Raw genomic sequence first — 57,671 nt, forward strand, 5'->3', positions numbered from 1 at the left:
ACCGGCCGGATTATGGCGCCGTTCGTGCGCCGCCAGTTCGGTGACGAGCTCTACGCCGTGATGCGGGAGATCAAGCGCCTCTTCGACCCGGAGGGTTTGCTGAACCCCGGCGTGCTGCTGGACGACGACCCGCAGGCTCATGTGAAGAACCTCAAGGTGGTACCCGCGGTGGATCCGGCCGTCGACAGCTGCGTCGAGTGCGGGTACTGCGAGCCGGTGTGCCCGTCGCGGAACACCACCACGACGCCGCGGCAGCGGATCGTGCTGATGCGAGAGATCGCGGCCGCCACGGGTGAGCGACGCCGGCAGCTGGAGGAGGAGTACTCCTACGCGGCGGTCGACACCTGCGCGGCCGACTCGCTGTGCGTCACGGCGTGCCCGGTCAGCATCGACACCGGCAAGGTCATGAAAGGCATGCGCGCGGAACGGCACGGTGCGCTGGCGCAACGGGCCGGTGTGACGGCCGCGAAGCATTGGGCCGGCACGGTGCGCGGGCTGCGGGCCGGGCTGAAGGCGGCAGAGGTGGTACCGGATCCAGTGCTCAGGAGCGGCAGCTCGGCAGCGCGGGCGGTCGTGGGCCGGGGTGTCGTCCCGGAGATCGACGGCGGTCTCCCGAAGGCGGGACCGCCGCGTCCGTCGCCGCAGGCTCCGCCGGACGCCTCGGTCGTGTTCTTCCCGGCCTGCATCGGCTCCATGTTCGGCCCGTCAGGAGGGGAGCTGGCTGGGCCCGGCTCGACGGCCGCGTTCCTGGCGCTGTGCGAGCGCGCCGGCGTCGAGGTGGCGATCCCGGAGGGGATCGCCGGACTGTGCTGTGGCACGCCGTGGGCCTCGAAGGGATTCACCAGCGGCAATACGGAGATGGCGCGACGGGTGTTCCGTGCGGTGTGGGAGGCGTCGAGGCACGGGAAGCTGCCGGTGGCGTGCGACGCGTCGTCGTGCGCTCACGGCCTCGAGCAGCTCGGCGACGCGCTCGACGGCGCGGACCGGGACCGCTACGCGCGGCTGCACATCCTGGACGCGGTGAGCTTCGTCCGCGAGTCCGTGCTGCCCGCGGTGCGGGTGCGCAGGCGGCTACCGTCACTGGCTGTTCACCCGACGTGTTCCACCGTGCACATGGGCACGATGGACGACCTCCGCGGTGTGGCTGAGGCGGTGGCCGACGTTGTGGTCGTCCCCAGCTCGTGGGGATGCTGCGGATTCGCGGGTGACCGTGGGCTGTTCTATCCGGAGCTGACCGACGGCGCCACCGAGGCCGAGGCCGCTGAGCTCGCCGACGCGGACGTCGTGGGCTATGCCTCGTCGAACCGGACGTGTGAGCTGGGCATGAGCCGCGCCACGGGCAAGGACTACCACCACATCCTCGAACTCCTGGAGCTGGCCACCCGCTGAGCGCCTTGCGTCCTGCACAACGTGGCCTGGGGCGCTCGCCATGCAGGACGTTAGGGCGTGGGCGACGTGCGGTGCGCGGCAAGGAGGGCGCGGGCGGCGTCGAGGATGTCCTGGCGAACGGCGTCCGGCTCCAGGACGATGACGTCGCCGGCGAGCCCGAGCAGATAGACGCGCGCCTCGTAGGCCTTCTCGAACGTCATCGCGACGTCCCACCAGCCGTCGGCGCACTCGGTGGCCTCATCGATGACGGCGTTCGGCGCCCACCGGAGGCGATGGCCGACGGCGTGGCGGACCCGGAGGCGAACTGGAGTGTCGCGGAGGCTCGCGAAGTACTGCTCGTTGCTGCGCTCCCAGTGTTCGGCGAGATCGAACCCGGCGGGGCGCTCGAAACCCTGCTCGGTGATGGCTGTATGCCGGATACGCGAGACCCGGTAGGTGCGGAACTCGGAGTCAGCGCGCTGCGCGATCAGGTACCAGGAGTTCTTCTTGGCGACGAGCCCCAGGGGAGCGACGACGACCTCCCCGGCGCCGGAGCCGTATCGCATCCGGACCAGCCGCTCCTCCCACAGCGCCCGCTGGAGCTCGGGAAGCGCGGTGGCGGCATCCCGGCCGCCTGACCAGTCGGCATGGTCGACGAGGATCCTTTCTCGAGCCAGGTCCGCGTCGCGGCGGGCATGAGCCGGGATGGTCGAGAGCAGCTTGGTGGCTGCGCTGGCCGCGGCATCGGCCAGTCCGAGGTCGGACAGGATGTGCTCTGTGGTCCCGATGAACAGTGCCCCGGTCTCGGCCGGGCTCAGGCCGGTGAGCCGGGTCCGATAGTCCGGCGCGAGGGACCAGCCGCCTGCCCGGCCGCGGTCGGCATAGACGGGGATTCCGGCCGAGCTGAGCGCGTCCAGATCACGCTGGATGGTGCGGGGTGACACCTCCAGGCTTGCAGCCAGCTCAGCGGCCGTGAGCCGGCCTCTGGTCTGCAACAGCAGGATGATCTGGACGAGACGATCCGCACGCATGAATCAAATATGACACAGGGTGTCTTATTTGAGGCCTACGGTGGTGGCCATGACGAATACGTGGCGCAGCGAACTGCTCGAACAACTGGAGTTCTATTGGACGGCCCACTTCTTGCCGCGTCTGAAGGGAATGACCGACGAGGAGTACTTCTGGGAGCCGGTGGGCGGCTGCTGGAGCCTGCGCGAGGACGGCCAGGGTGCGCTGGCGTTGGAGCTGTTCTCGCCGGAGCCTCCGGTGCCACCTGTTACCACCGTCGCGTGGCGGACCGTCCACATCGGCCGGGACATTTTCGGCACCCGCGCGCGTGCCCTCTTCGGCCCCACGCCCGCACCCGACGATGCCGACATGTACGACCTGCGGCACTGGCCCGAACCGCTTCCCCGGACCGCCGACGACGCTCTGGCCTTCCTCGAGCGGGCCTACGAGCTCTGGCACGATGGCGTGGCCGCCCTCAGCGATGAGGATCTCAGAGAGCCCCTCGGCCCCAAGGGCGGCGAGTTCGCCGAGTTCTCGATGTCCCAGCTGGTTCTCCACATCAACCGCGAGGTCATGGCACACGGAGCGGAGATCTGCCTGTTGCGTGACCTGTTCCGGGCATACCGGGATCGCCAGGATCCCGTGGTGGCGGCATGCCTCGCCGGCGGCGCGGACGCGGTGGCAGGGCTGCTGGCCGAAGACTCGGCCGCGAGCGAGCGGTTGCGGGCGCGCCGACCGCAGCTGGTCGCCGAGGTTGCCGGGCTGCGCCACTGGGACGTCCTCCGGTTGCTCGTGGAGCACGGCCTCGACGTCAACGCCGGCTCTCCGTCAGCCCTGCACTACGCGGCGGCGGCCGGTGCTGTGGACGAGGCGCGATTCCTGATCGAACACGGCGCCGACCTGGAGAGCGTGGATAGCCGATTCGGTTTCCCGCCGGCCGGCTGGGCCGACTACTTCGGCCAGAGCGAGGTAGCCGGTTACCTGCGGAAAGCCGCTGGCGTGGTGCGCTGAACGCACGTACCAGAACGTTTCGGCGGCGAGGATGGCGTGCACTCAGCGCACCGGGCCCGCCGCTGCTAGCTGTGCTCGTTCGAGTGGGTCGCGCCGAGCCGGTGCAGCATGTCATGGATGGTGTCGTCGTCGAGCGAGTAGAGGATGGCGCGCCCCTGCCGCTGAAACCGCACCCAGCCGTTGCTGCGCAGCAGCCGCAGCGCATGCGACACCGATGTGTCGCTCATCCCACATGCGGCCGCGAGGTCGGAGACGGCGATCCCCGGCGCCCGGTGGAGGCAAAAGAGCAGCCGGAGCCGGTTGGGGTCAGCGAGCAGCGCGAACCTGCTCGCCCACTCCTCGATCGCGTGATCGTCATGCAGGGCAGCAGCCGCTTCGGCCCGCTTACCGGGATCGATCGCTGGGACGTCAGGCACAGGCCACATCTTGCCATCAGGAGCCGTGCCCCGTTCATCCCATGGCCTTGCCCACCTTCACAACTGAACAAGTGTTCAGCTAACGTCGTGATACGTGAACCGACGTTTGTCTCTCGTGCTCATCGCAGGTGTCGTGCTGGCTGCCGGGTGCGGCGCGCCCAGCGAAGGCGGCACCAGCGACGACGTCCTCCATCAGCTGGTCCTGGCCGACTCCTACGAGCCGGAGAACCTCAACCCCGTCACCGGACACGGGGAAGACGGGTCCTCGAAGGTCTACGACGGCCTGCTCCGGCTCGCCGCGACCGAGAACGGCGCACCCGTCCTCGAGCCAGCGCTGGCCGAGAGCCTGCCTGAGGTGAACGACGACGCGACGCAGTGGACCGTGACGCTGCGCGACGATGTCACTTTCCATGACGGCTCGGAGTTCGACGCCGACGATGTCGTGGCCACGTTCGAGGCGATCCTCGATCCGGAGTTCGCCTCGCCGCTGGCGTCGTCGTACGCGATGCTCGAAAGCGTCGAGAAGCTCGGCGAGCGCGAGGTCCGCTTTCACCTGGATCATCCCTACGCCGCATTCGACACCAGGATGCTGCTGGGCATCGTGCCCGGCGAGGCTGTGCGGGACCCGGGGCCGGTCGAGGAGTCGTCGCTCAACACCGACCCGGTCGGCACTGGCCCGTACCGGCTGGCCGAGTGGCGCCGTGGCGACCAGCTCGTCCTGGAGGCGAACGAGGAGTACTGGGGCGGCGTTCCCGACGTCAGCAGGCTGACCGTGGTCTCCGCGCCCGACGACAACACACGTGCTCAGCGGATGCGGGCCGGCGATTTCGATGGCGCCTGGCTGCCCCCGAAGCTGGCGGCCACCTTCGAAGGCATCGACGGTATGGACGTGGTGGCGAACCCGAGCGCGGACTGGCGCGGAATCACCATGCCCTCGGACCATCCCGTCACCGGAGACCGGGACATCAGGCTGGCGCTGAACCTCGCCGTCGACCGCGAGGCGATGATCGAGACGGTCCTGGCCGGTTACGGCGTGCCGGCATTCACCTTGATTCCCGAGGCGCTCGGTGTGTTCTACGACCCCACGGCGGTCTTCGAGCACGACGTCGAGGCCGCGCGGAGGCTGCTCGACGAGGCTGGATGGCTCGAGGGCGACGACGGCATCCGGGTCAAGGACGGCCAGCGAGCAGAGTTCACGGTGATGTACTTCCCGTCCGAGACGCTCCGTCGCGACCTCGGGCAGGCGTTCGTGTCGGACGCGCGGGCCGTCGGCGTGGAGGTGAGCCTGGAAGGTGTGGACAGGCCGGCGTTCCGGCCGCGAATCCCGGAGGATGCCGGTGTCCTGGGCGGCGGTGATTTCCCGTTCGACCCCGACCCGCAGGTGTACACGTCACTGCATTCACGGTTCGCGGACTACGACGCGAACAATCCGTTCCTCAACCCCACGGCCTACCGCAACGACGCCGTGGATGCGGCGCTCGACGCGGGCCGCGGCAGTCTCGACGACGACGAGCGGGTGGCGGCATACCGGACGATTCAGCGGGAGCTGATCGAGAATCCGCCCTACGTCATGCTCGCCTTCCTGGACCACACGTACGTCGTCCGGGGCGATGACTGGACCGGCAGCGCAGCGGTCGTCGAGCCGCACGCGCATGGGGTGGCGTGGGGACCGTGGTGGAACCTCCACGAGTGGGAATGGCGAGGTGAAGAGTGAGCGGACTGGCGGATGCGACGCAGAAGCCCCCGCCCCTCGCCAGGCATGCCAGGGGTTGGGGTCGTTGAAAACGGACAAATCGGGCCGCGGAGCGACCACAACCCATGCCAGGGGTTGTGGTCGGTGGTAGGGCAGAGGCGGCGGCTGATCGCGCGGATGGCTTTTCGCCGGCTGGCGATGGTCGCGCCCGTGCTGTTCCTGACGTCGGCGGTGGTCTTCGGCCTTGCGGCGGCCTCACCCTTCGATCCGCTGGCGGGCTATCTGGGAGACCGGTACCTGACGTCGGGCGCCGCGGAGCAGGAGCAATTGCGTGTGACGCTGGGGCTCGACGACCCGTGGTACGAGCAGTACACCCGGTGGCTCGGCAGCCTCCTGTCCGGTGATCTCGGCACGTCGCGGGTGTACGGACAGCCGGTGGCACAGGTGCTGGCCGAGCGGCTTCCCTGGACGATGCTCCTGGCCGGCACCGCGCTCGCCGGAGCCGTGCTGGGCGCGCTGGTCCTCGGTGTCTGGACGGCGTGGCGGCAGGGCGGCCTGGCCGATCGGCTCGTGACGGGGCTGGCGCATGCGCTTGAGGGCGTTCCGCCCTTCGTCTCCGCCCTGGTGGCGATCGGCGTGTTCGCCCTCGGGCTGTCCTGGCTTCCGGTCGCGGGGCTCACCGATGCGGGGGCGGAGGTGAGCTTCGGCCAGGTCGCGCGGCATCTGGTGCTGCCCGCGGGTGTCCTGGCCATCGCGCAGATGCCGTGGCTGCTCCTGCACGTGCGGCAGTCGCTGCTCGGTGCTCTTGGCGAGGATCATGTCACCGGGGCACGGGCACGGGGCCTGGCGGCGCGGGTGGTGATGCTGCGCCATGTGCTGCCCACGGCGTTGCTGCCGTTCATCACGCTGGTCGGCACGCGACTGCCGGAGCTGGTGACCGGAGCGATCCTGGTCGAGTCGGTCTTCTCCTGGCCGGGCGTGGCCGAAGCGGTGGTCCGCTCCGCCACTCAGGTGGACTTCCCCATGCTGGCGGCCCTGACGTTGCTGTCCGCGGTGGTCGTCCTGCTGGGGTCGCTGATCGCGGATGTGGCCTACGCGCTCCTGGATCCGAGGGTGGCGACCGATGGCTGACGCGACTCGTGTGAGCCCGGGGGAAGCAGCGAAGGACCGCGGCGATCCAGGTGAGTGGATCGACGCCGGCCGGAGCTGGACTCGAGCCCGGCGGACCACGAAGCGGGCCCGGTGGCCGGCGCGGCGCCGGCTCGGCGCCGGGATGACGGCGTTGGCGATACTGATCGCCTACGCGGTCCTGGTGCCCGCGGTCGCCGGTATCGACGAGCGGATGGTGGACCTGTCGATGGCGGGTACGGTGCCGTCGGCCGCACATCCGTTCGGAACCGACCAGGCGGGCCGCGACCTGTTCGTCCGCACGGCCGCCGGCCTGCGCATCTCGTTGCTGATCGCCGGCCTGTGCGCCGTGCTGTCGACGATCCTGGGTGTGGCCGTGGGCGCACTGGCCGGAGCTCTGGGCGGCTGGGTGGACCGGATCGTCATGCGGGTGGTGGACACGGTGAACGCCGTGCCTCACCTGTTGCTGGGGATCGTGATCGTGGCCCTGTATCGGGGAAGCCTGGTGGCGATCGTGGCGTCGATCGCGCTGACTCACTGGGCCCCGGTGGCGCGGTTGATCAGGTCCGAGGTCCTGTCGTTGCGGCAGCGGGAGTTCATCGATGCCGCGATCTCCGGTGGGGCCAGCCGGCGGAGGGTCATCCGGCGGCACTTCCTGCCCGCCGTGGTCCCGCAGGCGGTGCTGGCCGCCGTCCTTCTCCTGCCTCATGCGGTATGGCACGAGTCGGCCCTGAGCTTTCTCGGTCTCGGGCTGCCGCCGCACCGCGCCAGCCTCGGCACTCTTCTCGACGAGGCTCGCGAGTCGTTGCTGCTCGGGTCGTGGTGGACGCTGGTATTCCCGTCGCTGATGCTCGTCCTCACCACTCTCGCGGTCGCCGCGTGTGGCGCCGCCTGGCGAGACCGGGTGCTGCCCCGGCGCCTTGCCGAGGAGATGCGATGACGACGTCAGCCCATGATCAACGGCATCGCGCGAGTGATACGCCTGCACCCGACGTCCTCGTGGACGTCCACCGGCTGTCGGTCCGGATCAGGACCCCACTCGGACATGTGGTGCATGCTCTGAACGACGTCTCGTTCGGTCTCCGCCCGGGCCGGGTGCTGGCCCTTGTCGGGGAAAGCGGCAGCGGCAAATCGGTGCTGGCGGCCACGATCCTCGGGCTGCTGCCGGCTAACGCGCAAGTTCGTGGGCGGATCATGCTCCATGACGGCGGGGAGTCGATCGACCTGCTCCGGGCTTCGGAGACACGCCTGGCTGCGAAGGTGCGAGGCCGGCGGATCGGCCTTGTCCCGCAGTCCGCGTCGACGCACCTCACCCCCGTGCGGACTGCCCGTTCCCAGCTCGAGGAAGCGGTGCGGGCTCTCACCCCCCGTGGTCATCGGCGGTTCGGCGCGTCATCACGCGGGCAATCGTTGACGATCACGGAGCGAGTGCGTGAGCTGGCCGGCCATGTGGGTCTGGATCCGGCCGATCTCGCGCTCTACCCCCACGAGATGTCCGGTGGAATGGCGCAGCGGGTCGCCACCGCGTTGGCCCTGGCCGGCGACCCGCGAGTGGTCGTCGCCGACGAACCCACCGCCGGTCTGGACCGGGAGCTGGTGCACCTGACGGTCGACCTCTTGCGTGCCCTGGCCTCCGAAGGCCGCACGGTGCTGCTGATCACCCACGATCTCGGGGCGGCCGAACGGGTCGCGGATGACATCGCCGTCATGTACGCAGGTCGGATGCTGGAGTTCGGCCCGGCCACACAGCTCCTGTCCGATTCGTGGCACGACTACACCCGCGGATTGCTGAGGGCGTTGCCCGCGGGAGGTCTGGTGCCGATCCCCGGCCAGCCTCCGTCGTTGACGGATCTGCCACCGGGCTGCGCGTTTCATCGCCGCTGTCCCGGTGAATGTTCCGGCGATCTGGCACTGACCTGGTTCGGCGAGAGGGCGGTGGCATGTCGCTGACGGCTACGCAGATCACCGTCGGGTACCGCCGCGGTGCGCCGGTGCTCCGGCAAGCGGGCGTGATCGTCGGGCCCGGGCAGGTCGTGGGGCTTGCCGGCCCCAGCGGCTGTGGGAAATCGACCCTCGCCCGGGTGCTCGCGATGCTCCTTCCGGCCTGGTCCGGTGAAGTGTGGGTGGACGGCGTGCTGGCAGGCGGCGCGCGGCACCGGATTCCGCGTCAATTGCGCACCGCCGTCGGGGTGGTGTTCCAGTCCCCGCGTCGTTCGGTGGATCCTCGGTTCACGTTGGCCGACGTCATCGCCGAACCGCTGCGTGCCACCCATGTCCCGTCGTCGGACGCCGAAGCACGGGTAAGGGAGCTCGTCTCGCGGGTGGAGTTGACTGGCGATCTGCTGGCTCGCCGGCCGCACGAGGTGAGCGATGGCCAGCTGCAGCGTGCGTGCCTGGCCCGTGCTCTGGCGCTTCGCCCGCGCTACCTGGTGTGTGACGAGATGACGTCGATGCTGGACGCCTCCACGGCCGCCGCGCTGGTGAGTGAAGTCCGCCGTGAGGTCAGCGGTCGGCGGATGGGCGTGCTGGCGGTGAGCCACGATCGCGAGCTTCTCGACGTGTGGGCCGACGACGTGGTCAGCCTCGGGAGCGAGTAGCCCGTGCCGCACCGCGCTCGCCGAAACATGCCGTCGATGCCACCCTGTGGCCCGGCTAGCCAGCGCAGAACGTCGGCGGCGTGATGGAGAAGTGTCAGGAGTGGGTGAAGTCATGACGGCTGGACGGTCGGGAGGTCGGTATCACGTGCACGAGGTCGCAGATCACGGGCAGTGGCCAGCACCGAACCGGTCAGAATGAGAGCGAAACCGAACGCCGTGGTGGCCGTGAACGGCTCGTCGAGAATGGATACGCCGAGCACCAGTGCCACCGCGGGATTGATGTAGGTGATCACGGTGGCCCGGGCCGGACCGACCTCGGCGATCAGCATGAAGAAGACGACGAAGGCTATGGCTGTGCAGATCACGCCGAGGCCGCCGACGCTGAGCCATGCGGGCGTGCTGAGCGCCTCCTCAGGCCACAGCGCTATGCCGAATGGCGTGTACACGAGCGCCGCGATGGTGAGCGAGCATGCCATGACGCCGAGGCCTGGCTGGCCCGCGAGGTATTTGGACAGGATGATCGGCCCGAGAGCGTAGCCGACGGCCACCCCTCCGATGGCGGCTACCGACCACAGGCTGCTGGCGTCGATGTCGAAGCCCACCAGCGCGGCCACGCCGGCGAAACCCACCAGCAGGCCGAGGACACGGCGGCGATCCACGTGTTCATGGCCGGTGGTGGCGACGATCACCGCGCCCACCAACGGCACAGCGGCGATGAGGAGCCCGGTGAGGGAGCTGGAGAGGTCTTGCTGCGCGTAGCTGAGCAACAGCCACGGGATACAGATCTCGACGCCGGTGAATACCAGGAGGGCACGCCAGTGTCTGAGCACGGGCCGCAGGTACCCCTGCTTGGCGGCGAGCGGCAGGAGGATTGCCGCCCCGATCGCGGTCCGGGCGAACACCAAAGCTGCGGGCGGCACCTCGTCGACAGCCACCTTGGTGAGCATGTATGGAATGCCCCAGATCAATCCCATGGCGATGAACAGAACCCACCCACGCCGCGACATCGTGCGTCCCTTCCTGGCGCTGCTGGCCGATGTGCAGCGCGATCCAGGAAACAGTATCGGGCCGCGGTGACAGAGTCGGCGCGCGATGGACGGACATGCACCGTCGATATCCGGACACGGGTAGCCCAGGCCGGGACGTGCGCATCCGGGGCGCGCATAGACGAGCGGCCCGCCCCGGAAGGATCCGGGGCGGGCCGCTCGTCTATGCGTTGCTTATCCCGCGTGTGAGGCGCGAACCTCAGACGTTGGAGGTGTTACGACGGGCCCGAAGAGCGAGCGCGCCGCCACCGGCGGCCAGCAGGCCGACACCGATGAGGATCATCGGCAGGCTGCTCGAACCGGTGTCCGGCAGGTCCTCGTCGTCGTCGCCGTTGTCGCCACCGTTGCCACCTGTGGTGACGGTGAAGGTGACCGACGCCTCCGACTCGGACAGCTCGGCGTCTCCATCCGGAAGCACGGCCATGGCGGTCAGCGTGTACTCGCCGTCCTCCAGTGCCTCGTCCGGAGTGAAGCTCCAGTTGCCGTCCTCGTCGATCTCGAAGTCGCCTTCCCAGGCGGTGTAGTCCTCGTCCTCGTCCGTCGCGGCGAACTCGTCGGAGGCCGCACCCAGGGCCGGGGCGGCGTCGTCGCTGGCGCTGATCTCACCCTCGAGGTACAGGCCGACCTCGGCGCCGGGGAACGAGGTTCCCTCGAAGACGACGTCACCGGAGACCTCGGCGCCGTCCTCAGGAGCCGTGATGGTCACCTCAGGAAGTCGGATGCCCAGGTCACTGACCGTCGCGGTCTGGACGTCCTCGCCGGCAACCTGCGTGACGGTCGCGTCGAAACGCTCGCCCCGCGGCAGGTCGGAGTCGGGCTTGATCTCCCAGGCGCCCTCGTCGGTGATGGTGGCGGCGCCGAACTCGTCGTCGCCGACACTCAGCGTGACCTCAGCGCCGGGCTCGCCGGTGCCCTCGAAGGGCGGACGCGCGTTGCTGGTGGTCTGACCGTCGCTCGGGGAGGTGATCTCCAGCTCGGCGACCTCCGGCTCCGGCTCGCCCTCGACCACCGTGAAGGTGCCCGGGGCTTCGGCGGAGGAGGAGTAGTTGCCGTAGAACGCCTGAGCGACGTAGGTGTACTCGGTGCCGACCTCAAGCTGCTCGTCGATGGTGACGGCGAAGTCGCCATCGGCGTCGACGGTGGCCTCGAAGTCACCCACGCCCTCGACGGTGACGTCGACGGTGTGGTTCACGCCGGCGGCCTCGACCGAACCGGAGAGCACGGTGCCGGACTCGCCGACCAGAGCCTCGTCGTCGACCGACGGGACGTTGACCTCGACGTTGAGCTCCCACTCGGCGCCGTACAGGTCCGTGGCGTTGTAGTCGCCGCCGGAAACCGCGTAGCCGATGCCGAAGCCGTCGTCGTCGCAGTCGTCGAAGTTGGAACCGGAGTTCACGCCGAGCGCGTAGTTGCCGACCACGATGGAGCCGCCGCTGTCGCCGCCGAGCATGCAGGCGTCGAACACGAAGCCGGTGATGGTCTCACCCGTGGTGAACTCGACGGTCACTTCGGCGTCGCTGATCTCGCCGCAGCTCCAGCCCGAGGTGGCGCCGGACTTGCAGGCTTGCGCGCCCACGACCGCGTCGATCGAGTCGTAGACCGTCACCGAGTCGGCGTCGGGGTTGCCGCTGCCGCCGCCCCAGCCTGCGACCTGCGGAACGCCTTCCCAGTCACCTTCGGTGACGTCGATGAGGCCACCGTCGTGGTGCACGTCAACGCCGAACTTGAACGTCCCGCTGACGAGCTCTCCCAGGCCGGGACCGGGGAAGTCCTCGAAGAACCACTCGTCGGTGTCCCAGATCGGCTCATCCAGGTCGATGTGGTGCACCGGCCCTTCGAACTCGGTGTAGGACTTGTCGAGACCGCAGTGTCCGGCGGTGAGGAACCGGTCGTCACCGTTGGGCGCGAAGCCGCTGAAGCCGACGGAACAGCGGTAAGCGCCGGTGTAGGTCTCGTCCGTGGGGATCGCGTAGCCGTAGCCGCCCTTGTGGTCGGCCTTGGCCTCGAACTCGTAGTCGGAGTAGTCGCCGGACTCGGGCTTGCCGACCTCGACGTTGGCTCCGACGGCCAGAGCAGCATCGACGTCGGCCTCGGCCGAGACGTAGATGGTGACGTCCTGTCCGTCGATGGAAACGCCCTCGACGCCGACACCGTCGGCGGAGAGGGTGGCCGCGACGTCAGCCGCAACCTTGGCGGTCTCTGCGTTGGCCAGGTACTGCTCGGCCGAAATCCCGAGATCGCGCTGGATGGCGTCCTTGAGACCGCCGGGAAGTTCGGCGGCCTGAGCGGAGAAGTCCTCCGCGTTGAAGGTTTCGATGGTTGCTGCAGGGGTGTCTTCGTCTGCGTAGGCGGCGCCGGCTGTGGCCACCACACCGCCGCCGACGAGCGAAGCGGCAGCGACGAATCCCGCTGCTCGCTTGGCACCGCGTCGGAAGCGGTACACGGAGTTACTCACGCATGTCTCCAGTTCTGTGTCATGAACATCATGTTCCGGATGCCCTCGTCTCCCACAGGGCGACGCACCTCCGCCGCATTGAGACGGAGGACCGGAACCGGGGTCACGCTACCGGAAGGTCTAGTCCGCGCGCACCTGCACCCTAGCGGTGATCTTGGTTAACATTTGGTAACGATCGCCCCACCAGGGGAACCAGCGCCCATTTTGGTGCGGAAAGGACATGCGCAAGGCTGCCGGCTTTCGAGAAAGCTCATCGCTTTCGTCTCAGGTACCGAGATGTCCCACTGAGTGGGAAATGCCGAGACCGGTGTCAGGCCGGCGATGTGCTGCGACGGCGGCGCCAGAACAGGGTCGATCCGCCCAAGGTGAACAGTATCGCGGCGACCGCGATGAACGGAGCCGGAGATGTTCCCGTCTCGGCGAGGTCGTCGGGGTCGGCGGCGCGGGTGCCGCGGGCGTCGAGCCCCACCACGTCGACAGTGGCGGCGGCGGAGCGTTCGGAGATCAGGTCGTCGACAGCCTGAACGGCGCTGACGGTGTACTTGCCGGGGGGCAGGTCACCGAGATTGACCTCCCAGCCGCCGCTCTCGTCTGCTTGGGCGACGTGTTCCCTGGCGGACGCGGTGGGCTCGCCGGAGTCCTCCGGCTGGAACGGCTCCACTCGCGCCGCGACCGTGCTTCCGGGCATCGCGGTGCCCAGCACCACGTAGCCGTTCGATACGCCGCCCGAGATATCGGAGACCAGCGGGGCCCCGGGAACGATCCCGATGCCTTCGACGATTGTCTCGTCCTCCGTGTCCCCGGCCAGTTGCGTGATCGTGGCATCGAAGCGGCCGGCCCGGCGGGCCTCACGCGGGGTGACGGTCCAGGCGCCGTCGTCGTCGACCACGGTCGTCGTCGTCTGGTCGTCGAACTTGAGTGAAATGCGCGCTCTGGGCTCTCCGGTACCGGAGAAGCGCGGGCGTGTGCTGGACGTCGCCTCGCGGTCCGCCGGCGTCGCCACCACGAGCGCGGCGACCTCGTCCACCTCGAACGAACCGGTAACGGTCTCCGAGACCGTTGTTTCGCCCCCGGTAGTGGGTGTGTGCCGCGCGGTGACGCTGTAGCTGTGCTCGCCGGCGGTCAGCGAATCTTCCAGCGGAGCCCGCCACCGGCCGTCCGCTCGAACTTCGGCCTCGACGGGATCGGCGCCACCTACCGTGACCGTGACCGTCGTGCCTGCGGCGGCGTCGATCCGACCACGGATCGTCGGCTGCTGGCCGGTCACATCTCCCTCGACGGGGGCGGTGACCTCTGGGGTGCCGACGTAAATGGACAAGCTCCACTCGTCCTCGTAGAGCGCGAACGCGCTGTGCTCGGCACCGGCCAGGGCGTAGCCGAGAGCGACGTGCGATGACTCGGCGCGGTCTCGTTCAGCACAGTCGGCGTCGGTCATCGTCGAGCCGGAGACAGTGCCCAGGGCGTAGTTCCCGATGACGACCGGGGCGCCGCCGTCGCCCGGCACCGTGCAGGCGTCGAACATGAAGCCGGTGACGATCTCGTCGCCGACTGGTGCCTCGGTGTTCGTCGCGAGGATGCGGCCGCAGGTCCAGCCGGATGCGGCTCCGCCGGAGCACGCGGGAGCCCCGGTGATCGCGGGGATCGAATCGAAGATCTCCAAGCCCTCGCCCGGTGCCTGCTCGTCGTCCACCGCCGAGACTTCGGGACGCACGGTCCAGGAGGCCGCGATGGCCACGAGCGCCGTGTCGTGGCCGTCGCCGTAGCGCGAGGCTCCGTCGACGAAGCCGCCCAGCGCTTCCTCGCCGGCGTCGGCGTCCTGCTCGTCCTCCTGCTCGCCGTCATGTTCGGTGTTCTCGACCACGGGGGAGTCGCCGGTGTCGTCCCCTTCGGTGAGGGAGCCGTCCCCGTCGTCCTCGCCGTCGTCGTCGGTGAGGGACAGGCCCAGCAGGCCGGTCAGCCGGTCCAGCGGTCCGGATTCGCCTTCGGTACAGTGACCTGCTGTGAGAGCGGCCGAGCTGCCGTTGGCGAGGACGCCCGTGAAGGCGGCGGTGCACTCGTAGACATAGAGGTCGTCGTCGGTCCAGTAGCCGAAGCCGCCGCGCAACGTGTCGTCCTCGGACCGCGCATCCGGATCCGGTGCTCGCGAGGACCGGGCCGACACGGGCAGGAGGTCTTCTTCGACCGGTACGACTTCTTCCGCGCGTCGGTCGATGTACACCACGCGGCCCTGGCTGCGCGCCGCCGTGGCGGCATCGGTCAGCGCGTCGCCCACGTGCACGGTGGCGCCGGCCGCGGCCGCAAGGGATTCGTCGGAGCGGTCCTTCACCACGACGTGCAGGTCGCGGCCGGCCAGCCACGCCGACGACACGGCGTCACCGAGCGAGGCGATCACGTCCGTGGCGGCGCGTGCCGTCGCCGCCTGGGCGAGGTATTGCTCAGGCGACAGGTCCAGATCACGCTCGACGGCGACGACGAGGTCGCGGGGCAGTCGCCCGGCCTGCTCGGTGAAGTCCGCCGGCTCGAACTCGCCCATCTCGACCTCGGGACGGGCCTCCGGCTCCTCAGGCACGGGGGACGCGCTGGCGGCGACCGCAGTGGCGGTCACCAACGCGGACGCCATCGTGGCGAGCGTCAACCGCCGACCGGTCGCGCGAGCGTTCATGAAACGACTCCCGATATCCCCGTAGCGGACGCAAACCACACGAAACCGTGACACTAGCGGACTTGGCCGCCGCCGCGTGTGGAGGGCCGCTGCAAACCCGAGCAAGACTACTCGCGTTGCGCTGTCCGTGCATCCGGATCGGTGTCATCAGTGCACAGCTTAGTGATCGACATCGCTATGACCTGTGGGTGCCCGCGGTAGGATTCGAACCTACGGCCTTCTGCTCCGGAGGCAGACGCTCTATCCCCTGAGCTACGCGGGCAGGGACCGCCCAAGGTTATCAGGACTCCGGGCCGGACCTGTAATCGCCGCCCGTCAGGATCCGTGGGCCGTCTTCGGTGACCGCGATGGTGTGCTCCGCGTGGGCGCCATTGCTGCCGTCGGCCGTGCACAATGACCAGCCGTCGGGGGCGATGCGGTAGGTGTCGTCGCCGCTGGCGATGAGGCTGGGCTCGATGGCGATGACCAGGCCGGGCCGAAGCTGCCAGCCCTTGCCGGGCGTTCCCTCGTTCGGGACGAACGGGTCCTCGTGCATGGCCCGGCCCACGCCGTGCCCGCCGAAGTCCGCCTGCATGCCGTAACCGGCGCCGCGTCCCACAGTGGACATGGCGTGTCCGATGTCGCCCATCCGGGCTCCGGGCTGTGCCGCCTCGATTCCGGCCATGAGCGTGGCCTCCGTGGCGGTGATCAGCTTCTCGTCGGCTGAACTCGCGGTGCCCACGACGTAGCTGACGGCGGCGTCCCCGTGCCAGCCGTCCACGCTGGCGCCGCAGTCCACGCTGAGCAGGTCACCGTCACGCAATCGGTATGTGGTCGGGATGCCGTGGAGCATGACGTCGTTGACCGAGGTGCACAGGACCGCTGGATAGGGGGACGGTGCGAATCGCGGCTGATAGCCGAGGAACGACGAGACCGCGCCCGCTCCGGCCATCACGTCGCGGGCCACGGCGTCGAGCTCGATCAGCGAGACGCCGGCGGCGGCGTGGGCACGGACTGCGGCATGCACGGAGGCGACCACAGCGCCGGCCGCGGCGATGGCATCGATCTCTCCCGGGGTCTTGAGTTCAACCATGATTCTCATTCCTCGCTCTTGTTCTCGGCCCCTTGGCATGGGTTGTGGTCGTGATCGCGCCCGAAATGTCCGTTTCCAGCGACCACAGCCCATGCCAAGGGCGGCGTTGCCGGATAACTATACCGGTATTAGTATCACGGCATGGTTCGTGTACCCCTGACTGTCTCGGAGCGGGAACGTGGCGAGCGGCTCGGTGACGCATTGCGCCGCGCCCGCGGAGACCGCAGCATCGCCGCCGTCGCCGCCGCGGCAGGGATCTCCGCGGAGACGCTGCGCAAGATTGAGCGTGGCCGGATCCCGATGCCGGCGTTCTTCACGGTGGCCGCCGTCGTGGACGTCCTCGGACTCTCACTCGACGAGGTCCTGTCTCAGGTGACGGACGAGATGGCATACGCGGATGACGGCGCGCCGGCCACAGTGACTACCCTTGCGGGGTGACCCCAGAGCAGCTTTCCCATGTGGTGCGCGCCGCGCTCGCGGCCGCGGTCGACGCCGGTGAGGTGGACCTCCCCGACGGGCCGCCGGCGGATGTGACCATCGAGCGCCCGCGTAACCGCGACCACGGAGACTACGCCACCAACGTGGCGATGCAGCTGGCCAAGAAGGCGGGCACCAACCCGCGAGCCCTGGCCGAACTGCTCGGGGCGCGTCTGCGAGAGGTCGCGGGCATCGAACGCGTGGACGTCGCCGGGCCGGGGTTCCTCAACATCACCGTCTCGGCCGCCGCGCAGGGCGAGCTGGCGAGGAGCATCGTCGAAGCGGGAGCCGGATACGGCCACACGGCCACCCTGCGGGGTGTCCGGATCAACGTCGAGTTCATCTCGGCCAACCCCACCGGTCCCCTGCACCTCGGGCATGTCCGCTGGGCGGCGGTGGGCGACGCGATCGCACGCGTGCTGGAGGCGGCCGGCGCCGGGGTGTCGCGCGAGTTCTACGTCAACGACCGCGGCGTGCAGATGGACCACTTCGGCGCCTCGATCATGGCGCGGGCACACGGCACCGAGGTGCCCGAGAACGGATACCACGGCTCTTATGTGACCGAGCTGGCCCAGGCCATCGTCGCGGAGCGGCCGGAGATCCTGGAGCTGCCGCACAACGAGCAGCTGATCGCCTTCCGGGAGGAGGGTTACCGGCTGCAGCTGTCCGAGCAGCAACGCCAGCTGGAGGAGTTCCGCACCAGGTTCGACGTGTGGTTCTCCGAGCGCAGCCTGCACGATTCCGGCCAGGTCGAGCATGGGCTGGACGTCCTGCGCAAGCAGGGACATCTGTACGAGGCGGACGGCGCCTTGTGGATGCGCACCACCGATGTCGGCGACGACAAGGACCGCGTGCTGATCAAGCAGGACGGTTCGTACACCTACTTCGCCTCGGACACGGCGTACTACGTCGACAAGCGCGAGCGCGGCTTCGACATCTGCGTGTACCTGCTCGGAGCCGACCACCACGGTTACATCGGCCGGCTCAAGGCGATGGCCGCGTGCACCGGTGACGATCCCGAGTACAACATCGAGATCCCTATCGGCCAGCTCGTGAAGATCGTGCAGGACGGGCAGGAGCTGCGGCTGTCCAAGCGGGCCGGCACCATGCTCACCCTCGGTGAGGTCGTCGACGCCGCCGGTGTGGACGCGCTGCGGTACTCGCTGTGCCGGTATCCGGTCGACTCGCCGCTGACGCTGGACGTCGCCCAGATCACCAAGCAGACCTCGGACAACCCGGTGTTCTACGTGCAGTACGCGCACGCGCGGTTGTCCTCCATCCGGCGCAACGCGGCGGAACTGGGGATCGAGCTGGGTGACCTGCGGCCTGAGCTTCTGGACCACGAGCGGGAGTCCTTGCTGCTTGCCGCGCTCGGGGAGTTCCCGCGTGTCGTGGCCATGGCCGCCGAACAGCGGGAACCACACCGCGTCGCCCGGTACCTGGAGGACACCGCCTCCACCTTCCACAAGTTCTACGACGTGTGCCGGGTTCTGCCCATGGGCGACGAGCCGGTCTCCGACGCGCATCGGGCCCGGCTCTGGCTGGTCGAGGCCACGCGCGTCGTGCTGGCCAACGGTCTGGCGCTGCTGGGCGTCTCCGCTCCGGAGCGGATGTAGATGCACACTCACGAAGCAGGCGTTCTGCACGCCGAGGCAGGTCACCGACGGCGCCCGTCCTGGCTGCAGATTCCCGGCGACGTTAATGCCCTGATGCCGGGACTGTGGTCGGCGACGGTCACGAGGGGCGACGACGGTGTTCTGCGCATCGGTGGACTCGACGTGCGAACGCTGGCCGCCGAGTACGGGACCCCGGCCTACGTGGTGGACGAGGTCGACTTCCGGTCCCGGGCACGCGCGTTCCGGGACGCGTTCGACGTCGCCTTCGACGGCGCCGACGTCTACTACGCGGGCAAGGCGTTCCTGTGCACCGAGGTCGCTCGATGGATCGCCGACGAGGGCCTGGGCCTGGACGTCTGCTCCGGAGGCGAACTGGCCGTGGCGCTGCGGGCCGGCTTCCCGACCGAACGGATCGGGCTGCATGGCAACAACAAGTCCGTCTCCGAGCTGAGCCGGGCGCTTGAGGCCGGCGTCGGCCGGATCATCGTCGACTCGTTCGACGAGATCGCGCGGCTGTCCGCGCTGGCGGCCGAGCGCGGCCCTCGTGCGCGGGTCATGGTCCGCACAACGGTGGGCGTCGAGGCGCACACGCACGAGTACATCGCGACGGCTCACGAGGATCAGAAATTCGGCTTCTCCATCGCCGGCGGCGCGGCTGCCCAGGCGGTGCGGCGGATCCTGGCCGAGCCGTCGCTCGAGCTGGTCGGCCTGCACTCCCACATCGGCTCTCAGATCTACGACACCTCAGGCTTCGAGGTCGCGGCCCGGCGCGTGCTGGGCTTGCACGCCGAGATCCGCGACGAGCACGGGGTCGAGCTTCCCGAACTGGACCTCGGCGGAGGGTTCGGCATCGCCTACACCAGCCAGGACGATCCCCAGCCACCGGAGGAGCTGGCCGCCGGGATGGCCGCGATCGTCACCCACGAATGTGCGGCGTACGGGCTCACCCCACCACGGATCAGCATCGAGCCGGGCCGCTCCATCGCCGGTCCGAGCGCCTTCACGTTGTACGAGGTGGGTACCGTCAAGGCGGTGGAGCTCGACGGCGGGGCCGTGCGCCGGTATGTCTCCGTCGACGGCGGGATGAGCGACAACATCCGCACCGCCCTCTACGACGCCGATTACTCCTGCACCCTGGCCTCACGCCGCTCCGACGCTGAGCCGGTCCTGGCCCGCGTCGTCGGCAAGCACTGCGAGAGCGGTGACATCGTCGTCAAGGACGAGTTCCTCCCGGCTGACATCGAGCCCGGTGACCTGGTAGCGGTCCCCGGAACCGGCGCGTACACGCGAAGCATGTCGAACACCTACAACCACGTGCCGCGGCCGCCAGTCATCGCGGTGCGCGGCGGCGAGGCCAGAGTGCTCCTCCGGCGGGAGACGGAAGAGGACATGTTTCTCCTCGACGTCGGCTGACGGGCTCTCGCGCCCCCGCGCCCCTCTTCCAAATGATCATGTAAACCATGTTTTCTCGTGCTTCACCATGCCTGCAGACCTGGTGAAGCACGAGAAAACATGGTTTACATGATCATTCCGGGGCGGGCCGTGTTGGGGATTTGCGCTCTGGGCGTACGCGGGACTGGTGCGCAGCGCGTCCGGCGTTATCCCGTCATTTCCGACGTTGCGGAGGTGGCGGCGATGGTCGACGACGCGGAGCGCGATGCGCTGGACGCGTACTCCAGGGTGGTCAGTGGTGTGGCTGCCCGGCTTCTCCCGTCCGTGGCGAGCCTGACGATTACCGGCGAGCGGCGTGGACGCACGGGCGTGGTCGGCACCGGTTCCGCGGTGGTGTTCACGAACGACGGGTTCCTTCTGACCAACGCGCACGTGGTGGGCCGGGCGACCCGGGGGACGGCGTCGTTCTCGGACGGCAGGGAGGCCGGCTTCACCGTGATCGGACGGGACCGGCTGTCCGACCTGGCCGTGATCCGCGCCGACGGCGCGACGCCAGAGCCGGCCGAACTGGGCAGCGCGGACACTCTGGCCGTGGGACAGCTCGTGGTCGCCGTCGGCAGTCCACTCGGGCTCTCCGGTTCAGTGACCGCCGGCGTCGTCAGCGGCCTGGGCCGCTCGATGCCCGCGCAGAGCGGGCGGGCTGTGCGCATCATCGAGGACGTGATCCAGACCGACGCCGCGCTGAACCCCGGAAACTCCGGCGGTGCCCTGGCCGATTCGACGGCCCGCGTAGTGGGCATCAACACCGCGGTGGCGGGTGTGGGTCTCGGTCTGGCGGTCCCGATCAACGACACCACGCAGCGCATCGTGTCCGCACTTCTGCGTGAGGGCAGGGTCCGGCGCGCCTTTCTCGGCGTGGCCACGTCGCCCGCTCCGGTACCTCCGGAGCTGGCCGGCCGGATCGGGCGGAGCCGCGGCGTGCGCATCGTCCATGTCGAGTCCGCGAGTCCCGCGGAGGCCGCTGGGCTGCGGGTCGGTGACCTGATCGTCACGGTCGGTGGTGAGCCGGTCGACGACGCGCAGTCCCTACAGCGGCGGATGTTCGCCGACGCGATCGGGGAGCCGCTGGCGATCATCACGTACCGCAATGGCGCGATGGTCGACGTGATCGCCCGGCCGGTGGAGTTGACCGATGGGTGAACTCGGACTCGGGAACCACGCGGAGGCAGGTGCCCGCCTCGTGATTCAGATGTCCAAGATCGGGAAATAGTGACGTTTGTCCTCTAGGAATACACGTTCGGCGCTCGTACTGTTACAGCAGGAGGAAGGCCGTGTTGATCTTGGTTTTGCGCCCCTTATGATCATTTGGCGATGATGGATGCCACGTCCGGTTCCGAGGAGCTTGTCAGCCCCGAGCAGCTCGAGGTCTGGCGGGCGTTCGACCGCGCGCACGTGCACGTGGTCCGGCAGCTGGAAGCCGACCTGCACGAGCTGCACCGCCTCCCGCTGCCATGGTTCGACGTCCTGGCCAGGCTGTCCGAAGCCGAGGGGCAGCGGCTGCGGATGTCGCAGCTGGCAGACCTGGTCATGTTGTCACCCAGCGGCCTGACCCGTCTGGTGGACAGGATGATCAGCGAGGGTCTTGTGCGCCGCATCCCGGCCGAACGAGACGGACGCGGTTTCTACGCGGCGCTCGCCGAGGAAGGCAAACGCCGCCTCGGCGACGCGAGCGAGACGCACCAGCGCGGCGTTCGCGACTATCTGCTGGAGCGCTTCAACGACGACGAGCTGACCCAGCTGGCCGGCTACCTGCGGCGCGTCTACGAGTGATCACGCGATAGTGTCGGCGCGTGCGTGAACTCGAGGCGATCGTCAAGGCCTACGACGTGCGAGGCGTCGTACCTGACCAGTGGGACGTCGACGTGGCTCGCGCGTTCGGCGTCGCCGCCGCCCAGGTGCTTGCCGGGGATGATCGCTCGCTCGTGGTGGGACATGACATGCGGCCCACCTCCCCGGCCTTGTCCGCGGCGTTCGCGGAAGGGGCCACATCGCGCGGGGTCGACGTCATCGTCATCGGCTTGTCCTCGACCGACCAGCTCTATTACGCGAGCGGTGCGCTGGATCTTCCCGGTGCGATGTTCACGGCCAGCCATAACCCGGCCGAGTACAACGGCATCAAGTTCTGTCGCCGGGGCGCCGCGCCGGTCGGGCGGGACACCGGTTTGCGGGAGATCCAGCAACTGACGCAGGCCGAGCTCGCCGGCAGCGGGCGTGGCTCGTGGGTGAGCCGATTACAGACAGCGGACGAGCGCAGTTTCCACAGCCCGTCGCGCGCTCCCGGCCGGATCGAACGCCGTGACGTTCTCTCCGATTACGCCGCCTATCTGCACGGACTGGTCGATCTGCACGGGATCCGTCCGTTGACCGTCGTGGTCGACGCCGCGAACGGCATGGCCGGGCACACCGTGCCGGCGGTTCTGGACGCCCCGGAGCTCACCGTCGTCCCGCTCTACTTCGAACTGGACGGCACATTCCCCAACCACGAGGCGAATCCGATCGAGCCCGGCAATGTTGCTGATCTCCGGCGCGCGGTCCTGGAACACGGCGCCGACGTGGGGCTCGCCTTCGACGGCGACGCGGACCGGTGCGTCGTCGTGGACGAGCGGGGCGACATCGTTTCGCCTTCGACCCTGACGGCGCTGATCGCGGTCCGGGAACTCCGGCGCGAGCCCGGCTCGGCCATCGTCCACAACCTCATCACCTCGCGAGCCGTGCCGGAGATCGTCGCAGAGCACGGCGGAACGCCGGTGCGGACCCGGGTCGGCCACTCCCTGATCAAGCAGCACATGGCCGAGACCGACGCGGTCTTCGGCGGCGAGCACTCGGCACACTTCTACTTCCGGCATTTCTGGCGCGCGGACTCGGGCATGCTCGCCGCGCTGCACGTGCTCGCGGCTGTGGGGCGCACCGATGACGGACTCTCCTCCTTGCTGGCGCCGTACGAGCGATACGTAGCATCGGGGGAGCTCAACAGCCGGGTCGGTGACACCGCCGGCACCTTGGCGGCGGTCGAATCGACCTTCGCCGCCCGGCCCGATATCGGGATCGACCACTTGGACGGCCTCACGATCGAGCACACTGGTAGTCCGATGTGGTGGTTCAACCTGCGCCCGTCCAATACGGAGCCGCTGTTGCGGCTGAACGTCGAGGGAGCCGACCGGGCCACCATGGAGCGGGTACGTGACGAGGTGCTGGGCCTGGTGAAGGACCTCGCAACCGCGAACCCGGACGCGTAGAGACAGGAGTAAGAGGGATGAGCCTTGATGCGGCGCTGCGTGATGTGATCGCCTGCCCCGTGTGCCACGGTTCGCTGGACGAGGTGGAGACGGCCGGTGGGACGAGTGAACTCGTCTGCTCGGGCTGCCGGCTCGCCTATCCGATCCAGGACGGCATCCCGGTCCTCCTTGCCGATCAGGCCCGTCACGCGTAGCCGCCGTGTTCTTCGACACCGCCCTCGACGACCCTGAAGCGCTCGGTCAGATCGACGGTGTCCTGCGGGACATCGCCAGCTGGGGAGCCCAGGTGCGCCGCGCCTACGGCGCCGCCGCGGACGCCCTCGCGGACCTCGACGCCGGGGACCGGCCCCGTGCCGTCGTGGCCGGCGGACCGGATGGCCGGTTGTTCCGGGCCGTCCTCGAGCCGATCTGCCCGGTGCCGTTTGTGGCGTGGCCGCATCCGGGACTGCCCGCGTGGGCCGGGCCGCTCGATCTGGTGGTGGTGGTCTGCGCCGAAGGCTCCGGGATAGACGCGGTTTCCACGGCAGCGGAGGCGCGACGGCGTGGATGCGCGCTGCTGGTCGCCGCGCCCGAGGGATCTGAGCTGCACACGGTCTCCGATGGGCGGGACGCGGTGTTCCTGCCCGCATCGGGCTCGAACGCGACGGCGCTGGCGGTGCCTGTCCTGAGTGCTCTGCACCGGCTCGGGCTCGGTCCCGACGTGCAGCCGGAGTCGGTCGCCGACGCCCTGGACGACATCGCCGAGCGGTGCTCACCCCGCGTGGGAGTGGACGAGAACGTGGCCAAGGAGGTCGCGCTCGCGCTCGCCGACAGTACGCCACTGGTATGGGGTGGCTCGGTACTCGCTGCGCGGGCCGCGCGACGGATCGCCGAAGCATTGCGCTCGGCCAGCGGGAGGCCGGCGGTAGCCGGGGACGACGAGCAACTGGTTCCGCTGTTGTCCAACGCACCCGAGGTCGATGTTTTCGCCGACCCGTTCGAGGACGGTCCCGCCCCTTTGCGGCCCGTGCTGATCATCCTCGACGACGGGACCGAGTCGCCCGTGCTCGATGTCGCTCGACGGCGGCTGGAGGCCGAGGCCGAACAGGCTTCGGTGCGTGTCTATCCCGTGCGAGCGGCCGAAGGCTCGCAGATCGGCCGGTTCGTCACCCTCCTCGCCGTCGGGCGTTACGCAGCCGCGTATCTGGCGCTAGGGATGGGCCGCCCCGCCTGATCAGCGCGCCCTCGCGCCATCTGGAAGCTTGTGGCGGTTGCGCCTTGGCCATGCGGACGCTTGTGGTCGCCTGGGTGCTATCTGGAAGCTTGCGGCGTTGGTGCCTGACTACATGGAAGCTCGTGGACGGTGTGCCATTCCGCCGACGCGTGGGCACATCTCGGTGACGCGAATACTGCTCCTGTTGACGAGACATTATTGGGATGTTAATTTTCTTCTAAATTTAGTCCTGAATGGAGTTTCCATGTCGGCGTCGAACGGTGCGGCTGCCCGCGGTGACCTGGTCCCGTCGGCCATCCTCGGCTTGCTCGGCACTCGGGGGCCTGCATCTCGGGCGGACATCGCCCGGACGCTGGAGGTCAGCCCCGCGACGGTCACCCAGGCGACCAAGAGCCTGCTGCGCCGGGGCCTGGTAGCGGAGCTGGACCACGTCCCGTCGCACGGTGGCAGGCCAGCACGGCTGATCGGGCTGGTCAGTGATGCGGGCGGTGCCCTCGGCGTCAAGGTCACGGCGGACCATGTGGCCGTCGTCGACGTGGAGCTGGACGGAACCGTCCGTGACTCGGCGTCCCATCCGTTCGATCCCGAGTCGCCGACGGCGCTGGACCGGCTGGGTGACATCCTCGGCGCGGCGATGGACGATCGCGGTGGCCGGCACCTGCTCGGCGTCGGTGTCGGCATCCCGGGAGCGGTGGACTCGCAGGCGGTGGGGATCGTCTCGGCTCCCACCCTCGGCTGGAACGAGGCCCACGTGGGGCCCATCCTCCGTTCGACGCTCGGTGTCCCCGTTCTCGTGGAGAACGACGTCAACACGCTCGCCGTCGCCGAACGGCTCTACGGCATCGGGCAGTCCTACTCGTCGTACCTGGTCGTCACGATCGGCCGGGGCATCGGCTGCGGGATCGTCGTGGACGGGGCCGTCTACCGGGGCGCCGGCGGGGGTGCCGGTGAGATCGGGCACATCCCGATCACCGTCGACGGGCCACTGTGCGGATGCGGCTCCTACGGCTGCCTGGAGGCCCACATCGGTGAGGCCGGTCTGGTCCGGATGGCGCTCGAGCGCGGTGTTATCGGGCCCCGGGGCACCAGCCGCGGGCTGCTGTCCGCCGCAGAGGACGGCAACCCGGCGGCCCGCGAGATCTATCGGGAGGCCGGCGAGCTCCTGGGACGCGGCCTCGCCGGGGTGGTTCACACGGTCGACCCGGAGACGATCATGATCCTCGGTGAGGGTATCGACGCCTGGGAATACTGGGAGCCCGGGTTCGAGACGGCCTTCCGGCGGCACCTGATCCCGTCTCGCCGGGGCCTCACCTACGTGGTGGAGCCGTGGGCGGAGGACAAGTGGGCTCTCGGGGCCGCGGCGCTGGTCTTCGCCTCGCCGTTCGACGCCACCGGCGCCAGCGGTGACCAGGGCAGGCTGGTCCGTGAGCGGTTGCACGCCAGCCAGGGCGAGGCCTGATGACACGGCCACAGCCGCAGCTCGGCTCCGAGCACGCCGCCGTTGAGGCGCCCGGCAACCCACTCGAGGCCGATGCGCGACGGGGCGCCGGGTCATCCCAGCCGGCGCCGGCGAGACGGTCTCCGGGACGGCCCGCCACTACTCGCCGGCTCTCTCCACGGGTGCGCACCACCGGCTGGGTGTTGTTCTTCCTGCTCCCGAGCGGCGTACCGCTGCTGGTGTTCACCTTCGTGCCGATGGTGTCGTCGGCCTGGGTGAGCCTGCACGAGTGGAACCTGATCTCATCCATGACCTGGGTGGGGCTGGACAACTACGCGCACCTGCTCACCGACCCGGGCACGCGCCGGGTCTTCGGGCACACCCTGCTCTACATCGGCGGCTACTTCCCGCTCGTCTACGCGGGAGGCCTGGGCCTGGCCATCGTGCTGAACCGGCAGCTGGCGGGACGGGCGTTCTTCCGCGCCGCGTACTTCCTGCCCGTGGTGACCAGCTGGGTGGTCGTCGCGCTGGTCTGGCAGTGGCTGCTCAACCCGTCCAACGGCCTGGTGAACCAGGTGCTCGGCTTCTTCAGTTTGGGCCAGCCCGGCTGGTGGACGGACCCGGCGTGGGCGATGCCGTCGGTCATCCTCGCCTCGGCGTGGAAGGACGTCGGCTTCGTCATGGTCATTCTGCTCGCCGGCCTGCAGGCGATCCCGCAGGAGATGTACGAGGCGGCGAAGATCGACGGAGCCAGCGGATGGAAGCTCTTCCGGCACGTGACGCTGCCGCTGCTCTCGCCGTCGACGTTCTTCGTGATCGTCATCTCATTGATCAATGGGTTCCAGGTCTTCGACCAGGTGTACGTGATGACCGGTGGCGGCCCCGCGGGCTCGAGCCAGGTGGTGGTCGGCCAGATCTACGACCTGACTTTCAGGTATGGACGGGCGGGTGAGGCGTCGGCGCTCTCATGGCTGCTGTTCGCCGTCATCCTCGCCGTCACCGCCCTTCAGATCCGTGGCCAGCGCAGGTGGGTGCACTATGGCTGACCTCTCCACCGTCTCCCGTCCGCCGGCGGCGCCGGCCACGCGGGTGCCGCGAAACGCGCCGCGGCGCACCATGCTCTACCTGGGCGTGATCGCGGGCGGCCTGGTGATGCTCTTCCCGTTCCTGTGGACCGTCGTCACCTCGATCACCACGGACGGCAACCTCTCCGGAGGGCCCACGCTGATCGTCGAGGATCCCACGCTGGACGCCTACCGGACGCTGTTCGAGGCGCTGCCGATGTGGCGCATCGTGGCCAACTCGTTCGGGGTGGCCGTGGCGGCCACCGTCTTCCAGCTGATCACTGGGTCGATGGCGGCTTACGGGTTCGCACGCCTGCAGTTCCGCGGCAAGAACATCATCTTCGCCCTCTACCTGGCGACGCTGATGGTGCCCATGCAGGTACTCGTCGTTCCGCTGTTCATCCAGATGACCAGGTTCAACCTGAACGACACGTACTTCGCCCTGCTGGCGCCCTCTGTGGCGTCGGCGTTCGGCATCTTCCTGCTCAAGCAGGCGATGGAGAGCGTGCCGCGGGAACTGGACGAGGCCGCGACCATCGACGGCGCGAACCACCTGCGCATCTACGCCACCATCATCCTCCCGCTGGTGCGACCGGCATTGGCGACGCTGGCCGTGTTCGCATTCATGAGCAGCTGGAACAGCTTCCTATGGCCGCTGGTGGTCATCCGCTCACCCGAACTGATGACCCTCCCGCTCGGTCTCGCCACACTGCATGGTCAGTTCACCACCGCGTGGAACGTCGTGATGGCCGGCTCGGTCATCTCCATCCTGCCCATCGCCGTGGTCTATCTGTTCGCGCAACGACACATCATCGCCGGCATGGCGCACTCCGGCCTCAAGTGAAACGCAACCGAAAGGACCTCATCATGGTGCGACGACGCTCCATCACCATCACCGCAGGGCTAGGTGTCCTCGTCCTGGCGCTCGGTGCCTGCTCCCAGGGATCGTCGAGCTCCAGCTCGACGTCCGAGTCGGACAGCGCCGAAGGCACGACCACCACCACCATCCGTTACATGAACTTCTCGGCGAACGACGGTCACGAGGCCGACCTCGACCGCATCGTCGAGGCGTTCGAGGAGGCCCACAGCGACGTCCAGGTTGAGGTGGAGACCATCCCGTACGCGGACTACTTCACCAAGCTGCAGACGGCGGTGGCCGGCGGTACCGTCTCGGATGCCTTCGAGCTCAACTACGAGAACTTCGTGACCTATGCGGAGAACGGGTCGCTGGCGCCGCTGGAGGGCATCGACGGCAGCGCGTACCGGGAGTCGCTGCTCGACGCGTTCAACCGGGACGGTACGCAGTACGGCGTGCCGACGTCGTTCTCCAACGTCGTGCTCTTCTACAACAAGACCCTGTTCGAGGAGAACGGCGTCGACCTGCCGACCGGCGACTGGACCTGGTCGGACGTGCAGGCGGCCGCCGAGGAGCTGACCGACGCCGACGCCGGCGTGTGGGGCAACTACCAGCCGATCAGCTTCCACGAGTTCTACAAGACGCTCGCCCAGGCGGGTGGGCAGTTCCTCAACGACGACGCCACCGAGGCGACCTTCAACACTGCGGAGGGCGTGCGTGCCGCGTCGTGGCTGGTGGAGAAGGCGGGAACGACGATGCCCACGGAGGCCGACGGCGCCGGGACGCCGGACTTCGACTCCAACCTCTTCGCCGAAGGCAAGCTCGCCATGTGGAACACCGGCATCTGGATGTTCGGCGGCATGGCCGACACGGATTTCGAGTGGGACATCGTGGTCGAGCCCGGTGACACCACCAAGGCCTCGGCGATGTTCGCCAACGGCGCTGTCGTCTCGGCGAGCAGCGAGCACGTCGACGCCGCGCAGCGGTGGGTGGACTTCCTGGCCGCCTCGGACACCACGACCGAAGTGCGGCTGGAGACGTCGTGGGAGCTGCCGCCGGTGGCGGACGAGTCGAAGCTCTCGGAGTACCTCGACGTGACGCCTCCGGAGAACCGGCAGGCGGTCCTGGACTCGCTCGACGCCGTGGTGCTGCCTCCGGTGATCGAGCGCCAGCAGGAGATGCAGGACATCGTCTCCGAGGAGCTCGGCAGCGCCGCCGCGGGCCGCAAGTCGGTTGAGGACGCCCTTGCCGACGCCGAGGACCGGGTCAACGCACTGCTGTGAAGCTGCGGGCGCCGGTGACGAGCCGGCCACGAGCCGTCCACGAACCGGCGCCCACTCTTCGCCCCCTGCAGCCCGACGTGAGGACTCACCACCGATGACCACCACGCCCACTTCGCCCGCCCTCGATCCGGCGGACACGGCCGCGCTGGCCGACCTGGCACACCGCAGTCACCAGGTCATCACCCAGTACCAGCATCCGTCCGGTGCCTACCCGGCGTCCCCGACGTTCTCGGCATACCGCGGGTTCGCCTGGTTCCGTGACGGCTCGTTCACCGCCGAGGGCATCTCCCGGTATGGAGACGTGGAATCGGCGAACCGTTTCCACGACTGGGCGAGCACCGTGCTCACCGACCGGGCCGACGACGTCGCCCGGCTCGTCGCGGCGGCCGCGGCGGGTGAGGACGTGCCGGTCGAGCGGATGCTGCCGACCCGCTTCACCCTGGAGGGCGCTGACGGCACCGCCGACTGGTGGGACTTCCAGACCGACGGCTACGGGATGTGGCTGTGGGCGGTGACCACCCATGCCGGACGCCACGGAATGGACCTGGCGAGATGGACGACCGGAATCCGGGTGTGCGTGGCCTACGTCGCGGCTTTCTGGGACCGCCCCTGTTACGACTGGTGGGAGGAGAACCTGGAGCACCGGCACGTCTCCACCCTCGGTGCCATCTACGGAGGGCTGGCCGCCGTCGCCGAGAGCGGTGTGCTGGACGCTGACGGCGCGGCGAAGGCACGGCAGGTGGCCGGCGAGATCCGTAAGCTCGTCCGGGAGGAGGGCGTCCATGGAGGTCACCTGACCAAGTGGCTCGGCTCCGAGGTCGTCGACGGCTCCCTGCCCGCATGTGTCGTGCCGTTCGGCCTGGTGGAGGCCGGCGACCCCATCGCCGGGGCCACGCTGGACGCGGTGGCGCGGGATCTCGACGTGGACGGCGGCGTGCACCGCTTCCGGGCCGACGTCTTCTACGGCGGAGGGCAGTGGCTCCTGCTCTCCGCCCTGCTCGGCTGGAATCGTGCCGTGACGGGCGACACCGACGCCGCCTGGCGCTACCTGCGCTGGATGGTCTCCCACACCACCTCGGGCGGCGATATGCCCGAGCAGGTCCCCGATCACCTGCTGGCGCCCGAGCACCGGGACGAGTGGCTGGAACGGTGGGGGCCGGTGGCCACGCCGTTGCTGTGGTCCCACGGTATGTACCTCATCCTCGCCGACGAGCTCGGCATCTTCCGGGGAACGCGTGATCGACGGGATGGAGGGCAGCTGCGATGACGACGACGAGTCTCGGCCCGGACCTCGTCCGGCATCGCCCGCATGGCCTGGAACACCCCTACGCGACCTCACCCGACCAGCGCTGGCCCGTGCTTCCTGAAGCGGGGGAACGGGTCCGCCTGGGCGTCGTCGTCGCGCCTGACGTGACGGCGGTGACCTGCGAGTGGGTCGAGATGCCGTCCGGGGTCGACGCCAGCCGAACCCAGCCGGCCAGCTCGACCACCCTGATGCTGGCTCCTGCGGTCCGGAATCCGCAGGACACTGCCGCCCTGGCGGGTGGCGACGGCCATCTCGCGGAGGCGCAGGCGAGCGGGCTGGGCCCCGACGGCGGCTGGGAGGTCCTCACCGACCCGGTGAAGGACGGCACCAGCTACCGGTACCGCTTCCACGCCGTGCTGGACGACGTCGCCGGTCCGGCGTCGAGCACGGAATGGTTCGAGTTCACGCCCGCCCGGTGGGTTCGTGATGCCGGAAGCCTCGCCATCGATTCCGGCCGGCTCGTCGACAGCAGCGTGGAATGGCTGGTGGCCGGGGATGACGTGCACCGGGTCCGGTTCGCACTCCGGCTGGAGCCGGACGAGCACGTCGTGGGCTTCGGGGAGCGGTTCGACGCGGTGGACCAGCGCGGCCGAAGCCTGGACGCCGTCGTCTTCGAGCAGTACAAGTCGCAGGGGAGGCACGGCCGCACGTATCTGCCGATGCCGTTCGCGCACGTGGTGCCGGAGTCCGGGGCGAGCTGGGGCTTCCACGTACGGACGTCTCGCCGCACCTGGTTTGACGTGGCGTCGTCGACACCGGAGTTACTCGTCGTCGAAGCCGCTCTCCCAGGACGAGGCGCGGGACAGCTGGATGTCGCAACGTACCGTGGCACGCCCACGGAGGTGCTCGCCGCGTTCACCGCCGAGGTGGGTCGTGCGGAGGAGCTGCCGCCGTGGGTGCTGCGGCTCTGGGCATCGGGCAACGAGTGGAACACCCAGCGCATCGTCATGGACAGGATGGACCGGCACCGCGAGCTCGACGTCCCGGTGGGGGTCGTCGTCATCGAGGCGTGGAGCGACGAGGAAGGCATCACCATCTTCCGCGACGCGCGGTACGAGGTGAACGCCGACGGTGCCGCGCACGTGGCGGAGGACTTCACCTATCCGCAGGACGGTGCCTGGCCGGACCCGAAAGCGATGATCGACGAGCTGCACTCCCGCGGGATCAAGGTGCTGCTATGGCAGATCCCGCTGCTGAAGACGCGGCACGACCTCAGCGACGAGGTCAGCGACGACGCGCAGGTGATGCGCGACGGCGAAGCCCTGGTGCGCGAGGGACACGCCGTCCTGGAGTCCGATGCCACCCCGTACCACAACCGTGGATGGTGGTTTCCGCAGGCGCTGATGCCGGATCTGTCGGTGCAGGCCACCCGCGACTGGTGGACGGAGAAGCGGCGCTACCTGGTCCGCGACCTCGACGTCGACGGGTTCAAGACCGACGGCGGCGAGCACGCGTGGGGCCATGACCTCCGGTACGGGGACGGCAGCCGCGGCGACGAGGGGAACAACCTGTATCCCGTCCACTATGCCCGGGCGTTCGGCGACCTGCTGCGCTCGGAGGGCAAGGCTCCGGTCACGTTCTCCCGGGCCGGGTTCACCGGCTCGCAGGCGCACGGCATCTTCTGGGCCGGCGACGAGGACTCGACCTGGGATGCATACCGCTCGTCGGTCGTCGCAGGCATCACGGCTTCAGCCAGCGGCATCGTCTACTGGGGCTGGGACCTGGCAGGGTTCTCCGGCGATATCCCGGACCCGGAGCTCTATCTGCGGGCGGCCGGCACGTCGTGCTTCATGCCGATCATGCAGTACCACTCGGAGTTCAACCACCACCGCCCACCGCTGCGGGACCGCACCCCGTGGAACGTCGCCGAGCGTACCGGCGACGAGCGGGTGATCCCCGTGTTCCGCCGCTTCGCTCACCTGCGGGAGCGGCTGGTGGACTATCTCGCCGAGCAGGCCCGCGTCGCCATCCGGGACGGCCGCCCGCTGATGCGGGGGCTGTTCTTCGACCATGCCGGGGACCCGATGATCTGGCAGTACCCGCTCCAGTACCAGCTCGGCGACGCTCTGCTGGTGGTCCCGGTGGTGGAGCCGGGCACCGAGAAGGTGGCGGCGTATCTGCCGGCCGGTGACTGGATCGACGTCTGGAGGGGAGTCACGTACGCCGGCGCCACCGAGGTGACGCTGCCCGCGCCCATCGATCAGCCGCCGGTGCTCTGCCGGGCCCAGGACTGGTCACGTCTGCGCCACGTGTTCGCGCCCGAGGCACGTCAGGCGAGTTCTGTCGCGTAGTAGTTCGTCGGTAGCGGATCCGCTCCGGGTCCGCCACCAGCCGTCACCGGCCGCGGCCTGCGGACATGGGGAGGGCCGCGGCCGTCCGATACAGGCCGTTCGGCGGACGAGATGAACCAATCGGACGTTGTCCGGCGGTGCGCACGCAGGGTTGAGTGGTGCTGGCATCGGGTAACCCGACGAGTGGGTCGGGTCGGCGGCCTGCTCGATGCCCCTGGATCGACACACCGGAGACGCCGAAATGAGCAAAACGCTACTGCCTGCTCAGGCACATGCGGCGGCTGCGCAGCTTGAGGACGCGCTGAGCACGTGGGGGGCCCGCGAGGCAGGCAGCCACCATCCGCACACCAGGGCGGCCGGGGAGCAGGCGATCGCTCTGTGTGGAGAGCTCATCGTCCAGTTCCAGCTGTTGCGGGACAGCTTGGTTGCGGAACTCGGTGCGTACGACGACGAGGTCCGCCGCGGATAGGGGCCAGAGCCGTCGTCCTGACGCCCTTGTGCCGTCCTGACTCCGATCTGTCGTCCTGACCCCCGTGAGTCGCGCCAAGAACGCCTTCTGGCAGTTTTTGCGCGACGAGAGGGTGTCAGGACGACCGAAATGCGTCAGGACGGCTGACCGAAGTCCCGACTGCTGGGCCGAGTAAAGTGGCGGCTCGTGGCGGTCCTTCTCGAGAATCCGATCCGGTCCTATGCGTGGGGGTCTCCCACCGTCCTCCCGGAGCTGCTGGGACACGAGCCCAGCGGCGAGCCGCAGGCCGAGCTGTGGATCGGTGCGCACCCGGGATCGCCGTCGTTCGTCGCCGGAGCCGGAAGAAGCCTGCCGGAGTACCTCGCCGCCGACGCCGCCGCGACGCTCGGGCCTGAGGTGACGGCGCGCTTCGGCGTGGTGCTGCCGTACCTGCTCAAGATCCTGGCCATCGACCGTCCGTTATCGATCCAGGCGCATCCCACCATCGAGCAGGCCGAGCAGGGGTACGCGGCCGAGGACGCGGCGGGCGTCGCCCTCGATTCGCCGAAGCGTTCCTACCGGGACCGCAACCACAAGCCCGAGATGGTGGTGGCGCTGACCGACTTCGAGGCGCTCATCGGCTTCCGGGATGCGCAGGAGCTGGCCCGGACGTTCGAGGAGACCGCGCCCGAGCTGTTCGCCGACACGGTGGTCATTCTGCGCGGAGCGGACGGGCTGCGAGAGCTGGTGCATGCCTGGCTGGCGTTGCCGGAGCCGGAGGTGAACCGCCTGGTCCACGCGGTGACCCAGGTGGCACGGGCCAACCGCGGTCGCGACCCGTTCGCCGTGGTGGCCCGGCTCGCCGACGAGTACCCGGGAGATCGAGGCCTGCTTCTCGCGCTGCTGATGATCCGGGTGCCGCTGCGGCCGGGCGAGGCGGCGTTCGTGGGCGCCGGCGTGCCGCACGCCTACCTGTCGGGTGTCGCGGTGGAGCCCCAGGCCAGCTCGGACAACACGCTGCGTGCGGGTCTGACGCCCAAGCACGTCGACACCGTTGAGGTGGCGCGCGTCCTGCGCTACGAGCCACGCGGCGGACTGGTGGTCCGGCCGCGCCAATGCGGTCCTGGCGAGTACGTCTACCCCGTGGGTGGTCTTGAGGAGTTCCGGATCTGCCGGCTGGAGCTCAGCGACGACGAGATCGTGCCCACCGGGGAGGGCCCGCGCCTGATGCTCGTCGTCGATGGCCATGCCCGCGTCCGGGCTGGTGCCTACCGGGCGGCGTGCGAAGCGGCGGAGCCGGTGGAGCTGGCCCAGGGCCGAGCCGCGTTCATCCCCGCCGCCGAGCGAGTCACCGCGATCTCGGGTGCCGGTACCGCGTTCACGGTCACGCCGAACATCACCCGCTAGCGTCCCGCGCCGGCTGCGTGGCGGGGCCAGGTAAGCCCAGTCCCGGGCAGTGGGGATGGGGCCAGGCCGGATCAGGCCGGGGGAACGAAGCCGCCCCCGGTCCGCGGCTGCTCGTCGTGGTGCGAAGGCTCCGGCGAGCCGCCGTCCGACGGCTCGGGTCGCGTCTGCGCAGCCGAGTGCGTGGAACTTTCCGGCGTGGCCCAAGCCCCGGAACTCGCCGGTGGTGCCCAGGCCCCGGAACTCGGTGCCGTCTGCCGCTCAGGACCGGGCGACGTCTGCGCACCGGGATCCGGCTGTGCGTCCGGCGTGCTGGGCTGCGGCGAACTGGGCTGCGCGTTCGGCGGCTGTGTCCCGCCTCGGTGACCGGCGAGCCGCACCGATTCGCGCCGGCCCCGCTCGTGGAGCACCGCGGCGAGGTACTGCCAGGGCGGCACACCGTGCGGAGGAGGCGGGCTGACCACCGACGCGACCTGTGCCGCGAGCCTGGCGCCCAGATCATCGCGCACCTGCGGCGAGAGCTGGCCCGACCGGGACAGGTAATTGCGAGCGGCCAGAGCGAGATCGTTCGGCAGCTGGGAGAGCTCCAGCGTGGTGGCCCAGCCGGCCAGTTGCGGGTGCACCGGGGGCAGGCCAGGTGATACGGGTATCCGTTCCCGGATCACGACCGTGCCCGCCAGAACGTCGCCGATCCTCTTGCCCCGCTCGTTGAGCAACGAGCAGAAGATGGCGCCGACCCCGGACGTGATCACGAAGTCGGCGAACACGCCGCTCAGCGCGCGCACGAGCGAGTGCCGGGCCCGGATCGGCCCGCCGTCGTCGCGGACTACGCGCAGGCCGAGAGCCAGCTTCCCGAGCGAGCGTCCCCGGGTGAGGGTTTCGATGGTGGCCGGAACCGCGACCAGCAGGGCTATGGTGGCGGCGAGGCCGAGGGCGGTGGCCAGGGCGGTGTCCACCGCCGGCACGATGTTGGCCACCAGGGTGTAGATGCCGAGCGCGCACGCGGCGTAGACGACGAGGTCGATGCCGATCGCCAGCGCCCGGGAGGGGAGCTTGGCCAGACGTAGCTCGAGCGGGACGGCCTCTCCGGTGACGACGTCGCTCATGGTGTCCAGTCTCCCCCATCCGCCTCCGGTGCCGGAACGCGGTTGACGGTCGCCGCAGCGCACGAACATCCGAGGGGGATTGGTAGCGTCAGTGGGGTAGTGATCGCCTCACCATCGCCCAGCACTCCGGCACCGGAAGGAACTCTGTGGACGTCGACGCCTTCATCGCCGCACACCAAGGCGAGTGGGACCGGCTGGCCGCACTGGTCCGCAGACGCGGGCGCCTGACCGGCCCGGAGGCGGACGAGCTGGTCAGCCTCTACCGGCGGGTGTCCACGCATCTGGCCATCGCACGTTCCTCGGCGCCCGACCCGGTGCTGCTCGGCAAGCTGTCCGGCCTCGTGGCCCGGGCCCGGACGGCCGTCGCGGGCACCCGTGATCCAGGCTGGAACGACGTCCTGAACTTCCTCACGGTCCGTTTCCCGGCCGCGGTCTACCGAAACCGGTACTGGTGGGTCACTGTCGCGGCGGTGTCCGTCGTCGTCTCCGTGGCGATCGCCTGGTGGGTGGCGGCCAATCCCGACGTCCAGGCGACCATCGGAGCCCCGGAGGAGATCCGCCAGCTCGTCGAAGAGGACTTTGAGGACTATTACTCGGCGAATCCGGCCGGTTCGTTCGCCGCCCAGGTGTGGATCAACAATGCCTGGGTCGCGGCGGGCTGCCTGATCCTGGGCGTCTTCCTCGGGTTGCCGGTGATCTACATCCTGGCCATGAACATCGTGAACGTCGCCGTGTCCGCCGGGCTGATGGCCTCCGCCGGGCGGCTGGACGTGTTCTTCGGCCTGATCACCCCGCACGGTCTGCTGGAACTCACCGCGGTCTTCGTCGCGGCAGGCGCGGGACTCCGGCTCGGGTGGACGGTGATCGACCCGGGTCCGATGAAGCGTACCGACGCGCTGGCCGAGGCGGGCCGGTCGGCAGCCGGCCTGGCGGTCGGGTTGCTGGGCGTCCTGCTGATCTCCGGCGTCATCGAGGGGTTCGTCACTCCGTCGGGGTTGCCCACGTGGGCCCGGATCGGGATCGGCGTCGCGGCCGAGGTCCTGTTCATCGCCTACGTCTGGGTCTACGGGCGCCGCGCTGTCGCCGCAGGAGAGGTGGGCGACCTCGACCGCGCCATCCGGGGCGACGCCCTGCCTGCCTCCGCCTAAGTCCCCACCCCAGATCTGCGACGAATCCACACTCAATAACGAGCCAAGGTCCTTCGGCTCACGTCAACTCGATGTGTGTTCACCAGCTCGCTGATGCTGTCCTCGTCGACATCGGTCTCGAAGACCGAATGGCCGCTGTCGCTGAGGACTTCGACATCGACCCCCTCGGCCGGACGACTGATCGAGACGATCTGCCCGAACTCATCGTGGACGATGAATACGCGTTTCGTTGCCATGTCTTCCCCACCGATCATGTAGGCACGCGAACTGCTACGGTGCAGGACACTAGAGCGACTCGACCTGCGCGATGAGATGCACGTTGCAGCTGTTGAATGGAGCGTTGTTCTTGATGTAGACCTTCTGAGCGAACGTGCCATTCACGTGCTGGAAGTGCTCGCCCTGAGTGAGGGTGGCGTGCGCCTTGGGATACAGAACCCCAGGTCCGGACCCTGGAAATACAACGATGCTGTAGGTCACGGCCTCACGACTGGTCCACCCATGGACAAACCAGGAGTGGCTTCCGTTAGCCGCGATGGTGACCCACCCGATGTCTCTGACAGCCATGCTCGCTCGCCTCCCCGCCCCGGTTCTGGCGTTACCCGGATAGCCGCGTCGGGCCCAAGGATGCTTATGAGTTATCGAGCGTCACCGCGTGAACGACATCCCCCCGGACCCCTCACCCTGAATGATCCGCCTGCCAAGGGAGTCCGTCAATACATTTGGTCCGCCACCTTGACTCCGTCGCCAGCTGCAGCGCACCCCGCAGCCCCGCCCCTAAATGATCATGTAAACCATGTCTTCTCGTGCTTCACCATGCCTGCAGACCTGGTGATGCACGAGAAAACATGGTTTACATGATCATTTAGGGGCGGGCGGTCAGAGGCGGCCTGCGGCCTTGAGGTCGAGGTAGGCGTCGGCGACGGCGGGCGGGAACGCCTCCGGCGAGGCGTCGACGATGTGCGCGCCCCGGCGCCGCAGGTGCTCGGCAACCTGATCGCGGCCCAGCCGGTCGTGCTCGGCCGCGGCGGCTGCGTAGACGGCGGCGGCGTCGCCTCGGCCGCCGGCAAGCTCGGCCACACGGGGGTCGGCGACCGACGCCACGAGCACGGTGTGGCGTCCGCTGAGCGCGCCCACCACGGGGAGTAGCCCGTGCTCCACGGTTCCGGAGTCGATACCGGTGATGATCACGACGAAGGCGTGCCGCCCGGCTCGGGTCCGGACCTCCGCGGCGAGACCCTGATGGTCCGTTTCGAGGAGCTCGGGCTCGATCGTGGCCAGTGCGTTGACCATCCGTGGCAGCACCTCGGCGGCGGCCGGGCGTTCCACCGCGGCCCGGACCCGCCGGTCGTAGGCGAGCAGCTCCACTCGGTCGCCGGCCCTCGCCGCCAGCGCACCGAGCAGGAGCGCGGCGTCCATGGCGGCGTCCAGGCGAGGAGCGTGCCGCTCGCCGTCGAGGCTTCCCACCCGGCTCGCGGAGGTGCGCCCCGTATCGAGCACGATCAGCACGTGCCGGTCACGCTCGGGACGCCAGGTGCGTACGACGACGTCCCCACGGCGCGCGGTGGCGCGCCAGTCGATGGAGCGGGTGTCGTCGCCGACGACGTACTCACGCAGCGAGTCGAACTCCGTTCCGGCGCCACGGATCTGCACGGCGGACCGGCCGTCCAGCTCGCGCAGCCGGGCCAGCCGGGACGGCAAGTGCCTGCGGGAATGGAACGGTGGGAGGACGCGTACGGTCCACGGCACGGCGTGCGAGCCCTGCCGGCCGGCCAGGCCCAGCGGGCCCATGGAGCGCACCGTCACCCGGTCGGCGCTCCGGTCGCCCCGGCGCGTCGGTGTCAGGCTCAGCGTGTGGGTGCGCTGCTCGCCGCCGGGGACGTCGAGCGAGAACCGGTCCGTCGCCAGTCCCGCGGACGGCGGCCACGCGTCGCGCAGGCGTCCCCGCAGCCGGCGCCGGCCGTCGTTCTGGATGGTCAGGGAGACGGTGACGCTCTGCCCGAGCCGCACGCTGGTGTCGCCGGCGCGGCTGAACCGCAGCGGCCTGACGGCGGCGGCCAGCGCTGCGTCGGTGACGGCCAGCACCGCGAGCACCAGGGTCGCGGTCAGGACTCCGGTGGCCGACGGCGCGACGACGCCGACGACGACCGCGGCGATCACGGCCAGCAGGGCGAGCCGTCCGGACAGCACCATTACCGCGGAACCGGGACTGTCGCCAGGATGGATTCCAGGACCGAGTCCGCGCCGACTCCCTCCATCTCCGCTTCGGGTCGCAGCGCGATGCGGTGCCGCAGCGTCGGGCCGGCCAGGGCCTTGACGTCGTCGGGCGTCACGTAGTCCCGGCCGGAGAGCCACGCCCATGCGCGGGAGGTGCTGAGCAGCGCCGTCGCGCCGCGCGGGGAGACGCCCAACTGCACCGACGGTGAGGTCCGGGTGGCCTGGCACACGTCCACGATGTAGCCGATCACCTCCGGTGCGATCCGGACGGTGGCTACGGCGGCCCGCCCCGCGGCGAGGTCGGAGGCGGTGGCCACGGGACCGATGCCGGCCGCGGCGAGGTCGCGTGGATCGAACCCGTCGGCATGCCGGCGCAGGATGGAGATCTCGTCGTCCCGCGCTGGCAGGGAGACCGTGAGCTTGAGCAGGAACCGGTCCAGCTGGGCCTCGGGTAAGGGGTAGGTGCCCTCGTACTCCACCGGGTTCTGCGTGGCGGCCACCACGAACGGGTCGGGCAGCGGCCGAGGGGTGCCGTCGACGGAGACCTGGCGCTCCTCCATCGCTTCCAGCAGCGCCGACTGGGTCTTCGGCGGCGTGCGGTTGATCTCGTCGGCCAGCAGCAGGTTGGTGAAGACCGGCCCGGCGGAGAAGGAGAACTCGGCTGTGCGGGCGTCATAGACGAGCGAGCCGGTGATGTCACCGGGCATGAGGTCCGGCGTGAACTGGACCCGCTTCGTGTCGACGTCCAGCGCCGCGGCGACGGTCCGGATCAGCAGGGTCTTGGCGACACCCGGCACTCCCTCGAGGAGGACATGTCCCCGGCAGAGCAGGGCGATCACCAGGCCGCTGACCACGGAGTCCTGCCCGACGACGGACTTGGCCACCTCCTCGCGAAGTGCGCTCAGCGCCGTCCGGGCCTGCTCGGCGGATTCTGTCACGGTCAACGGACCTCCAGTTCCAGTGCGTCCAGTGCGTCGGCGAGGCGGACGAGGCCCGCGTCGTCGGTGGGTTCGGGACCGTCGAGCATGTCCGCGACGGCCGCGGTATCGATGGTGGTTCTCCTGCTGACCGCCTCGGCGACGGCGACTGCCGACGCACTCGCCGGTAGCCCGAACCGGTGTGCGAGCCGCCGCTGTGCGGCCTGCCGCAGAACGGCGGCGGCATGACCGCGCGAGCGTCCGCGACGGTACAGTCTCGCGCGACCCTCGGTGGTCTCGGCGGCACGCACGACGACGGGCAGGGGCTCGGTGACCACCGGCCCCAGGCGGCGCGCCCGCCACCACGCGGCGATCAGCGCAGCGATCACGAGTTGCCAGGCGACCGGCCCTACCCAGCCGGGCAGCAGTTCGATGAAGCTGCGCTCCTCGGCGGCACTCGTCTCGAAGCTGGGCTGATACCACGTGAGCTGCTCTCGCGCCCCGAGCAGGCCGAGCGCCAGTGCCGCATTGCCGTCCTCGTCGAGATGCCGGTTGGTCAGGGGCGCGCTGCTACCCAGGGCGACCAGCTGGCCGCCGCCCCGGTGTGTGCCGGAGAGCAGCGTGGCGGTATCGCCGACGAGGTAGCAGCCGGTGGCTTCCGCGGGCCCCTCGTAGCGGATCCCGCCGAGGCTGGCGCTTCCGGCGCGCTGCGCGGCCGGAAGGTCGCACCCGGGTTCCAGGACGCTTTCGGCGCCTTGTCCGGCGACGACGACATCCGCGGAGAACTGGTCCGGCCGGCTCGGCTGGACCAGGACGATGTCGGCGCCCGTGGCCGTCAGCCGGTCGATCTGCTCGGGCAGCAGCCGGTCCGGCTCGGTGACGAGAAGCGTGCCGCCGTCCTCGCTCGCCTCCACGGCGTCGGCGACGGTCCGCACGGGCGTCACCTCGACGCCCTGGCCCTCGAGCAGCCGTACGACGGCGCGTGCACCGCTGATGTTGACGCCGTCCGGATCGAGATAGCCACGACTGGTCTGGTCCGACAGGACGGTGAGCACCACAGCGAACAGGATCAGGGCCGCTCCGACGACGACCGGGAAACGCCAGCGGGCCCATCGCTGGCGCAGCGTGGGGTCGATCGGGCGGTCTGTCGCGGCGGGATCGTCGACGACGGCGTCCTGAACGGCGGTGTCCTCGACGGCACCGGCCGCTGCGGCGGCGGGGGGCGTCACCGGGGCACCGCCGGCATCGCCGGTTCGGCGGCGGTGTGCTGTGGACGGGCGCTGCGCACCGCCTCGTCGAGCTCGCGGAGGGCGTCGTCGTCGGCCTGCGTCGCGGACCGGTCGCCGTACAGCACCTGATCGAAGGTGCGAGCGCCGTGGTCCAGCTGGGCGGCCAGTTGCGGCAGCCGCGCCGCGGCCAGCCGGGCGACCTCGTCCGCCGTCCGGCTGGAACGCACGTCGACGACACCACGCTCGCGCAGGCCTGTGACCACGGCGCGGAACCGTTCCACCACTGCGGTGTTCCACTCTCCGGCCCGGGCGGCGTTCTCGGCGGCGCTGCGGTGCTCCGCGGCCGTCCGGGGCGTCTCGGAGAAGACCGGCTCGAAGCGACGTCGCCGCCGCGCCATCGGTCCGGTCCGTACCACGAGCAGGATGATCGCGGCCGCCAGCAGCGCCAGCATGACCACGGTCCCCAGGCCGCCGGGGATCGTGTCGGCGGCGCCGCTGATCAAGCGCTCGAACTGCTCCAGAATCCACTCGAGGATGCGAGCCGGCAACGACACCTCGGTCTCGTAGCCGGGCCGGCTCAGCTCCTCGCGGGCCAGATCCCTGGCTTCGTCCCGGTCCAGTTCTATGGGCGTGCTGTGACGGATCATCGCGGGCCCGGCGGTGTCCCTTCCGGTCCGAAACCGCCCGAACGCCCGGGCAGTTCGACGTTGGCCGCCCTGGCCAGTTCGATGTCCAGCGCCTCGCGGCGGATCCGCCGGTCCACGTAGAGCAGCGCGGTGGCGCCGGCGCTGAAGGGAGCAGTGATGGTGGCGCTGATGATTCCACCCAGAGTGCTGACGACGAGAGCGCCGAAGGACATTCCGGCCATCGTGAACATGTCTCCGTCACCGAGGGTGGCGGGCAGGCTGAACGGGATCCCGATCACTTGCGAGACGATGAAGACGATGATGACCACCAGCAGCAGGATGCCGAAGACCCGCCACCACGACCCGGTGACGAGCTGGCCGGACCTGCGCAGGGCCTCGACGACGCCGATAGGCGCCGGGCCGCCGTTTCCGCGGGAGCTGGTCTCCAGCATCAAAGCCGGCGTCGCGAGCGCGTAGCGCACGTAAAGCCAGATGCCGACGAGCCCGGCTGCCAGGCCGCCCAGGAGCAGGATGGCCAGCGCGGCGTCCGGGCTGTTGACCGCCAGGAGGATGGACATGATCACGATCAGGAGCAGCGCGCCGCTCCAGATCAAGGTGTAGAGAATTGTCAGCCCGAGTAGCCGCAGCAGCCGCCCTTTGGCGTGCTGCCAGGTCTCGGCCATGGTCAGGTGATCGCCGATCGCCGCCCGGCCGACGACGACGGTCAGCATGCCGGTGAGGAAGACCGTGCCTATCCAGGTGACGAACAGCACGATCGCGAGGCCGCCCAGCGTGGTGGCGAGGAACTCGAGCGCCTCCTCCGTGGTGATGTTCTCGTTGAGCTGCTCGAGGGCGGTCGCCTCGCCGATGATCACCCAGACGAAGATCATGGCGATCAGCTGGGTGATGATCGCGACGGCCGCGGACAGTCCCAGCATGACGCGGGGGTTGCGGCGGATTGTGGTCACCGCGCCGTCGAGGATCTCACCGACGCCGAGCGGTCGCAGGGGTATGACGCCCGGCTTGACGTCCGGCGGCCGCCACGCCCACCCGGGAGCCGATCCCCAGCCGGAAGGCTGGGAAGGCCCGGAGCCCGGCGGCGGCTGCCCCGGGGGTGTCGGTCCGCCGGGGGGAGGGCTAGGAGGGGGCGGGGCATGGGGAGGAGGAGCGCTCGGAGATCCTGCTGGCTGCTGACCCCCGGGCTGCTCCCAGCCGTGACCGCCAGGATTGCCCCACCCCTGGGGATCGTCGGTTCCGGACATCAGTACCTCTTCCCTTTCTGGCATGCGGACGGCTGCTCGGCAGTGGCCATCATGGCATTTCGAGGGGTGCGTATTCGCAGTTGGTCGCTGGGAGTGTCACCATATGGACTATGAAGGGACGTGTGCTCATCGTCGACGACGACACCGCGTTGGCTGAAATGCTCGGAATCGTGCTGCGCGGGGAGGGATACGAGCACGCCATCGTCACGAACGGTGATGAGGTCATGCCCATTTTCTGGGAGTTCAAGCCCGACCTCGTCCTCCTGGACGTGATGCTCCCGGGCCGGGACGGCATCGACGTCTGCAAGGAGATCCGGGCGGAGTCCGGTGTGCCCATCGTCATGCTCACCGCGAAGACCGACACGGTGGACGTCGTGGTGGGCTTGGAGTCCGGCGCGGACGACTATGTCGTCAAGCCGTTCAAGCCCAAAGAACTCGTCGCCCGGGTGCGGGCGAGGCTGCGCCGCACCGAAGAACCCAAGCCGGAGACGCTGCAGATCGCCGATGTCACCATCGACGTCGCCGGCCACTCCGTCAAGCGCAACGGGCAGCTGGTCTCCCTCACCCCGCTGGAGTTCGACCTGCTGGCCTGCCTCGCCCGGCGCCCGTGGCAGGTGTTCACCCGCGAAGAGCTACTGGAGAAGGTCTGGGGCTACCGGCACGCCACGGACACCCGGCTGGTCAACGTCCATGTGCAGCGGCTGCGTTCCAAGATAGAGACCGATCCGGAGCGCCCGGAGATCGTCGTGACGGTGCGCGGCGTCGGTTACAAGGCCGGGACAGGCTAGCTGCATGGTCGGGATGCTCGCGCGACCCTGGCAGGCGGTGCGTGGGGCATGGCAGCGGTCCATTCAGGTCAGAGTTCTGACAGCGACGCTCACGCTCTCGCTCGTCGTCGTCATCCTGCTCGGCGCCACACTCATGCGCCAGATCACCGACGGCCTTCTGCGCGCGAAGGCGGACTCGGCCGTCGCCGAGGTCTCGGGCGGCGTCGACTTCGCCCAGCGTCACCTCGACGCGGCCGCCGACAACGCCGCCGGATCCTGGAACCCGCAGATCCGTGAGATCGTCGAGCGGCTGGTCAACCGTGGCGGCCAGCCCGGCGGTGACCCGCTGTACGAGATCGTCCTGCTCGGTTCCGAGGACAATGCCGTGTCCATCACCTCTCACGAGAACGGAGGGGAATGGGCTCGGCGGATCGTTCCGGAAAGCCTGCGCGAGCACGTGCGCAGTGAGGCGCGGGTGTTCCGTACGTACACCGCCATCCCCGCCGACGAGCCGGAGGCCGACCCGGAGCCGATCCTCACGGTAGGGGGTCAGGTGACAGCCCCCACGGGCGACGAGTACGAGCTGTATTACCTCTTCCCGCTGACCGAGCAGCAGAACTCCATCGATCTGGTCCGGACCGCGCTCGTGACGGCGGGCCTCCTGCTGGTGCTGCTGCTCGGTGCGCTCGCCTGGCTCGTGACCCGGCAGGTGGTCACGCCGGTGCGGATGGCCGCCCGGATCGCGGAGCGCTTCTCCGCCGGGAAGCTTTCCGAGCGGATGGCCGTGCGTGGCCGCGACGACCTCGCCAGGCTGGCCACGAGTTTCAACCAGATGGCCGCGAGCCTCCAGTCCCAGATCGGCCAGCTGGAGGAGCTCTCCCGGATGCAGCAGCAGTTCGTCTCCGACGTCTCGCACGAGTTGCGTACGCCGCTCACCACGGTGCGGATGGCTGCCGACGTCCTGCACGAGTCACGCGACGAGTTCGCCCCCGTGGTGCGCAGGTCGGCCGAGCTTCTCCAGACTCAGCTGGACCGCTTCGAAGCGCTGCTCAACGATCTGCTGGAGATCAGCCGGTTCGACGCGGGCGCTGCTGTTCTGGTGTCCGAGCGGCACGACGTGCGCGACCTCGTGCACGCGGTGGTCGACGCGGCCGAGCCGCTGGCGGAGCGGAAGGGCAGCCGGATCCTCCTGGATATGCCGTCAGGCCCGTGCGTGGCCGAGGTCGACGCCCGGCGGATCGAGCGGGTCCTGCGCAATCTCGTCGTCAACGCCGTCGAACACGGTGAAGGCCGGGACGTGACGGTCCGGGTGGCCGCGGACGACAACACGGTGGCGGTCGCGGTTCGTGACCACGGTGTCGGTCTGAAACCGGGGGAGTCGTCGCTGGTCTTCCACCGGTTCTGGCGGGCCGACCGGGCGCGCGCACGCACCACCGGCGGCACCGGCCTTGGTCTGTCCATCGCCCTGGAGGACGCGCGGCTGCACGGCGGGTGGCTGCAGGCGTGGGGCGAACCGGGCGAGGGTTCGCAGTTCCGGCTGACCCTTCCGAGACGGCCCGACATAGACATCACCTCGTCGCCGCTGGCGCTGGTCCCCGACGACGCCGGCCGCCGGGCCATCGAAGCGCCGCACGTGGGCGGACCGTATCGCCAGCTCACGCCAGGCGGGCGCGACGGCGACGAGCCGGTGGCGCCGGCCGGCCTGCCCCGGGAGGTGGGACCGCGTGGTGGCTAGCAGGGAGGGAACGCGCCGCCGGTCCGGCGCGATCGCCCTGATCTGTGCGGCAGGCCTGCTGGCCGCCTGTTCGGAGGTGCCGACCTCGGGCCCCGTTGTCGCCGGCAACCCGGTGCGAGCCCAGGATCCGCTGCCGTACGTGGCGTTCGGAGCAGCCGAGCCGCGGGCGGGCGCCGACCCGGCCGCCATCGTCGACGGGTTCATCGATGCGATGAGCGCCTATCAGCCCGGCTATGAGATCGCGAAGCTCTTCCTCACCCCGGAGGCACAGGCCACCTGGAACCCGTCGGCAGGGATCATGGTCCACCGGGGCGCCCGGCCCAGCATCGAGGTGTTCGACGAGACACTCGCCCAGCTGACCATGACGGTGATCGGCGAGGTACGTGAGGACGGCTCGTTCATCGCCGTGAACCCGGACGGTCCGAACAAGATCGACCTGCCGATGGAGCAGGTGGACGGCGAATGGCGAATCGCCGAGCCGCCCCAGGGCACCATCATCTCCGAGGACAACTTCGCCCGCGAGTACGAGTCACACAACCTGTGCTTCTACAACCTCGACGGCGAGATGTTCGTCTACGACCCGGTGTACGTGCCGAAGAGCGGCCAGACGGCCACCCTCCTCACGCAGATGCTGCTGGCGGGCCCGTCGGAGTGGCTGGACCCCGCGGTGCGCACCGCGTTCCCGGAAGCGACGACGCTCAGCGTGGCCAGCGTGCCGATCGACTCGGGCACAGCCACGGTGGATCTGTCCGACGCCGCGGCGGAGAACACCGACGCGGCGCAACGCTCCCGGATGGCTGTGCAGCTCGGCTGCACGCTGTCGGGCCTTCCCGAGGTGAGCCGGGTGGCCATGAACACCGACGGGATCGCGCTCCTGGGTCAGGACGAGTCCACCATTGACGCCGTCGTGCTTGAACGTCACGATCCGAACCTCCTCGGCGCGGGCGGCGCGCTCTACGCGATCCGTGAAGGCAGCCTGGTCCGGGGCGACGGGGACGCGCCGCAACCGGTCCAGGGAGCACTCGGCGTGGCGGAGGACCTCACCGAGGTGGCGGTGGATGCCGGAGGTGGACGAGCCGTCGTCGTCGCGGGGTTCGGAACGGAGCTGCAGACCGCAGCGGTCGACTCCGATTCTCGCCGCACCATCCTGGAGGGCGCGGGGTTCACGTCGCCGTCGTGGGCACGGAACAACGTGATCTGGGCGGTCGGCCAGGCAGATTCCGGCGGTCGCCTCGTGGCGATGACGCCGGAGGGCGCCGAGATCGAGGTTCGGGCCGCCGATCTGGATCAGCGCGACGTGCAGCGCGTGGATGTCTCGCCCGATGGGACGCGGATGGCGCTCGTGGTCGACGGCATCGCCTACCTTGCTCTGGTGGTCGTCGACGGAGAAGCCCGCGACCACGTGTCGGTCGAGCGGCTGCGCCGGATCGGACCGGACAGCGACGCCCTGGACGTCGCCTGGTCCGGCTCCGAACGAGTGGCATTGCTGGTGGGGGACGAGGAAGCGGATCCCGAGGTGCTGGTCGTCGACACGTTCGGCGCCGTTCAGGCGTCCCGGGGCACGGTCGTGGGGGCGGTGTTCGTGGCGGCCGGGGCGGACCAGCGCCTGGTGGTGGCGACGGAGGACGGCATGCTCGTGGAGCACGAGTCCAGAACCCGGTGGATCGAGCTGGGCGAGGGCGGCGCACCGGCATACCCTTGACCGACGATCTTGATCGGCGGCACCGGGGTGGTGACATGACGATGCGGCTTCGTGACCGCTTGGCGGGCGTGGTGGCCGATGGCGGCGACCTGGTGTTCGGCCGGGTCTGCGCCGGGTGCGGCGAATATCCGGGCCTGTTGTGCGATTCTTGCACCGACGAGCTCGTGGGCCCACCGGCACTGCGGGAGCTGATCGGGGACGGCGGTGTCCCAGTGGCGGGCGCCGCGTCCTATGCCGGTGTGGTGGGCGGCATCGTGGTGGAGCACAAGGAACGTGGCCGCCTGGGCCTGAGCCGCCCCCTCGGCGACGCGCTGGCCGTGGCGGTCACCGCGGCCACGGAGGCCGGGTGCACCGGCTGCGCCGGCCGGCAGCTGGCGCTGGTCCCGGTACCGTCCCGGCGATCCACCGTTCGTGGCCGCGGCCACGACCCGGTGCTCCGGACGGCGCGGCGGGCGGCCTCGGTTCTCCGACGAGCCGGCCAGGAAGCCACGGTCATACCCGCGTTGCGGCACGCGCGAAAGGTCGCCGACCAAGCCGGGCTCGGGCGCGTGGCCCGCGATGCGAACGTGCGCGGATCGATGGTGGTTCGTCGCTCGGCGGACCGGTTGCTCGCCCCACGTTGTCCAGTTCTCGTCGACGATGTCATGACCTCCGGGGCCACCTTGCGAGAGTGCGTGCGCGCGTTCGAAACCGCGGGGCTGACCCCCTGCGCGGCCGCCGTCATCGCCATCGCGACGTGACCGGGCCGTCCGGCATGCCCGGTGCGGCCACCAGGTCTGCGAATGCTGAGGCGTACGTAAGAATCTGAAGAAAAGCCGTGATCAACGTGTACGGGAGGCGACCAGCAGATAACGTTTGGGTATGGCACCCGTTGTCCGAATCGAAACAGCCGGACCAGCCAGGGTGCTGCTCCGGGCCGTGTCGCGGGTGCCTTGCCGTTGAACCGACACCGGGAGGTTACGAGTGGATATTGTCGTCAAGGGCCGTCACACCGACGTGCCGGAACGCTTCCGCGATCACGTAGCCGACAAACTCACGAAGTTGTCGAAATTCGATCACAAGGTCATCCGCGTAGACGTCGAACTGTCCAAGGAGAAGAACCCCCGGCAGTCGGATCAGTCCGACCGAGTTGAACTGACCGTCCACTCCAAGGGCCCGGTCATCCGGGCCGAGGCGGCCGCGCCGGACAAGCATGCGGCTCTGGATCTGGCCCTGGACAAACTCACCGCCAGGATGCGCAAGGCGGCTGACCGACGGCGGGTTCACCGGGGAAATCGCACACCGGTGTCCGTGGCCGCCGCGACGGCGTCGTTGAACGGCGTCCTCGACCCCATGCCCGCGCGAGTGCCGGAACAGCCGGTGCCTGAGCCGGCCGAACCGGTGGTGACGGCAGAACCGGAGCTCGTGCCCGCCGCGCCCGGCATGCCTGAGATAGGCGATGGCGACGATGTCCGCATCGAGCGCAACGGCCCCATGGTCGTGCGGGAGAAGACCCACAAGGCCACGCCGATGACCCGGGACCAGGCTCTGTACGAGATGGAACTGGTCGGGCACGACTTCTATCTCTTCGTCGACGCCGACACGAAGATGCCGAGCGTGGTGTACCGGCGCCGCGGCTACGACTACGGCGTCATCCGCCTCGACGTTTAGCGCCCTGCAGGACACGAGGTCCGGGGTCGCCCTCGGCATCAGTGCTTCCGGATAGCGGACAGCTTCTGTCCGCGACCTGTGCGAGCATGGCCGGGTGACCGTGGAGGCGACCACCGCGCGGGTGCTGCGGCTGCTGGCGCTGCTGCAGCGCCGGCCGAGCTGGACGGCTGTCGAGCTCGCGGCCGAGCTGGATGTCACTGAACGCTCGGTGCGCCGCGACGTGGAGCGGCTGCGCTCACTCGGATACCCGGTGCGTGCGACATCCGGAGTCGGCGGCGGCTATCAGCTGGGTGCCGGCACCCGGCTTCCGCCGCTGTTGCTCGACGACGACGAGGCGATCGCGACGGCGGTGTCGTTGCGGATGGCCGCCGGCGGAACTATCGCCGGGGCGGATGAGGCGGCGCTGCGTACGCTGGCCAAGCTCGATCAGGTGATGCCGCCGCGCCTGCGGGCCGAGGTGCGCGCCGTTCACGGCGCGACGGATACGCTCACCGGCTCCGGGGTCGCGGTCGACCCGGAGCTGCTGGTGACCCTTGCCCGGGCGTGCCGGGACGCCGTCCGCGTGCGGTTCCAGTACGCCGGGCGCGGTGGTGACAGCAGCGTGCGCACGGTCGAGCCGGTGCGGATGGTCGCGACCGGCCGCCGGTGGTACCTGATGGCGTGGGACGTGGACCGTGACGGCTGGCGTACGTTCCGGCTCGACCGGATGCGAGAGCCGACCACCACGACCTGGCGGTTCCAGCCCCGGGAACATCCCGATCCGGTCGCCTATGTACAGCGGTCGGTGGTCGCGGCGCCGTACCGCTATGTCGCACGGGTGCGAGTACGTGCCGATGCCGGCCAGGTCCGGGGAATGGTGCCTCCCTCGGTGGGGCGGGTCGAGGACGGCCGTGACGGCTGGTGCCTGCTGACCACGGGTGGCGACGATCCCGAGTGGCTGGCGATGCACGTGGCCAGGTTGGGTTTCGACGTGGAGGTCCTCGGGCCGCCCGAGGTGCGTGAAGCCGCTGGGCGACTCGCGCGGAGGCTGGCCGAGATAGCCGGCACGTGATCGGCCTGGGGACCACGTGATCGGACTGAGAGACGTTGTCGGTGCGGATTGATAGCGTCCCTGCATGGCGCATCGAGACAAGCTGTCCTTGCCGGTCGCGCGGCGAGTGGCGCTCGCCGCCCAGGGGTTCGCCGACGCCCCACCCGCGCGGGCCGACCGCCGGGCACTACGCCGGGTGATCGACCGGGTAGGCGTCATCCAGATCGACTCGGTCAACGTCGTATCCCGCTCGCAGTACCTGCCGGTGTTCAGCCGGATCGGCCCGTACTCGCGGGACCTGCTGGACCAGGCGGCCGGTAAGGCGCCTCGGATGCTGTTCGAGTACTGGGCCCACGAAGCCTCGCTGCTCCCGGTCCGGACCCAGCCGTATCTCCGTCCCCGCATGGCCAGGGCGGACGAGGTCGCGTGGGGCCGGATGCGGCGTATCGTGCGTGAGCAGCCCGAGTTCGTTGCGTGGGTCCTCGATGAGATCAAGCGCCTCGGCCCGGTCACCGCTGGGGAGATCGAGCACGACGCGCCTCGGGTCAAAGACCATTGGGGCTGGAACTGGTCCGACGTGAAGACCGCGCTGGAGTACCTGTTCTGGGCCGGCGAGGTCACCTCCGCCGGACGCAACGGCTCGTTCGCCCGTCTCTACGACATCCCTGAGCGGGTGCTTCCGCGGGACGTGCTGAACGTGCCCACGCCGTCGGACGAGGACGCCCATCGAGAGCTCGTCCGCATCGCCGCCCAGGCACACGGTGTCGGTACCGAGCGGTGCCTCCGGGACTACTTCCGGCTCGACGCCGCCAGGGCCCGGCAAGCCATCGGCGAGCTGGTCGAGGATGGGCAGTTGTTGCCGGTGGCGGTGGAGGGATGGCAGCGTCAGGCGTATCTGTACCGCGACGCCCGCGTGCCCCGGCGAGTCAGCGCCCGGGCATTGCTCAGCCCGTTCGACTCGCTGATCTGGGAACGTGCCCGCACCGAGACGCTCTTCGGCTTCCGGTACCGGCTGGAGATCTACGTGCCCAAGGAGAAGCGGGTGCACGGGTATTACGTGCTGCCGTTCCTGCTCGGGGACCGGCTCGTGGCGCGGGTGGACCTCAAGGCGGATCGGCAGGCGAGCGTGCTCCGCGTCCAATCCGCCTGGGCCGAGCCTGACGCACCACCGGAGACCGCCGGTGAGCTCGCGGCGGAGCTGGCGTCGATGGCGAGCTGGCTCGAGCTCGACGGCGTGGCGGTCGCCGGCTACGGGGACCTGGCCGCGGACCTCGACGCGGTCGTTCGCCACGACACGTAGGCCGGTTCGCCGCGACGTAGGTTGCTCGTCGTTATTCGAACTCGTCCGCGAGCAGGTCGTAGCGGAGGTGGTCGGAGTACGGGCCGTCCAGCAGCGGGGCCGTCGCACGCTCCACCCCGCTGTACCGGAAACCCAGGCGCTCGATGACCTTGCGGGAGCCCTCGTTCCCGGCGGCGTGCTCCACCACCAGCCGCCGCAGGCCCAGGCCGCCCTCGCGATCGGAGACGAAGGCGTGGCGGACCATCAGCCGCGCGGCCTCGGACGCTACGCCCGCGCCGCGCGCTGCCGGATGGACCATATATCCGATCACGCCCTGGTCCGGATGCGGTCCGGTCAGTCGCAACGAGAACGAGCCCATAGCCGGCCCATTCGCATCTGTAGCCGCGGCCCAGGTGACGGCCTGCCCCGTCGCCGCTTTCTCGCGTGCCCGGACGATGAACTCAAGCGCGTCCTCGCGCGAATAGTCACGTGGAAGCAGGCTGAGCCACCGTTGCGACTCCGCGTCCCGGGCGGCCTCGGTGATGGTGTCGGCGTCGGACTCCTCGAACGGGCGCAGGGTCACCCGGCTGCCGTGGATCGTCGGGATGTCGAGCCAGCGAGTACGCGGCCGCATCGGCTCGCCTGGCAGCAGCGTGGCGACCCAGGCGTCGCGACGGACGCCGCGCTGCGTCTGTCCACCGCGTACCAGGCCGTCGTGACGAAAGCCGGTGGCCCAGGCCACCCGTCGCGACGCCCAGTTGCCGTCGTAGGCCCACCAGATCAGGTGGGTGAGGTTCACCTGCGGATCGCTGAACAGCCGGGTCGCGATGGCGCGGACGGACTCGGACACCATGCCGCGACGCCGAGCCCGCTTGTCGAGCCAGAACCCGATCTCGCCCCTGCCGTCCCCGGAGAGGGTTACGCCGATCATCCCCATCAGCGCCCTCGTGTCCGGATCACGCATCGCCCAGTTCAGCGACGTGCCGGTCTGCCAGCCCTCGGGGACCAGGTGCCGGACGAACGTCGCCGCATGATCCCGGATATATGGGGACGGCACCGTGGTCCAGTCCCGGATATCCGGATCCTGGCACAGCATGGTGATGCGATCGATGTCGTCGGCATCGGGTGTGGACAGGACGACGTGGTCGCCTTTGAGCTCGAACGGCCTCACATCCGTATCCTGCACGGACACAGCGGTACAGGCCAATGGAAATACGACTGGACACGGGACGGCGGGCGCAGCCGCCGGTCCCCGCCGGATTCGGGCACTCTGCCGGTCGCCAAGACGTTACCTTTGCGGCGACTGCGACGTACCATGGTTCGTTGGGTCCGCCTATGCTGGGCCTCTCGCCGCTTCGCAGAAAAACCTGTCGTCTAGGAGTTGACCCGCGTGCCCGTTCTGCTCGACAAGATTCTCCGCGCCGGGGAAGGCAAGACCCTCAAGCGCCTCGAAGCGATAGTGAAACAGGTCAACAGCATCGAAGAGGACTTCGTCGATCTCTCCGACGACGAGCTTCGCGGCCATACGGAGGAGTACCGAAAGCGCCTCGCCGACGGTGAGACGCTCGACGACCTCCTGCCGGAAGCCTTCGCGACGGTCCGGGAGGCGGCGAAGCGCGCCCTCGGACAGCGGCACTTCGACGTCCAGATCATGGGTGGCGCGGCCCTGCACCTCGGCAACATCGCCGAGATGAAAACCGGTGAGGGTAAGACCCTGGTGGCCACGCTGCCGTCCTACCTCAACGCGCTGTCCGGAGACGGCGTGCACATCGTGACGGTCAACGATTACCTGGCCCGCTTCCACGCCGAGTGGATGGGCCGTGTCCACCGGTTCCTCGGGCTCGAGGTCGGTGTCATCCTCAACGGCTTGACCCCGTCGCAGCGGCGAGAAGCGTACGCCGCCGACATCACCTACGGCACCAACAACGAATTCGGCTTCGACTACCTCCGGGACAACATGGCCCAGCGCCTGGAGGACATGGTCCAGCGCGGGCACAGCTTCGCCATCGTCGACGAGGTCGACTCCATCCTCATCGACGAGGCGCGGACGCCGCTGATCATCTCCGGTCCAGCGGACCAGCCCACCAAGTGGTACGGCGAGTTCGCCAAGATCGCCCAGCGGCTGCGCAAGGACACCGACTACGAGGTCGATGAGAAGAAGCGCACCGTCGGCATCCTGGAGCCCGGCATCGAGCGGGTGGAGGACTGGCTCGGCATCGAGAACCTCTACGAGAGTGCCAACACGCCGCTCATCCAGTACCTCAACAACTCCATCAAGGCCAAGGAGCTCTACCGCCGGGACAAGGAATACGTCGTGGTGGACGGAGACGTCCTGATAGTCGACGAGCACACCGGCCGAGTCCTCGGCGGCCGCCGCTACAACGAGGGCATGCACCAGGCCATCGAGGCGAAGGAAGGGGTGGAGATCAAGCAGGAGAACCAGACGCTGGCCTCGGTCACCCTGCAGAACTACTTCCGTCTCTACGACAAGCTGTCCGGCATGACCGGTACCGCGATGACCGAGGCCAGCGAGTTCGACAAGATCTACAGCCTCGGCGTGGTGCCGATCCCGCCGAACCGCCCGCTGGCTCGCATCGACAACGACGACCTCATCTACCGGACCGAGGACGCGAAGCTCGTGGCCGTCGTCGACGACATCGCCGAGCGGCACAAGAAGGGCCAGCCGGTGCTGGTCGGCACCACCAGCGTCGAGAAGTCCGAGCGGCTCTCCCAGCTGCTGCGCAAGCAAGGCGTCCCCCACGAAGTGCTCAACGCCAAGCAGCACGACCGGGAGGCCGCGATCATCGCCCAGGCCGGTCGTCGGGGTGCGGTCACCGTCGCCACCAACATGGCCGGCCGAGGCACCGACATCATGCTCGGCGGAAACCACGAGTTCATGGCCGCCGCAGAGCTGAAGCAGCGGGGACTCGACGCAGCGGAGGACCCGGAGGAGTATTCGGCAGCCGAACCGGCCGTGCTGGAGAAGTACGAGGCTCAGGTGTCGGCCGAGCGCGACGAAGTACGCCAACTGGGCGGGCTGTACGTCCTCGGTACCGAGCGGCACGAGTCCCGCCGGATCGACAACCAGTTGCGAGGCCGCTCCGGCCGGCAGGGCGACCCGGGCGAGTCGCGCTTCTACCTGTCGCTGCAGGACGACCTGATGCGGCTGTTCAAGTCCGAGTGGGTCGAGATGATCATGCGGACCCTCAACCAGCCCGACGACGCGCCGATCGAGCACAAGCGGGTCAGCAGCGCGGTGAAGGGCGCCCAGGCGCAGCGCGAGGCACAGAGCTTCGAGATGCGCAAGGACGTGCTGAAGTACGACGACGTCCTGAACGTGCAGCGCAAGCTCGTCTACGAGGAGCGCCGCCGCGTCCTCGGCGGTGAGGACCTGCACGAGCAGGTGCTGAGCATGATCGACGACGCCGTCACCGGCTACGTGGCCGGAGCCACCAGCGGTGGATACCCGGAGACGTGGGATCTGGAGGAGCTCTGGACGGCGCTGGGCACTCTCTACCCGGTCTCCGTCGAGGCCGAAGCAGTGGTCGAGGAAGCCGGCGGCCGGGAACGGCTCACCGCTCACCTGCTGTCGGAGAAGCTCGTCGCCGACGCGCGCGCGGCCTACGCGGCGCGCGAGGAGTCGCTCGGCTCGGAGGTGATGCGCGAGGTGGAACGCCGCGTCCTGCTCAACGTGATCGACCGGAAGTGGCGCGAGCACCTGTACGAGATGGACTACCTGCGAGAGGGCATCGGCCTGCGCGCGTTCGCGCAGAAGCAGCCGCTCGTCGAGTACCAGCGTGAAGGCTTCGACCTGTTCACCGCGATGATGGACGGCATCAAGGAAGAATCGGTCCGGCTGGTCTTCAACCTCGAAGTCCAGGTGAAGAAGCGCGACGGCGATGCGGCCCCCGAAGGCGCGGAGGGCGGCGAGGCTGCGCCCGTGGTCGAGGCCAAGGGTCTCGCCCCGGTACAGCGGCCTGCTCAGTTGCAGTACACCGCACCTACTGTCGACGGAGATGCCGGAGTCCAGCGGCGGACCGAACGAAGCGCCGCCGTGGCATCGGGTGCCGGTGGTGCGCGTGGAGCGCACGCCGCCGCGGAGCCCGGCGAGTCCGGCGCGGGCGGCGAGTTCGAGGGCGTCTCCCGCAACGCGCTGTGCCCCTGCGGGTCCGGCAAGAAGTTCAAGCGTTGCCATGGAGATCCGAAGCAGCGCGCCGCGATGAACTGATCTCACCTGCCGCTGTTCGGCCGGTCGCGGGTCGGGTCCTTTCTGCCGACCGTCCGGGCGACGGAGATCTCCTCTGCCGACTGCTCAGGGGCTGCGCGGTGACGCATGCGCAGCCCCTCGTGCCGCACGGTGACGCATGCGCAACCCCTCGTGCCGCACGCTTCTCCCCGCGGCGCACTCCCATGCGCTCCTTCCTGCACAGACCCCTTAGAGCGGGTCCTTCAGAGCGGCAACATTCCATGCGGCAGCTGTGGTGATCGCTGTGTGAATTCCGGCCGGTGTATCCGGGCCGGCGCGGTCGTGCGACATGCCGTGTGAGGCGGCGCCGGTCGGGGCGGTCGGAACCACCACGGCAGGGCACGCACCCGGTGTGAAGATCACCGTGGAAGGATCTGCCCTATAAAACGCCCTGGTCGCGCGTGCCGTGAAGATCATCGTGCAAGAAAGTGCCGCTTGGCGGCGGGTCGTGAAGATCGTCGTGGTTGTTCTGACCGAGGGGAGCGCCGGCGCGGCTGCGGGGCGGCCGTGCATTGGGCCGAACGTGTGTCGCGGAGCGGCTGGGTCCTTTATGGTCGGTGGTATGGCGGCGGGGTCGAGAGTGAAGTGGCCGGCCGGTCCGTCGCGGCCTCGGGTTCGTCGTACCTGGACCTGGACGTCCGTCGTCGCGTGCGTGGCGGCGGTGACCGTATACGCGGGCAGCGCGGCGTCGGCATCGCCGTCGGCGGTGGGTGAGGGTCTCGGGAGCCTTGAGGCGAAGGTCGTCCGCGACGCGCCGGCGGGCGTGGTCTCACTTGGAGACTCGTACTCGTCCGGCTTGGGCGTCGGCACCTACGACGACGACTGCGACCGCACGCCGCAGTCGTGGGGCATGCTCATCTTCGACGACGACGTGTCCGCGTCCGATCGCCTGACGCTGGCCTGCTCCGGCGCGGACATCGCTGAGGTCTACGATCAGCTTGAGGAACTGGAAAGACTCGGCGGGACAGGCGGCCGCCTGATCACCCTCACGGTGGGCGGTAACGACATCGGCTTCGCCAGTGAACTCGCCAACTGCTTCGTGCCCTTCGTGGGGTGTGACTCCCGTGAAGCTGTTCTCCGAGCCGAGATCGAGGCGCTCGTCGATCCGCTGACCGATCTCTACCGGGCTGTTCAAGCGGCCGCTCCCGGCGACGAGGTGATCGTCGGCGGCTATCCGCTCCTCGTGCCGGACCCGGCCGTACGGGACAGCTGCCGGGCGCTCACGCCGCTGTTGACCACGGCCGAGCGGGAGATGATCCGGCGGCTCGGAACAGCGCTGAACCAGGTGATCGACGAGGCGGCGACCGCAGCCGGGGTGAGGTCCGCCGGCGCACACCTGGAGACCACCTTCGACGGTCGCGAAGCCTGCGCCAACGGACCCGACGACTGGATCAACGGCCTGAAGCTGAGCTGGCCGTTCGGCGGTACCGAGGAGGAATGGGAGAAGCGCTGGGGCATCGCCGCCACGTTCGTGCGCGACTCCTTCCACCCGAACGCGGCAGGCCAGCGCGGCTATGCGGACGCGTTCGCCCAGGTATGGTCGCGGTCCTAGCGTCCTGATGCAGCGCCCTCCACCAATGTCCGGACCAGCGCCCGGCGCCCTTGGCGGGGTGGTTCTCGGTCACACAAGATCGAGCGCGGTGCACAGCCAGCGCCTGTCCCTCATTTCGAAGCGCATCGCCAGCGCCCGGGCGCGTGGGCCCTCCTGGATCACCACCGCAGCCTCGAAGACCTGGGGGCGCACGTCGCAGACCCGCAGGGACCGGACCGACGGCGTGGCGGCAGCGGAGACCCGCCGCCGTACCGCACGTTCCGACAGCGACGCGTACACATCGCTGCTGGTCCAGCGCAGCAGCTGAGACAGGGCTCGCTGCCCGTACAGGGCCTCCACTGCCCATACCGCGAACCGGGCGCACCAGTGCTGGGGCTCGGCCGGGCCTGTGGCCCTGCCGCCCGGTGGGCCGGCGGCACCGGGTCTGCCAGGGCGCGTGCGTGCGGACCGCCTGGACGTCGTGACGCTGAGTGGGAGAGTGCCCTGCAGAGCGTGCTCGGTAGCTCCTCCGGTCGGCGGTGCCGGCGCGCGTTGCGGCGTGATGCCCAGTTCGTCGTCGAACGGGGGATTCTGTGGTGGAACCGGAAGTCTTCTCGGCCCCTTCGAGGGGGACAGGTGGCGCGGCATCGTGGGTCTCCTTCGAGTCAGTGGTGCGTGGGCGGGGTCAG

Annotated in this window: 50 protein-coding genes and 1 tRNA gene (2 of these 51 running past the window's edge); 33 read left to right on the forward strand and 18 right to left on the reverse strand. The window is 69.3% G+C overall.

What is annotated here, in order from left to right; translation table 11 throughout:
• Positions 1–1,389, forward strand: partial view of an FAD-binding and (Fe-S)-binding domain-containing protein gene (locus G1H11_RS18360; RefSeq protein WP_216843906.1) — the 3' end only. It extends 1,440 nt beyond the left edge of the window; 1,389 of the gene's 2,829 nt are visible here — the last part of the coding sequence; its start codon lies off the left edge, out of view; the stop codon is at positions 1,387–1,389.
• A gap of 50 nt (positions 1,390–1,439) precedes the next feature.
• Here G1H11_RS18360 and G1H11_RS18365 read toward each other — a convergent pair whose 3' ends face one another.
• Positions 1,440–2,399: a helix-turn-helix transcriptional regulator gene (locus G1H11_RS18365; protein WP_163820041.1), complete on the reverse strand. Its 960-nt coding sequence runs from the start codon at positions 2,397–2,399 to the stop codon at positions 1,440–1,442.
• A 49-nt stretch (positions 2,400–2,448) separates the two neighbouring features.
• On the opposite strand from G1H11_RS18365, the gene G1H11_RS18370 reads away from it, so the two are divergent.
• Positions 2,449–3,387 (forward strand): DinB family protein, encoded by a 939-nt coding sequence (locus G1H11_RS18370; protein WP_163820042.1) that lies wholly within the window; start codon positions 2,449–2,451, stop codon positions 3,385–3,387.
• Positions 3,388–3,452: 65 nt separating this feature from the next.
• Here the strand turns inward: G1H11_RS18370 and G1H11_RS18375 are convergent, their stop codons facing one another.
• Complete coding sequence (locus G1H11_RS18375; protein ID WP_216843907.1) at positions 3,453–3,803, reverse strand: ArsR/SmtB family transcription factor; 351 nt, start codon at positions 3,801–3,803, stop codon at positions 3,453–3,455.
• Positions 3,804–3,897: 94 nt separating this feature from the next.
• Here G1H11_RS18375 and G1H11_RS18380 point away from each other — a divergent pair, with 94 nt between their 5' ends.
• The 5 genes from G1H11_RS18380 (at position 3,898) to G1H11_RS18400 (ending at position 9,221) form a co-directional block, all read left to right on the forward strand.
• Entirely contained in the window at positions 3,898–5,517 is a 1,620-nt protein-coding gene (locus tag G1H11_RS18380; protein ID WP_163820044.1) for an ABC transporter substrate-binding protein, read from the forward strand.
• Between the two features lie 156 nt (positions 5,518–5,673).
• Positions 5,674–6,627, forward strand: coding sequence for an ABC transporter permease (locus G1H11_RS18385; protein ID WP_163820045.1), 954 nt, complete (start codon positions 5,674–5,676; stop codon positions 6,625–6,627).
• A complete protein-coding gene (locus G1H11_RS18390; protein ID WP_216843908.1) occupies positions 6,620–7,564 on the forward strand; it encodes an ABC transporter permease in 945 nt (314 codons plus the stop codon). The genes G1H11_RS18385 and G1H11_RS18390 overlap by 8 nt, the downstream gene beginning before the upstream one ends.
• On the forward strand, positions 7,561–8,574 hold the full coding sequence (locus G1H11_RS18395) for an ABC transporter ATP-binding protein (protein WP_163820046.1): 1,014 nt from the start codon (positions 7,561–7,563) through the stop codon (positions 8,572–8,574). Before G1H11_RS18390 ends, G1H11_RS18395 begins: the two co-directional genes overlap by 4 nt.
• The gene (locus G1H11_RS18400; RefSeq protein WP_163820047.1) at positions 8,565–9,221 is read left to right on the forward strand and encodes an ABC transporter ATP-binding protein; all 657 of its coding nucleotides are present in this window, start codon (positions 8,565–8,567) and stop codon (positions 9,219–9,221) included. Before G1H11_RS18395 ends, G1H11_RS18400 begins: the two co-directional genes overlap by 10 nt.
• A 110-nt stretch (positions 9,222–9,331) precedes the next feature.
• On the opposite strand, the gene G1H11_RS18405 is transcribed toward G1H11_RS18400, so the two are convergent.
• From G1H11_RS18405 to map, 5 genes are all read right to left on the reverse strand, one after another.
• Positions 9,332–10,228 (reverse strand): DMT family transporter, encoded by an 897-nt coding sequence (locus G1H11_RS18405; RefSeq protein WP_163820048.1) that lies wholly within the window; start codon positions 10,226–10,228, stop codon positions 9,332–9,334.
• A 238-nt stretch (positions 10,229–10,466) separates the two neighbouring features.
• Positions 10,467–12,722, reverse strand: coding sequence for an LPXTG cell wall anchor domain-containing protein (locus tag G1H11_RS27160; RefSeq protein WP_163820049.1), 2,256 nt, complete (start codon positions 12,720–12,722; stop codon positions 10,467–10,469).
• A 310-nt stretch (positions 12,723–13,032) separates the two neighbouring features.
• Entirely contained in the window at positions 13,033–15,384 is a 2,352-nt protein-coding gene (locus G1H11_RS18415; protein WP_163820050.1) for an LPXTG cell wall anchor domain-containing protein, read from the reverse strand.
• 189 nt (positions 15,385–15,573) lie between these two features.
• Positions 15,574–15,646, reverse strand: a tRNA-Arg gene (locus tag G1H11_RS18420).
• Positions 15,647–15,664: 18 nt separating this feature from the next.
• Entirely contained in the window at positions 15,665–16,456 is a 792-nt protein-coding gene (map, locus tag G1H11_RS18425; protein ID WP_163820051.1) for a type I methionyl aminopeptidase, read from the reverse strand.
• A gap of 141 nt (positions 16,457–16,597) precedes the next feature.
• On the opposite strand from map, the gene G1H11_RS18430 reads away from it, so the two are divergent.
• From G1H11_RS18430 to manA, 16 genes are all read left to right on the forward strand, one after another.
• Positions 16,598–16,894, forward strand: coding sequence for a helix-turn-helix domain-containing protein (locus G1H11_RS18430; protein ID WP_163820052.1), 297 nt, complete (start codon positions 16,598–16,600; stop codon positions 16,892–16,894).
• The gene (gene argS, locus G1H11_RS18435) at positions 16,891–18,549 is read left to right on the forward strand and encodes an arginine--tRNA ligase (RefSeq protein WP_163820053.1); all 1,659 of its coding nucleotides are present in this window, start codon (positions 16,891–16,893) and stop codon (positions 18,547–18,549) included. Before G1H11_RS18430 ends, argS begins: the two co-directional genes overlap by 4 nt.
• Positions 18,550–19,962, forward strand: coding sequence for a diaminopimelate decarboxylase (lysA, locus tag G1H11_RS18440; protein WP_163820054.1), 1,413 nt, complete (start codon positions 18,550–18,552; stop codon positions 19,960–19,962).
• Positions 19,963–20,184: 222 nt separating this feature from the next.
• Positions 20,185–21,141, forward strand: a complete 957-nt coding sequence (locus tag G1H11_RS18445; protein ID WP_163820055.1) for a S1C family serine protease — start codon at positions 20,185–20,187, stop codon at positions 21,139–21,141.
• A 171-nt stretch (positions 21,142–21,312) separates the two neighbouring features.
• Entirely contained in the window at positions 21,313–21,771 is a 459-nt protein-coding gene (locus G1H11_RS18450; protein ID WP_216843909.1) for a MarR family winged helix-turn-helix transcriptional regulator, read from the forward strand.
• 20 nt (positions 21,772–21,791) lie between these two features.
• The gene (locus G1H11_RS18455; RefSeq protein ID WP_163820056.1) at positions 21,792–23,237 is read left to right on the forward strand and encodes a phosphomannomutase/phosphoglucomutase; all 1,446 of its coding nucleotides are present in this window, start codon (positions 21,792–21,794) and stop codon (positions 23,235–23,237) included.
• A gap of 17 nt (positions 23,238–23,254) precedes the next feature.
• Positions 23,255–23,431 (forward strand): Trm112 family protein, encoded by a 177-nt coding sequence (locus G1H11_RS18460; RefSeq protein WP_163820057.1) that lies wholly within the window; start codon positions 23,255–23,257, stop codon positions 23,429–23,431.
• Positions 23,432–23,436: 5 nt separating this feature from the next.
• A complete protein-coding gene (locus tag G1H11_RS18465) occupies positions 23,437–24,450 on the forward strand; it encodes an SIS domain-containing protein (protein ID WP_163820058.1) in 1,014 nt (337 codons plus the stop codon).
• Positions 24,451–24,694: 244 nt separating this feature from the next.
• Positions 24,695–25,909, forward strand: a complete 1,215-nt coding sequence (locus G1H11_RS18470) for an ROK family transcriptional regulator (RefSeq protein ID WP_163820059.1) — start codon at positions 24,695–24,697, stop codon at positions 25,907–25,909.
• Positions 25,909–26,934 (forward strand): carbohydrate ABC transporter permease, encoded by a 1,026-nt coding sequence (locus G1H11_RS18475; RefSeq protein ID WP_174257756.1) that lies wholly within the window; start codon positions 25,909–25,911, stop codon positions 26,932–26,934. Before G1H11_RS18470 ends, G1H11_RS18475 begins: the two co-directional genes overlap by 1 nt.
• Positions 26,935–27,004: 70 nt before the next feature.
• A complete protein-coding gene (locus G1H11_RS18480) occupies positions 27,005–27,796 on the forward strand; it encodes a carbohydrate ABC transporter permease (protein ID WP_425501255.1) in 792 nt (263 codons plus the stop codon).
• A 23-nt stretch (positions 27,797–27,819) separates the two neighbouring features.
• Positions 27,820–29,091, forward strand: coding sequence for an ABC transporter substrate-binding protein (locus tag G1H11_RS18485; RefSeq protein ID WP_163820061.1), 1,272 nt, complete (start codon positions 27,820–27,822; stop codon positions 29,089–29,091).
• Between the two features lie 94 nt (positions 29,092–29,185).
• Entirely contained in the window at positions 29,186–30,358 is a 1,173-nt protein-coding gene (locus G1H11_RS18490) for a glycoside hydrolase family 15 protein (protein ID WP_163820062.1), read from the forward strand.
• A complete protein-coding gene (locus tag G1H11_RS18495) occupies positions 30,355–32,688 on the forward strand; it encodes a glycoside hydrolase family 31 protein (RefSeq protein ID WP_163820063.1) in 2,334 nt (777 codons plus the stop codon). The genes G1H11_RS18490 and G1H11_RS18495 overlap by 4 nt, the downstream gene beginning before the upstream one ends.
• 241 nt (positions 32,689–32,929) lie before the next feature.
• Positions 32,930–33,157 carry a hypothetical protein gene (locus tag G1H11_RS18500; protein WP_163820064.1) on the forward strand — a complete coding sequence of 76 codons (228 nt, stop codon included), beginning with the start codon at positions 32,930–32,932 and terminating at the stop codon, positions 33,155–33,157.
• Positions 33,158–33,343: 186 nt separating this feature from the next.
• The gene (gene manA, locus G1H11_RS18505) at positions 33,344–34,543 is read left to right on the forward strand and encodes a mannose-6-phosphate isomerase, class I (RefSeq protein ID WP_163820065.1); all 1,200 of its coding nucleotides are present in this window, start codon (positions 33,344–33,346) and stop codon (positions 34,541–34,543) included.
• Positions 34,544–34,614: 71 nt separating this feature from the next.
• Here manA and G1H11_RS18510 read toward each other — a convergent pair whose 3' ends face one another.
• Positions 34,615–35,646, reverse strand: coding sequence for an RDD family protein (locus tag G1H11_RS18510; RefSeq protein WP_163820066.1), 1,032 nt, complete (start codon positions 35,644–35,646; stop codon positions 34,615–34,617).
• Positions 35,647–35,792: 146 nt separating this feature from the next.
• Here G1H11_RS18510 and G1H11_RS18515 point away from each other — a divergent pair, with 146 nt between their 5' ends.
• Positions 35,793–36,794, forward strand: a complete 1,002-nt coding sequence (locus G1H11_RS18515; RefSeq protein WP_163820067.1) for a stage II sporulation protein M — start codon at positions 35,793–35,795, stop codon at positions 36,792–36,794.
• 32 nt (positions 36,795–36,826) lie between these two features.
• Here the strand turns inward: G1H11_RS18515 and G1H11_RS18520 are convergent, their stop codons facing one another.
• The 7 genes from G1H11_RS18520 to G1H11_RS18550 all read right to left on the reverse strand — a co-directional run bounded on the left by G1H11_RS18520 (position 36,827) and on the right by G1H11_RS18550 (position 43,066).
• A complete protein-coding gene (locus tag G1H11_RS18520; RefSeq protein ID WP_163820068.1) occupies positions 36,827–37,030 on the reverse strand; it encodes a hypothetical protein in 204 nt (67 codons plus the stop codon).
• 49 nt (positions 37,031–37,079) lie between these two features.
• The gene (locus G1H11_RS18525; protein ID WP_163820069.1) at positions 37,080–37,358 is read right to left on the reverse strand and encodes a hypothetical protein; all 279 of its coding nucleotides are present in this window, start codon (positions 37,356–37,358) and stop codon (positions 37,080–37,082) included.
• Between the two features lie 312 nt (positions 37,359–37,670).
• Complete coding sequence (locus tag G1H11_RS18530) at positions 37,671–38,984, reverse strand: DUF58 domain-containing protein (RefSeq protein WP_163820070.1); 1,314 nt, start codon at positions 38,982–38,984, stop codon at positions 37,671–37,673.
• Positions 38,984–39,952, reverse strand: coding sequence for an AAA family ATPase (locus G1H11_RS18535; protein ID WP_163820071.1), 969 nt, complete (start codon positions 39,950–39,952; stop codon positions 38,984–38,986). The genes G1H11_RS18530 and G1H11_RS18535 overlap by 1 nt, the downstream gene beginning before the upstream one ends.
• Positions 39,949–41,154 (reverse strand): DUF4350 domain-containing protein, encoded by a 1,206-nt coding sequence (locus tag G1H11_RS18540; protein ID WP_163820072.1) that lies wholly within the window; start codon positions 41,152–41,154, stop codon positions 39,949–39,951. Before G1H11_RS18540 ends, G1H11_RS18535 begins: the two co-directional genes overlap by 4 nt.
• Entirely contained in the window at positions 41,151–41,801 is a 651-nt protein-coding gene (locus tag G1H11_RS18545) for a DUF4129 domain-containing protein (protein ID WP_163820073.1), read from the reverse strand. The genes G1H11_RS18540 and G1H11_RS18545 overlap by 4 nt, the downstream gene beginning before the upstream one ends.
• Entirely contained in the window at positions 41,798–43,066 is a 1,269-nt protein-coding gene (locus G1H11_RS18550) for a DUF7847 domain-containing protein (protein WP_484555961.1), read from the reverse strand. The genes G1H11_RS18545 and G1H11_RS18550 overlap by 4 nt, the downstream gene beginning before the upstream one ends.
• An 86-nt stretch (positions 43,067–43,152) precedes the next feature.
• Between G1H11_RS18550 and mtrA the strand changes: the two genes are divergently transcribed.
• From mtrA to G1H11_RS18585, 7 genes are all read left to right on the forward strand, one after another.
• Complete coding sequence (gene mtrA, locus G1H11_RS18555) at positions 43,153–43,830, forward strand: MtrAB system response regulator MtrA (RefSeq protein WP_163820075.1); 678 nt, start codon at positions 43,153–43,155, stop codon at positions 43,828–43,830.
• A 4-nt stretch (positions 43,831–43,834) separates the two neighbouring features.
• The gene (mtrB, locus tag G1H11_RS18560; RefSeq protein ID WP_163820076.1) at positions 43,835–45,544 is read left to right on the forward strand and encodes an MtrAB system histidine kinase MtrB; all 1,710 of its coding nucleotides are present in this window, start codon (positions 43,835–43,837) and stop codon (positions 45,542–45,544) included.
• On the forward strand, positions 45,534–47,246 hold the full coding sequence (locus tag G1H11_RS18565; protein WP_163820077.1) for an LpqB family beta-propeller domain-containing protein: 1,713 nt from the start codon (positions 45,534–45,536) through the stop codon (positions 47,244–47,246). The genes mtrB and G1H11_RS18565 overlap by 11 nt, the downstream gene beginning before the upstream one ends.
• A 35-nt stretch (positions 47,247–47,281) precedes the next feature.
• The gene (locus G1H11_RS18570; protein ID WP_163820078.1) at positions 47,282–47,986 is read left to right on the forward strand and encodes a ComF family protein; all 705 of its coding nucleotides are present in this window, start codon (positions 47,282–47,284) and stop codon (positions 47,984–47,986) included.
• Positions 47,987–48,209: 223 nt separating this feature from the next.
• The gene (gene hpf / locus G1H11_RS27165; RefSeq protein WP_163820079.1) at positions 48,210–48,896 is read left to right on the forward strand and encodes a ribosome hibernation-promoting factor, HPF/YfiA family; all 687 of its coding nucleotides are present in this window, start codon (positions 48,210–48,212) and stop codon (positions 48,894–48,896) included.
• 94 nt (positions 48,897–48,990) lie between these two features.
• Complete coding sequence (locus G1H11_RS18580) at positions 48,991–49,947, forward strand: WYL domain-containing protein (protein ID WP_163820080.1); 957 nt, start codon at positions 48,991–48,993, stop codon at positions 49,945–49,947.
• Positions 49,948–50,011: 64 nt separating this feature from the next.
• The gene (locus G1H11_RS18585; protein ID WP_163820081.1) at positions 50,012–51,226 is read left to right on the forward strand and encodes a winged helix-turn-helix domain-containing protein; all 1,215 of its coding nucleotides are present in this window, start codon (positions 50,012–50,014) and stop codon (positions 51,224–51,226) included.
• 31 nt (positions 51,227–51,257) lie between these two features.
• Here the strand turns inward: G1H11_RS18585 and G1H11_RS18590 are convergent, their stop codons facing one another.
• Positions 51,258–52,376, reverse strand: a complete 1,119-nt coding sequence (locus G1H11_RS18590; RefSeq protein WP_163820082.1) for a GNAT family N-acetyltransferase — start codon at positions 52,374–52,376, stop codon at positions 51,258–51,260.
• A 219-nt stretch (positions 52,377–52,595) separates the two neighbouring features.
• Here G1H11_RS18590 and secA point away from each other — a divergent pair, with 219 nt between their 5' ends.
• Both secA and G1H11_RS18600 read left to right on the forward strand, forming a co-directional pair.
• Positions 52,596–55,433: a preprotein translocase subunit SecA gene (gene secA, locus G1H11_RS18595; RefSeq protein WP_163820083.1), complete on the forward strand. Its 2,838-nt coding sequence runs from the start codon at positions 52,596–52,598 to the stop codon at positions 55,431–55,433.
• 580 nt (positions 55,434–56,013) lie between these two features.
• Positions 56,014–57,003, forward strand: a complete 990-nt coding sequence (locus G1H11_RS18600; protein WP_163820084.1) for an SGNH/GDSL hydrolase family protein — start codon at positions 56,014–56,016, stop codon at positions 57,001–57,003.
• A 69-nt stretch (positions 57,004–57,072) separates the two neighbouring features.
• Here G1H11_RS18600 and G1H11_RS18605 read toward each other — a convergent pair whose 3' ends face one another.
• Both G1H11_RS18605 and G1H11_RS18610 read right to left on the reverse strand, forming a co-directional pair.
• Positions 57,073–57,630 (reverse strand): Rv3235 family protein, encoded by a 558-nt coding sequence (locus G1H11_RS18605; RefSeq protein WP_163820085.1) that lies wholly within the window; start codon positions 57,628–57,630, stop codon positions 57,073–57,075.
• A 17-nt stretch (positions 57,631–57,647) separates the two neighbouring features.
• Positions 57,648–57,671: the 3' end of a LysM peptidoglycan-binding domain-containing protein gene (locus G1H11_RS18610; RefSeq protein ID WP_163820086.1), read on the reverse strand. Its footprint extends 801 nt past the window's final position; the window shows 24 of its 825 coding nt (coding positions 802–825); the start codon falls outside the window, past its right edge; it ends in the stop codon at positions 57,648–57,650.

It is taken from the genome of Phytoactinopolyspora alkaliphila (genome assembly GCF_010550695.1).
Classification (GTDB): Bacteria; Actinomycetota; Actinomycetes; order Jiangellales; family Jiangellaceae; genus Phytoactinopolyspora; species Phytoactinopolyspora alkaliphila.

What these genes read in the sequence shown, in the direction of transcription:
- G1H11_RS18365 (WP_163820041.1), bottom strand. Translation starts at nt 2,399, where the DNA reads ATGCGTGCGGATCGTCTCGTCCAGATCATCCTGCTGTTGCAGACCAGA.
- G1H11_RS18370 (WP_163820042.1), top strand. Translation starts at nt 2,449, where the DNA reads ATGACGAATACGTGGCGCAGCGAACTGCTCGAACAACTGGAGTTCTAT.
- G1H11_RS18385 (WP_163820045.1), top strand. Translation starts at nt 5,674, where the DNA reads ATGGCTTTTCGCCGGCTGGCGATGGTCGCGCCCGTGCTGTTCCTGACG.
- G1H11_RS18390 (WP_216843908.1), top strand. Translation starts at nt 6,620, where the DNA reads ATGGCTGACGCGACTCGTGTGAGCCCGGGGGAAGCAGCGAAGGACCGC.
- G1H11_RS18395 (WP_163820046.1), top strand. Translation starts at nt 7,561, where the DNA reads ATGACGACGTCAGCCCATGATCAACGGCATCGCGCGAGTGATACGCCT.
- G1H11_RS18400 (WP_163820047.1), top strand. Translation starts at nt 8,565, where the DNA reads ATGTCGCTGACGGCTACGCAGATCACCGTCGGGTACCGCCGCGGTGCG.
- G1H11_RS18405 (WP_163820048.1), bottom strand. Translation starts at nt 10,228, where the DNA reads ATGTCGCGGCGTGGGTGGGTTCTGTTCATCGCCATGGGATTGATCTGG.
- G1H11_RS18415 (WP_163820050.1), bottom strand. Translation starts at nt 15,384, where the DNA reads ATGAACGCTCGCGCGACCGGTCGGCGGTTGACGCTCGCCACGATGGCG.
- map (WP_163820051.1), bottom strand. Translation starts at nt 16,456, where the DNA reads ATGGTTGAACTCAAGACCCCGGGAGAGATCGATGCCATCGCCGCGGCC.
- G1H11_RS18430 (WP_163820052.1), top strand. Translation starts at nt 16,598, where the DNA reads ATGGTTCGTGTACCCCTGACTGTCTCGGAGCGGGAACGTGGCGAGCGG.
- lysA (WP_163820054.1), top strand. Translation starts at nt 18,550, where the DNA reads ATGCACACTCACGAAGCAGGCGTTCTGCACGCCGAGGCAGGTCACCGA.
- G1H11_RS18445 (WP_163820055.1), top strand. Translation starts at nt 20,185, where the DNA reads ATGGTCGACGACGCGGAGCGCGATGCGCTGGACGCGTACTCCAGGGTG.
- G1H11_RS18450 (WP_216843909.1), top strand. Translation starts at nt 21,313, where the DNA reads ATGATGGATGCCACGTCCGGTTCCGAGGAGCTTGTCAGCCCCGAGCAG.
- G1H11_RS18460 (WP_163820057.1), top strand. Translation starts at nt 23,255, where the DNA reads ATGAGCCTTGATGCGGCGCTGCGTGATGTGATCGCCTGCCCCGTGTGC.
- G1H11_RS18470 (WP_163820059.1), top strand. Translation starts at nt 24,695, where the DNA reads ATGTCGGCGTCGAACGGTGCGGCTGCCCGCGGTGACCTGGTCCCGTCG.
- G1H11_RS18475 (WP_174257756.1), top strand. Translation starts at nt 25,909, where the DNA reads ATGACACGGCCACAGCCGCAGCTCGGCTCCGAGCACGCCGCCGTTGAG.
- G1H11_RS18480 (WP_425501255.1), top strand. Translation starts at nt 27,005, where the DNA reads ATGCTCTACCTGGGCGTGATCGCGGGCGGCCTGGTGATGCTCTTCCCG.
- G1H11_RS18485 (WP_163820061.1), top strand. Translation starts at nt 27,820, where the DNA reads ATGGTGCGACGACGCTCCATCACCATCACCGCAGGGCTAGGTGTCCTC.
- G1H11_RS18490 (WP_163820062.1), top strand. Translation starts at nt 29,186, where the DNA reads ATGACCACCACGCCCACTTCGCCCGCCCTCGATCCGGCGGACACGGCC.
- G1H11_RS18495 (WP_163820063.1), top strand. Translation starts at nt 30,355, where the DNA reads ATGACGACGACGAGTCTCGGCCCGGACCTCGTCCGGCATCGCCCGCAT.
- G1H11_RS18500 (WP_163820064.1), top strand. Translation starts at nt 32,930, where the DNA reads ATGAGCAAAACGCTACTGCCTGCTCAGGCACATGCGGCGGCTGCGCAG.
- G1H11_RS18510 (WP_163820066.1), bottom strand. Translation starts at nt 35,646, where the DNA reads ATGAGCGACGTCGTCACCGGAGAGGCCGTCCCGCTCGAGCTACGTCTG.
- G1H11_RS18520 (WP_163820068.1), bottom strand. Translation starts at nt 37,030, where the DNA reads ATGGCAACGAAACGCGTATTCATCGTCCACGATGAGTTCGGGCAGATC.
- G1H11_RS18525 (WP_163820069.1), bottom strand. Translation starts at nt 37,358, where the DNA reads ATGGCTGTCAGAGACATCGGGTGGGTCACCATCGCGGCTAACGGAAGC.
- G1H11_RS18530 (WP_163820070.1), bottom strand. Translation starts at nt 38,984, where the DNA reads ATGGTGCTGTCCGGACGGCTCGCCCTGCTGGCCGTGATCGCCGCGGTC.
- G1H11_RS18545 (WP_163820073.1), bottom strand. Translation starts at nt 41,801, where the DNA reads ATGATCCGTCACAGCACGCCCATAGAACTGGACCGGGACGAAGCCAGG.
- G1H11_RS18550 (WP_484555961.1), bottom strand. Translation starts at nt 43,066, where the DNA reads ATGCCAGAAAGGGAAGAGGTACTGATGTCCGGAACCGACGATCCCCAG.
- mtrA (WP_163820075.1), top strand. Translation starts at nt 43,153, where the DNA reads ATGAAGGGACGTGTGCTCATCGTCGACGACGACACCGCGTTGGCTGAA.
- mtrB (WP_163820076.1), top strand. Translation starts at nt 43,835, where the DNA reads ATGGTCGGGATGCTCGCGCGACCCTGGCAGGCGGTGCGTGGGGCATGG.
- G1H11_RS18570 (WP_163820078.1), top strand. Translation starts at nt 47,282, where the DNA reads ATGACGATGCGGCTTCGTGACCGCTTGGCGGGCGTGGTGGCCGATGGC.
- G1H11_RS18585 (WP_163820081.1), top strand. Translation starts at nt 50,012, where the DNA reads ATGGCGCATCGAGACAAGCTGTCCTTGCCGGTCGCGCGGCGAGTGGCG.
- G1H11_RS18600 (WP_163820084.1), top strand. Translation starts at nt 56,014, where the DNA reads ATGGCGGCGGGGTCGAGAGTGAAGTGGCCGGCCGGTCCGTCGCGGCCT.
- G1H11_RS18605 (WP_163820085.1), bottom strand. Translation starts at nt 57,630, where the DNA reads ATGCCGCGCCACCTGTCCCCCTCGAAGGGGCCGAGAAGACTTCCGGTT.